This window comes from Methylobacterium indicum (assembly GCF_001043895.1).
Classification (GTDB): Bacteria; Pseudomonadota; Alphaproteobacteria; order Rhizobiales; family Beijerinckiaceae; genus Methylobacterium; species Methylobacterium indicum.
Genome location: NZ_JTHF01000107.1, coordinates 1 through 56,405, shown reverse-complemented (window position 1 = coordinate 56,405; position 56,405 = coordinate 1). Strand labels below are relative to the sequence as shown.

At 68.4% G+C, this 56,405-nt stretch carries 49 protein-coding genes and 4 pseudogenes (1 of these 53 running past the window's edge); 17 read left to right on the top strand and 36 right to left on the bottom strand.

The genetic code is table 11. The features are described 5' to 3' along the window. The 3 genes in view from QR78_RS12995 to QR78_RS12985 are tightly spaced (each overlapping or abutting the next) and all read right to left on the bottom strand, a layout consistent with a single transcriptional unit that may run on beyond the window. Nucleotides 1-83 carry the beginning of a hypothetical protein gene (locus QR78_RS12995; protein ID WP_048427946.1) on the bottom strand. 451 nt of this gene lie to the left of the window's left edge, so 83 of the gene's 534 nt are visible here — the first part of the coding sequence; the start codon lies at nucleotides 81-83; the stop codon falls past the left edge of the window. Next, entirely contained in the window at nucleotides 80-853 is a 774-nt protein-coding gene (locus QR78_RS12990; protein ID WP_048427945.1) for a molybdopterin-dependent oxidoreductase, read from the bottom strand. Before QR78_RS12990 ends, QR78_RS12995 begins: the two co-directional genes overlap by 4 nt. Further along, the gene (locus tag QR78_RS12985; protein WP_048427958.1) at nucleotides 850-1,509 is read right to left on the bottom strand and encodes a cytochrome b/b6 domain-containing protein; all 660 of its coding nucleotides are present in this window, start codon (nucleotides 1,507-1,509) and stop codon (nucleotides 850-852) included. The genes QR78_RS12990 and QR78_RS12985 overlap by 4 nt, the downstream gene beginning before the upstream one ends. Before the next feature lie 171 nt (nucleotides 1,510-1,680). On the opposite strand from QR78_RS12985, the gene QR78_RS12980 reads away from it, so the two are divergent. Next, nucleotides 1,681-2,655, top strand: a complete 975-nt coding sequence (locus QR78_RS12980) for an AraC family transcriptional regulator (protein WP_048427944.1) — start codon at nucleotides 1,681-1,683, stop codon at nucleotides 2,653-2,655. Nucleotides 2,656-2,970: 315 nt separating this feature from the next. Here the strand turns inward: QR78_RS12980 and QR78_RS12975 are convergent. Further along, nucleotides 2,971-3,743, bottom strand: a pseudogene (locus tag QR78_RS12975) (SDR family NAD(P)-dependent oxidoreductase). A 61-nt stretch (nucleotides 3,744-3,804) separates the two neighbouring features. Further along, complete coding sequence (locus tag QR78_RS12970; RefSeq protein WP_048427943.1) at nucleotides 3,805-4,494, bottom strand: SDR family NAD(P)-dependent oxidoreductase; 690 nt, start codon at nucleotides 4,492-4,494, stop codon at nucleotides 3,805-3,807. 118 nt (nucleotides 4,495-4,612) lie between these two features. Between QR78_RS12970 and QR78_RS12965 the strand changes: the two genes are divergently transcribed. Next, nucleotides 4,613-5,545 (top strand): LysR family transcriptional regulator, encoded by a 933-nt coding sequence (locus QR78_RS12965; protein WP_048427942.1) that lies wholly within the window; start codon nucleotides 4,613-4,615, stop codon nucleotides 5,543-5,545. Between the two features lie 98 nt (nucleotides 5,546-5,643). Here the strand turns inward: QR78_RS12965 and QR78_RS12960 are convergent, their stop codons facing one another. The 3 genes from QR78_RS12960 to QR78_RS12950 all read right to left on the bottom strand — a co-directional run bounded on the left by QR78_RS12960 (nucleotide 5,644) and on the right by QR78_RS12950 (nucleotide 7,824). Continuing rightward, nucleotides 5,644-6,360 carry an SDR family oxidoreductase gene (locus QR78_RS12960; RefSeq protein WP_048427941.1) on the bottom strand — a complete coding sequence of 239 codons (717 nt, stop codon included), beginning with the start codon at nucleotides 6,358-6,360 and terminating at the stop codon, nucleotides 5,644-5,646. 58 nt (nucleotides 6,361-6,418) lie between these two features. Next, the gene (locus QR78_RS12955) at nucleotides 6,419-7,093 is read right to left on the bottom strand and encodes a peroxiredoxin-like family protein (protein WP_048427940.1); all 675 of its coding nucleotides are present in this window, start codon (nucleotides 7,091-7,093) and stop codon (nucleotides 6,419-6,421) included. Between the two features lie 95 nt (nucleotides 7,094-7,188). Then, nucleotides 7,189-7,824: a glutathione S-transferase family protein gene (locus QR78_RS12950; protein ID WP_048427939.1), complete on the bottom strand. Its 636-nt coding sequence runs from the start codon at nucleotides 7,822-7,824 to the stop codon at nucleotides 7,189-7,191. Nucleotides 7,825-7,980: 156 nt separating this feature from the next. Here QR78_RS12950 and QR78_RS12945 point away from each other — a divergent pair, with 156 nt between their 5' ends. The 4 genes and pseudogenes from QR78_RS12945 to QR78_RS12930 all read left to right on the top strand — a co-directional run bounded on the left by QR78_RS12945 (nucleotide 7,981) and on the right by QR78_RS12930 (nucleotide 11,735). Continuing rightward, entirely contained in the window at nucleotides 7,981-8,883 is a 903-nt protein-coding gene (locus tag QR78_RS12945; RefSeq protein WP_048427938.1) for a LysR family transcriptional regulator, read from the top strand. Nucleotides 8,884-8,983: 100 nt separating this feature from the next. Continuing rightward, nucleotides 8,984-9,754, top strand: coding sequence for an enoyl-CoA hydratase/isomerase family protein (locus QR78_RS12940; RefSeq protein ID WP_048427937.1), 771 nt, complete (start codon nucleotides 8,984-8,986; stop codon nucleotides 9,752-9,754). Nucleotides 9,755-10,019: 265 nt separating this feature from the next. Continuing rightward, nucleotides 10,020-10,568, top strand: a pseudogene (locus tag QR78_RS12935) (alpha/beta hydrolase); the annotation flags it as partial. A 219-nt stretch (nucleotides 10,569-10,787) separates the two neighbouring features. After that, a complete protein-coding gene (locus QR78_RS12930) occupies nucleotides 10,788-11,735 on the top strand; it encodes an alpha/beta fold hydrolase (RefSeq protein ID WP_048427936.1) in 948 nt (315 codons plus the stop codon). Nucleotides 11,736-12,525: 790 nt separating this feature from the next. On the opposite strand, the gene QR78_RS12925 is transcribed toward QR78_RS12930, so the two are convergent. From QR78_RS12925 to QR78_RS12865, 13 genes are all read right to left on the bottom strand, one after another. Further along, a complete protein-coding gene (locus QR78_RS12925) occupies nucleotides 12,526-13,527 on the bottom strand; it encodes an asparaginase (RefSeq protein ID WP_048427935.1) in 1,002 nt (333 codons plus the stop codon). Nucleotide 13,528: 1 nt separating this feature from the next. Continuing rightward, nucleotides 13,529-14,443 carry a polysaccharide deacetylase family protein gene (locus tag QR78_RS12920; protein ID WP_048427934.1) on the bottom strand — a complete coding sequence of 305 codons (915 nt, stop codon included), beginning with the start codon at nucleotides 14,441-14,443 and terminating at the stop codon, nucleotides 13,529-13,531. A gap of 148 nt (nucleotides 14,444-14,591) precedes the next feature. After that, a complete protein-coding gene (locus QR78_RS12915) occupies nucleotides 14,592-15,584 on the bottom strand; it encodes an amidohydrolase family protein (RefSeq protein ID WP_048427933.1) in 993 nt (330 codons plus the stop codon). Nucleotides 15,585-15,601: 17 nt separating this feature from the next. Further along, a complete protein-coding gene (locus QR78_RS12910; RefSeq protein ID WP_048427932.1) occupies nucleotides 15,602-17,104 on the bottom strand; it encodes an aldehyde dehydrogenase in 1,503 nt (500 codons plus the stop codon). Nucleotides 17,105-17,142: 38 nt separating this feature from the next. Continuing rightward, nucleotides 17,143-17,847: an ABC transporter ATP-binding protein gene (locus QR78_RS12905; protein WP_048427931.1), complete on the bottom strand. Its 705-nt coding sequence runs from the start codon at nucleotides 17,845-17,847 to the stop codon at nucleotides 17,143-17,145. Further along, nucleotides 17,840-18,598 carry an ABC transporter ATP-binding protein gene (locus tag QR78_RS12900; RefSeq protein WP_048427930.1) on the bottom strand — a complete coding sequence of 253 codons (759 nt, stop codon included), beginning with the start codon at nucleotides 18,596-18,598 and terminating at the stop codon, nucleotides 17,840-17,842. The genes QR78_RS12905 and QR78_RS12900 overlap by 8 nt, the downstream gene beginning before the upstream one ends. Nucleotides 18,599-18,601: 3 nt before the next feature. Then, entirely contained in the window at nucleotides 18,602-19,852 is a 1,251-nt protein-coding gene (locus QR78_RS12895) for an ABC transporter substrate-binding protein (protein ID WP_048427929.1), read from the bottom strand. A 34-nt stretch (nucleotides 19,853-19,886) separates the two neighbouring features. Further along, nucleotides 19,887-20,855 (bottom strand): branched-chain amino acid ABC transporter permease, encoded by a 969-nt coding sequence (locus tag QR78_RS12890; RefSeq protein ID WP_048427928.1) that lies wholly within the window; start codon nucleotides 20,853-20,855, stop codon nucleotides 19,887-19,889. Continuing rightward, nucleotides 20,855-21,712, bottom strand: a complete 858-nt coding sequence (locus tag QR78_RS12885; protein WP_048427927.1) for a branched-chain amino acid ABC transporter permease — start codon at nucleotides 21,710-21,712, stop codon at nucleotides 20,855-20,857. The genes QR78_RS12890 and QR78_RS12885 overlap by 1 nt, the downstream gene beginning before the upstream one ends. Before the next feature lie 44 nt (nucleotides 21,713-21,756). Further along, nucleotides 21,757-22,644: a polysaccharide deacetylase family protein gene (locus QR78_RS12880; RefSeq protein ID WP_048427926.1), complete on the bottom strand. Its 888-nt coding sequence runs from the start codon at nucleotides 22,642-22,644 to the stop codon at nucleotides 21,757-21,759. Between the two features lies 1 nt (nucleotide 22,645). Then, nucleotides 22,646-23,362, bottom strand: coding sequence for a fumarylacetoacetate hydrolase family protein (locus tag QR78_RS12875; RefSeq protein WP_048427925.1), 717 nt, complete (start codon nucleotides 23,360-23,362; stop codon nucleotides 22,646-22,648). Further along, nucleotides 23,359-24,012, bottom strand: coding sequence for a cysteine hydrolase family protein (locus QR78_RS12870; RefSeq protein WP_048427924.1), 654 nt, complete (start codon nucleotides 24,010-24,012; stop codon nucleotides 23,359-23,361). Before QR78_RS12870 ends, QR78_RS12875 begins: the two co-directional genes overlap by 4 nt. Before the next feature lie 114 nt (nucleotides 24,013-24,126). Next, entirely contained in the window at nucleotides 24,127-25,365 is a 1,239-nt protein-coding gene (locus tag QR78_RS12865; protein WP_053220904.1) for an alpha/beta hydrolase family protein, read from the bottom strand. A gap of 379 nt (nucleotides 25,366-25,744) precedes the next feature. Between QR78_RS12865 and QR78_RS33615 the strand changes: the two genes are divergently transcribed. Then, nucleotides 25,745-26,425, top strand: coding sequence for a GntR family transcriptional regulator (locus QR78_RS33615; RefSeq protein ID WP_053220903.1), 681 nt, complete (start codon nucleotides 25,745-25,747; stop codon nucleotides 26,423-26,425). Between the two features lie 673 nt (nucleotides 26,426-27,098). On the opposite strand, the gene QR78_RS12855 is transcribed toward QR78_RS33615, so the two are convergent. Beyond that, complete coding sequence (locus QR78_RS12855; protein WP_048427923.1) at nucleotides 27,099-27,923, bottom strand: helix-turn-helix domain-containing protein; 825 nt, start codon at nucleotides 27,921-27,923, stop codon at nucleotides 27,099-27,101. A gap of 227 nt (nucleotides 27,924-28,150) precedes the next feature. Between QR78_RS12855 and QR78_RS12850 the strand changes: the two genes are divergently transcribed. Then, nucleotides 28,151-28,975 (top strand): sterol desaturase family protein, encoded by an 825-nt coding sequence (locus tag QR78_RS12850; protein WP_048427922.1) that lies wholly within the window; start codon nucleotides 28,151-28,153, stop codon nucleotides 28,973-28,975. A 20-nt stretch (nucleotides 28,976-28,995) separates the two neighbouring features. On the opposite strand, the gene QR78_RS12845 is transcribed toward QR78_RS12850, so the two are convergent. Further along, nucleotides 28,996-30,711 (bottom strand): GMC family oxidoreductase, encoded by a 1,716-nt coding sequence (locus tag QR78_RS12845; RefSeq protein WP_048427955.1) that lies wholly within the window; start codon nucleotides 30,709-30,711, stop codon nucleotides 28,996-28,998. 5 nt (nucleotides 30,712-30,716) lie between these two features. Further along, a complete protein-coding gene (locus tag QR78_RS12840; protein ID WP_048427921.1) occupies nucleotides 30,717-32,105 on the bottom strand; it encodes a UbiD family decarboxylase in 1,389 nt (462 codons plus the stop codon). 148 nt (nucleotides 32,106-32,253) lie between these two features. Between QR78_RS12840 and QR78_RS12835 the strand changes: the two genes are divergently transcribed. The 3 genes from QR78_RS12835 to QR78_RS12825 all read left to right on the top strand — a co-directional run bounded on the left by QR78_RS12835 (nucleotide 32,254) and on the right by QR78_RS12825 (nucleotide 35,397). Beyond that, nucleotides 32,254-33,237 (top strand): LysR family transcriptional regulator, encoded by a 984-nt coding sequence (locus QR78_RS12835; protein WP_244276326.1) that lies wholly within the window; start codon nucleotides 32,254-32,256, stop codon nucleotides 33,235-33,237. Nucleotides 33,238-33,370: 133 nt separating this feature from the next. After that, nucleotides 33,371-34,828, top strand: a complete 1,458-nt coding sequence (locus tag QR78_RS12830; protein WP_048427919.1) for an aldehyde dehydrogenase family protein — start codon at nucleotides 33,371-33,373, stop codon at nucleotides 34,826-34,828. Further along, on the top strand, nucleotides 34,825-35,397 hold the full coding sequence (locus QR78_RS12825; RefSeq protein WP_048427918.1) for a UbiX family flavin prenyltransferase: 573 nt from the start codon (nucleotides 34,825-34,827) through the stop codon (nucleotides 35,395-35,397). The genes QR78_RS12830 and QR78_RS12825 overlap by 4 nt, the downstream gene beginning before the upstream one ends. A gap of 2 nt (nucleotides 35,398-35,399) precedes the next feature. Here QR78_RS12825 and QR78_RS12820 read toward each other — a convergent pair whose 3' ends face one another. From QR78_RS12820 to QR78_RS36035, 10 genes and pseudogenes are all read right to left on the bottom strand, one after another. Further along, on the bottom strand, nucleotides 35,400-35,882 hold the full coding sequence (locus tag QR78_RS12820; protein WP_048427917.1) for a TIGR02444 family protein: 483 nt from the start codon (nucleotides 35,880-35,882) through the stop codon (nucleotides 35,400-35,402). 94 nt (nucleotides 35,883-35,976) lie between these two features. After that, nucleotides 35,977-37,323 (bottom strand): MFS transporter, encoded by a 1,347-nt coding sequence (locus QR78_RS12815; protein ID WP_048427916.1) that lies wholly within the window; start codon nucleotides 37,321-37,323, stop codon nucleotides 35,977-35,979. Between the two features lie 152 nt (nucleotides 37,324-37,475). Beyond that, on the bottom strand, nucleotides 37,476-38,267 hold the full coding sequence (locus QR78_RS12810) for an enoyl-CoA hydratase/isomerase family protein (protein WP_048427915.1): 792 nt from the start codon (nucleotides 38,265-38,267) through the stop codon (nucleotides 37,476-37,478). Nucleotides 38,268-38,323: 56 nt separating this feature from the next. After that, complete coding sequence (locus QR78_RS12805; protein WP_048427914.1) at nucleotides 38,324-39,874, bottom strand: AMP-binding protein; 1,551 nt, start codon at nucleotides 39,872-39,874, stop codon at nucleotides 38,324-38,326. Beyond that, nucleotides 39,867-40,391, bottom strand: coding sequence for a (2Fe-2S)-binding protein (locus tag QR78_RS12800; protein ID WP_048427913.1), 525 nt, complete (start codon nucleotides 40,389-40,391; stop codon nucleotides 39,867-39,869). Before QR78_RS12800 ends, QR78_RS12805 begins: the two co-directional genes overlap by 8 nt. Then, a complete protein-coding gene (locus QR78_RS12795) occupies nucleotides 40,379-41,218 on the bottom strand; it encodes an FAD binding domain-containing protein (protein ID WP_048427912.1) in 840 nt (279 codons plus the stop codon). Before QR78_RS12795 ends, QR78_RS12800 begins: the two co-directional genes overlap by 13 nt. Then, the gene (locus QR78_RS12790) at nucleotides 41,215-44,172 is read right to left on the bottom strand and encodes a xanthine dehydrogenase family protein molybdopterin-binding subunit (protein ID WP_048427911.1); all 2,958 of its coding nucleotides are present in this window, start codon (nucleotides 44,170-44,172) and stop codon (nucleotides 41,215-41,217) included. The genes QR78_RS12795 and QR78_RS12790 overlap by 4 nt, the downstream gene beginning before the upstream one ends. Before the next feature lie 269 nt (nucleotides 44,173-44,441). Beyond that, nucleotides 44,442-45,299, bottom strand: a complete 858-nt coding sequence (locus QR78_RS12785; RefSeq protein WP_048427910.1) for an AraC family transcriptional regulator — start codon at nucleotides 45,297-45,299, stop codon at nucleotides 44,442-44,444. A 60-nt stretch (nucleotides 45,300-45,359) separates the two neighbouring features. Beyond that, entirely contained in the window at nucleotides 45,360-45,914 is a 555-nt protein-coding gene (locus QR78_RS36040) for an SLC5/6 family protein (RefSeq protein ID WP_244276327.1), read from the bottom strand. A 283-nt stretch (nucleotides 45,915-46,197) separates the two neighbouring features. Continuing rightward, nucleotides 46,198-46,614 (bottom strand): annotated as a pseudogene (locus tag QR78_RS36035) (sodium:solute symporter family transporter); the annotation flags it as partial. Between the two features lie 1,545 nt (nucleotides 46,615-48,159). Here QR78_RS36035 and QR78_RS12775 point away from each other — a divergent pair. Continuing rightward, nucleotides 48,160-49,827, top strand: coding sequence for a methyl-accepting chemotaxis protein (locus QR78_RS12775; RefSeq protein ID WP_048427909.1), 1,668 nt, complete (start codon nucleotides 48,160-48,162; stop codon nucleotides 49,825-49,827). Nucleotides 49,828-50,141: 314 nt separating this feature from the next. On the opposite strand, the gene QR78_RS12770 is transcribed toward QR78_RS12775, so the two are convergent. Continuing rightward, a complete protein-coding gene (locus tag QR78_RS12770) occupies nucleotides 50,142-51,251 on the bottom strand; it encodes an FAD-dependent monooxygenase (RefSeq protein ID WP_158004039.1) in 1,110 nt (369 codons plus the stop codon). Nucleotides 51,252-51,300: 49 nt separating this feature from the next. Here QR78_RS12770 and QR78_RS12765 point away from each other — a divergent pair, with 49 nt between their 5' ends. Together QR78_RS12765 and QR78_RS12760 are read left to right on the top strand one after the other, a co-directional pair. Then, complete coding sequence (locus QR78_RS12765; RefSeq protein WP_342027894.1) at nucleotides 51,301-52,005, top strand: TetR/AcrR family transcriptional regulator; 705 nt, start codon at nucleotides 51,301-51,303, stop codon at nucleotides 52,003-52,005. Nucleotides 52,006-52,346: 341 nt separating this feature from the next. Next, nucleotides 52,347-52,976 carry a tyrosine-type recombinase/integrase gene (locus tag QR78_RS12760; RefSeq protein ID WP_048427906.1) on the top strand — a complete coding sequence of 210 codons (630 nt, stop codon included), beginning with the start codon at nucleotides 52,347-52,349 and terminating at the stop codon, nucleotides 52,974-52,976. 582 nt (nucleotides 52,977-53,558) lie between these two features. Here QR78_RS12760 and QR78_RS12755 read toward each other — a convergent pair. Next, entirely contained in the window at nucleotides 53,559-54,464 is a 906-nt protein-coding gene (locus QR78_RS12755) for a LysR family transcriptional regulator (RefSeq protein ID WP_048427905.1), read from the bottom strand. Between the two features lie 122 nt (nucleotides 54,465-54,586). Here QR78_RS12755 and pxpA point away from each other — a divergent pair, with 122 nt between their 5' ends. From pxpA to QR78_RS12740, 3 genes and pseudogenes are all read left to right on the top strand, one after another. Beyond that, the gene (gene pxpA, locus QR78_RS12750; RefSeq protein ID WP_048427904.1) at nucleotides 54,587-55,321 is read left to right on the top strand and encodes a 5-oxoprolinase subunit PxpA; all 735 of its coding nucleotides are present in this window, start codon (nucleotides 54,587-54,589) and stop codon (nucleotides 55,319-55,321) included. Nucleotides 55,322-55,356: 35 nt separating this feature from the next. Beyond that, nucleotides 55,357-55,599, top strand: coding sequence for an acetyl-CoA carboxylase (locus QR78_RS12745; protein ID WP_048427903.1), 243 nt, complete (start codon nucleotides 55,357-55,359; stop codon nucleotides 55,597-55,599). A 5-nt stretch (nucleotides 55,600-55,604) separates the two neighbouring features. Then, nucleotides 55,605-56,390: pseudogene (locus QR78_RS12740) on the top strand (ATP-binding protein); the annotation flags it as partial. Between the last annotated feature and the right edge of the window lie 15 nt (nucleotides 56,391-56,405).

Sequence of the window (56,405 nt, the reverse complement as noted above, 5' to 3'; positions counted from 1 at the left end):
TGCGCCTGCGCGGCGACGGAGAGCGCCAAGACCAGGCAGACGGCGAGGCAGGCGGCGAGGCCGCTCGCAGGACGGGCGCTCATAGCCCGGAAAACCAGTTGAAGCCCCGGCTCTCCCAGTACCCGCCCGGATAGCTATTGGTGACCTCAATGGCGGTGATCCATTTGGGGTTCTTGAAGCCGAGCTTGACCGCCGTGCGCAGCCGCAAGGGGTAGCCGTAGGGGTCCGGCAAGCTCTCACTGGCGTACTTGGTGGCGAGCAGCGTCTGGGGGTGCAGCGCGCTCGCCATGTCGATGCTGCTCGGGTAGTCGTCCGCCGTCTTAAAGGCGACGTACCTGGCGGTGAGGTCGGCCCCGACCCGTTCGAGGAACGTGCGCAGCGGCACGCCCGACCACTGGCCGATATAGTCCCAGCCCTCCACGCAGACGTGGCGGATGATGATCTCGCGCTCGGGCAGCTCCGCGATCTGGCCTCGCGTCCAGGGCCGCTTGTCGGTGATCAAGCCGGCGAGTTCGAGCCGCCACGCGTCGCCGTCGACCGGTTTCACCTCCTCGACGTCGTAGTAGGCGTTGAAGCGCGGCGGCTTGAGCACCATCGACGCCGGGTATTCGGGCGCGAGCTTGTTCGGATCGAACAGCGCGGCCTGGACGCCGTCGTTAAGGTCGGAGACGGCGCGCAGGGCCCGGCCGACCGCGCCCGAATCGCTCACGTCGCAGCCGGTCAGCATCGTGAGCGCGCCGAGCGACAGGCCGCCGCGCAGGAAGCCTCGGCGCTCGATCCGCCGCAGGAGCGGGCGATGGTCGTCGAGGATGCCGGGATCCGGCACCGTGAGGGGGCGGAAAGGGGATCTCATCGGGCGGACTCCGTCGCCGCGGCGGAAGGCGTCGGCCGGAGCACGGGGCCGCCAGTCAGCATCGCCCGCAGCGTCCGCGGCACCAGCAGGGCGAGCGCGACGTGGACGAGGAGGAAGCCCACGAGGACGCCCATGCCGACGAAGTGGACGAGGCGCGCGCCCTGGAACCCGCCGAGCAGCGTGACGAGGCCGGAGAGCTGCACCGGCTTCCAGATCGCCAAGCCGCTGACGACTTGAGCGATGCCGGCGAGGATCGCCACGATGTAGAGGATCTTCTGGACGGCGTTGTAGGTCGTCAGGTCCTCGTGGGCGAGCTTGAGCTTGAGCGTGTCGCGCAGGGTCTGGACGACGTCGCGGAGGCGGATCGGCAGGAGGCGCTCGTGCAGGCGCCCGGTCGCGATCCCGTAGGCCAGGTAGGCGGCGCCGTTGGCGATCAGCAGCCACATCGCGGCGAAGTGCCAGAGCAGGCTCTCGGCCGCCCAGGAGCCGATCCGGAGCGTCCTGGGAAAGTAGATCCCGTGGATGATGACGGAGTCGTTGTAGATGCCCCAGCCGGAGCCGATCAGCACGACCATCGCCAGTGCGTTGGTCCAGTGCATGAGGCGCACCGGCCAGGGATGCAGCCGGCGCCCGGCGCTGTCAGGATTCGGTCTCATGATGCGAAGCATTTCCTCAAGTCATCGTATGGAAGCGCGAAGATACATCGATGTTTATGTCATGAAAATCACGGATAGTTTTGCATTTATTATACGGAAATACCTTGATCGACGTCACATAGATCGCTATGGATCGCAAATGCGTTGCGACGAGCGATCCATGGAGGCCGCATGACTTGCACCGTCCTCGCCAGCCTGCTGCCCACCTTGTCCGTGCAGGTCCACGCCTTTGCGTTCTGCGAGATCCAGACCGGCTGGCGGCTGGCGAAGAGCGCCCTGACCGACGCGCTCCTCGTCCACTACGTCCTGGCGGGCTCCGGCTCGATCGTGGTCGCGGATCAGCCGCCGCTGCTCTTTGGCCCAAACAGCATGATCATCCTGCCCCGCGACGTCGATTACTCGATCGGGTCCATGGACGCGGCCAGCACTGTGACGAGCGGGGAGGTGCGGCGGCTCCTTCCCAACGGCCTCGTCGCGTACACGGCGGGAAATGGGAGCCGGGACATCCTCCTGGCCTGCGGGTCGATCTCGGCGAGCTATGCGGGCTCGCTCGGCCTGTTCGACCGCCTGCATGGTCCGCTGGCGGAGGATCTGTCGGCCGACGCCCGGCTGCGCCACGCCTTCGCGTTCATGATCGAGGAGCTGGTCCGGCCCGGCCTCGGCACGCAGGAAGTGACGAGCGCGCTGATGAAGCAGTGCCTGGCGATCCTGCTCCGCGTCCACCTGGAGAAGGGGACCCGGTCGCCGATCTTCGAGGCCCTGCGCGATCCCCGGCTGGTGCCCGCCATCGCGGCGATCCTCGACGCGCCCGGCGCGCCACACACCGTCGACAGCCTCGCCGCGCGCTGCGGACTGAGCCGGACCGGCTTCGCCGAGCGCTTCTCCGCGACCTTCGACGAGGGGCCGATCGAGTTCCTGCAACGGGCGCGCCTGCAACTGGCCGCCAAGCTGCTGACGACGTCGCCGATGCCGGTGAAGGTCATCGCCGAGAGCGTCGGCTACGCCAGCCGCAGCTACTTTTCGCACGCCTTCAAGGCGGCCTATGGCTGCGATCCGAGCACGTACCGCAACCGCGCCGACCCCCTTGCAGAGCCCCTGGCGGATACCGGAACCGGCGACGCCGGGCGGGCTGCCGGCGAGGAGTGAGGGCGCGGGCGGCCGCACCGGCGGCGGACCTGGTCTGAGCATCGAAAGCATCGCTGTCGTCATCCCACGTCACTGTCGCCAAACAGCCGGGTCCGCGAAAGACGCCCGGCGTGCGCTATCGTTCAAATCTGGTGCGGCGAAGGGGAGGAGGTGCGCCAGGGACGCCGACCGGACTATACGCGAGCATATCCGACGCATGACTCGCCCGTCGTTGGAAGAAGTCGCGTTGCGGGACAACGCGAATGCCTGCTCGGCCGAGATGTGTCCTTTGAGGTCCCGTTCGATCGGTTGCGTCGGTCGATCCGAGCCCGATCGTCATCGCGGTAAGGGGACGCCCGTCAGCCGCGCGCAGGCATCCAGAAGCGCGTCCTGGCACGCCTCGTCCCGCGTGAGCGGGTCCGGCTCGCGCATCGCCCGGTGGTAGAAGTAGTGTCCCGTCGAGTGGGCGAGGGGCTCGTCGCTCACGGCCGGCCAAGCCTGGGTAGTGTGAGCCTGGGCCAGGTCGTCCGGTGCGCCCGGACCGCCCATCCGCGTCGGGACCCATCCCGGCTCGAGCGCGTTCGCCCGCACGTCCGGCCACCGGCGCGCAACCCCGAAGGCGAGCGCCACGTCGAGGAACTTGCTCTCGGCGTAGGCCTGCGACCCGTTCCAGCGCCGCCGCTCCCATTGAAGGTTGTCCATGTCCGGCCCCCCCCGGGATGCATGCCGGAGCTCAGGTAGACCCGCCGGTCGGGGCGCTCGATCAGGGCAGTCAGGAGGTAGGGGGTGAGCACGTTGATCGCGAAGAGGTGGGACAGCCCGTCCGCGGTCGGGATCCGGCGGGGCTCGCGGTAGCCGATCCCGACATTGTGGATGACGGCGTCGAAGCGACCGGTCGCGTTCGCCTGCGCGGCGACCGCCCGCATCGCGGCGATCGTCACGACGTCGCCGATCAGGATGCCGGCCGCCTCCGGCAGCGCTCGGCAAGCCGCCTCGTCGCGCGCGTCGCTGCGGGCATGCAGCACGACCCCGTGCCCTTCGCGGGCGAGGTGCTGCCCGGCCATGAGGCCGAGCCCGTCCGCGGACCCGGTGATGAGGATGCGTGCCATGATGGTCCTCCGGTCAGAGCATCGGCGGCCGTGCCGCCAGGGTCGCGTCGGCGGCACCCGGTCACCAGGGAAGCGGCGCGCCGAACCGGTCGACGTAGCGCAGGCCCGCACGGCCCCGGTTCGCCTCGATCATGTCGACGACGCGCGGGATGCTCTCCTCGATCGAGAGCAGCGCGTCGCTGCCGCCCATCTCGGTCCGCACCCAGCCCGGGGCGACCAGCAGCACCGCGTGCCCGTCATCGGCGTGCTTGGCCGCGTAGCCCTTCATCAGCATGTTGAGCGCGGCCTTGCTGGAGGAATAGAGCTGCCACCCGCCCGTGGCGTTCGCGATGCTGCCGAGTTCCGAGGTCATGATCGCGATGGTGCCCCCGGCCGGCACCAGGTCGCGCAACAGTTCGGCCGCGCGCACGGGCGAGAACGCGTTGGTCAGCATCATGTCGAGGAAGTCCGCCTCGCTCGCGCTGGCCGGGCTCGCCTCGATGGCCCGCGCGATGCCGGCGTTGACGAACAGGACGTCGACGCGCCGTCCGTCGAGCCGCCGGCGGAGTGCCTGGATGGTGGCGGCCTGGTTGATGTCGACGCTCTCGACCTCGAGGCTGCCGGGAAAGCGGGCTGTCAGCGCGTCGAGGCCTGCGGAGTGACCGCGCGCCGTGGCGATCACGCGCGAGCCGCGCCCGAGCCATTCCTCCGCGAGCGCGAGCCCGAGGCCGCGCGAGGCACCGACGACGAGTGCCGTTGCGTGCTGTGTCATGCGAAGCTCCTACGAATCTGCTGCCGATTCCATGGCGCACCAACTCTTCCGAGATGAGCGCCGATCTGTCAGAACAATCCGGACCTGAAGTCATGGAACGATCCGGAGTCATGGCCCGATGCCCTACGATGGCCGGCTGCTGGCCGGCGTGACGGTGCTCATGGCGGTGGTCGAGGCCGGGACCATGACCCGGGCCGCCGAGGCGCTCGGGCTGACCCAGTCGGGCGTGGGGCGCGCCATCCAGCGGCTGGAGGCGCGCCTCGGCGTACGCCTTCTCGATCGCACCACCCGGACCCTGCGGCTCACCGACGAGGGGCGGCTTTTCTGGGAGCGGGTCGGGCCGCTCCTCGACGGCATCGAGGCGGCGGCGCTCGACGCGGCGGGCAGTGCCCGGACGGTGCGCGGGCGCCTGAGAGTCAACGTCGATCCCTTCTTCTCGCGACTGGTCCTGTCGCGCGAGCTGGCGCGCTTCCTCGAGGCCCACCGCGAGTTGCGGCTCGAACTCATCATGCGCGACCAGATCGGCGACCTCGTCGCCGACGGCTTCGACATGGCGTTGCGCTTCGGCGAGCCGCCGGTCGTGGGGTTTTCCGCCCGCAAGCTCCTGGGGACCCGGATCCTGACGGTCGCCTCGCCCGCCTACCTCGCGGCGCACGGCCGCCCGGCGCATCCGCGCGACCTCCTCGATCACGCCTGCATCGACTACCAGGACCCGCTCACCGGACGCCCGTTCGCATGGGAGTTCCGCCGCGGCGACGAGGTGCTGCCGGTGCGCCAGCCGGCGCGGCTGATGGTGTCGGACGTCGAGACGATGATCGGTGCCTGTTGCGAAGGGGCCGGCATCGCCCAGGTCATGCAGCTCGGCACCCGGCACATCCTCGGCCAGGGCCGGCTCGTCGAGATCTTCCCGGACTGGCCGGGCGAGACCTTTCCCCTCTACGCGATCTACCCGTCGCGGCACCACCGGGCCGCCAAGGTCCGGGTGTTCACGGAATGGTGCCTGACGCTGCTCGGCGGGGAGACCGAGCTCGATGCGGACGCGACGCGCTGACGGATGTCTAGGCAGAGTTGCACGGGGCAACTCTGCCTAGATTCTTGTTTTCGCATCATTTTCGTTGCCGAACCGGTGACCACTTCGGCGAATGATGCTTAGAACGCCGCCTTGCCGATCGAGGCGCCGCCATCGACGTGGAGCGTCTGGCCGGTCATGAACGCCGCCCCGTCCGACATCAGGAAGGCGATGGCCGCGGCGATCTCGTCGGGCCGGCCGAACCGCCCCATCGGCACGCCGGCGAGGTAGCGCCGCTCGCCTTCGCTGCCCGGCGGGTTGTTGGCGCGAAACAGCTCCGTCTCGGTCGGACCCGGCGCCACCGCGTTGACGGTGATCCCGGTCGCGGCGAGTTCGAGCGCCCAGGAGCGGGTGAAGCTGACGAGCGCCGCTTTCGCGGCCGCATAAGCCGTGCGCTCGACGCTGCCGAGGATCGTGAGGCTCGCGATGTTGACGATCCGGCCAAAGCCGCGCTGCCGCATCCCCGGCAGGGCCGCCTGCACCGCCTGGAGCGCGGGGTGGAGGTTGACGCGCAGCACCTCGTCGAGCGCCGAGAGTTCGACCGCTCCGAGCCGCTGCGGCCGCACGAGGCCGACATTGTTGACCACGCCGTCGAAGGCATGGCGCTGGGACAGGTCGGCGAGGATCGCCGCGGTCGCGGCGTCGTCGGCGAGGTCGGCCGCCACCAGCGTGCCGGGAAAGCCCTCGGCGCTGTGGCGCGCGAGGCCGACGACGTGATGGCCGTCGCCCGCGAGACGGTGCGCGAGGGCGAGCCCGATGCCCTTGCTGGCACCGGTGACGAGGAAGGTCCGGGACATCTCAGGTTTCCTTCTTGTGGGAGCGCCCGGCCGCCCCTTGCGGCCCGGGCGCGAGGGGTCAGGCGGAAACGGCGAGGGCCCTGCGGAGCACCGGCAGCATGTCCTCGGGCTCGGGCCGGCGGGTGTAGTCCGGGTTCACCTCGGCGTAGAGGATCGTCCCGTCCTGCCCGATCACGAAGCGTCCAGGCATCGGCAGGCTCCAGCTTTCGTCGCCGTTGAACGCCGGCAGGTCGTTCTTTAGGCTCTTGTAGAGCTCGACCAGGTAACTGGGCAGCGCGAAGCGCAGGCCGAAGGCGGCGGCCACCGCATTGTGCGGGTCCGACAGGATCGGAAAGGCGAGCGCGTTCTGGCGGACCGATTTTCGGCTGTTGGCCGCGCTCTGCGGCGAGATCGCCACGAGGCGCGCCCCGAGCCTCCGGAACTCCGGCAGGGCCTCCTGGAGCGCCTGGAGCTCCATGTTGCAGTAGGGGCACCACACCCCTCGGTAGAAGCTGACCACCAGCGGCCCGCGGGCCAGCAGGTCGGCGGAGGCGACGGGCCGCCCGTCGGGATCGTCGAGGGTGAAGGCCGGTGCCCGGTCGCCGGCCTTCAGGGCGCGGGCAGCCACTCCCGAAGCGATCAGCTCGGCAGTGGCCCTTCGCATCGTCTCGATCACGGAGGGCGGGACGTTGTAGGGCGGCTTGCCGGCCTGGAAATCGGCCTTGAAGGCATCGAGCTTGGCTTGGAGAGTCATGGATCGGCTCCTGGACGAAGGGTTGGGGGCACCAGCCATCCGCGTCGGGCTCAGGGCAGCTGCGGAGAGGCCTGCGGAGAGAGGACGGATCCCGGTCAGGCCTGCGGGACGAGGGCGTTCACCCGCTCGACCGCGCGCTGCACGGCGGGACGCGCCGACACGGCCTCGTACCAGCGGGCGACGTAGGGCATGTCGTCGAGGCCGACGCCCGCGAAGTCGCGCCGCCACAGCCAGCCGAAATGCGCAATGTCGGCCACCGTGAACGCGTCGCCGGCGACGAAGCAGCGCTCGGCCAGCACGCCGTCGAGCACGGCCAGCGTCCGTCTCGCCTCGGCCGAGAAGCGCGCGATGGCGAGGGGCTGCGGCTCGGAAGCCTGGCGCTGGAAGAAGCCGGCCTGGCCGAAGGCCGGTCCGAGCCCGGAGGCGTGGAAGAACAGCTGCTCGAACACCCGCGCCCGGCCCTCGCCAGCGGCCGGAAGCAGCTGGCCGCTCGTCTCGGCGAGGTAGACCAGGATCGCGGCGGATTCGGTCAGGACCAACCGGCCTCCGGCCGCAGCGGGATCGACCAGGACCGGCACCTTCGCGTTGGCGTTCAACGCGATGAAGTCCGGCGCCTTCTGCTCGCCGCGGCGCACGTTCACGCCGTGCAGGTGGTAGGGGAGACCGAGTTCCTCCAGCGCGATCGGCACCTTGATGCTGTTGGGCGTGGCGAAGGCGTAGACCTCGAACATGGCAACCGGGCTCCGGACGGGCCACCGCGGCTCTCGCGGTGGGAACGGTCACCGTGATGCTCCTCGGGCGATGGACGGGGCAGCCGGCCGGAGGCGATAACGCTCATTCCCAGGAGGAATGACCTCCCGGGAGCAACGATTGACGGGGGAAGCGACTTGGACCGCTACCAGGCGATGGCGACCTTCGTGCGGGTGGTCGAGGCCGGCTCGTTCTCAGGGGCCGCGCGGCTCCTCAACGTCGGCCAGCCCGCCGTCTCGAAGACGATCGCGCAGCTGGAGAACCGGCTTCAGGTCAGCCTGCTCCTCCGCTCGACCCACGGCCTGAGCCCGACGGAAGCTGGCCTGCGCTTCTACGAGCGGGCGCGGGCGGCCATCACTGAGGCCGACGAGGCTGAACTCGCCGCCCGCGGCGCGGGAGCCGGGCTCGCGGGCCGTCTGCGGGTGTCCGCGGCGACTACCTTCGCTCGGCTCCACGTGGTCCCGATGCTGCCGCGCTTCCTCGACCAGCATCCCGACCTCGACATCGAGGTGATCCTCGACGACCGGGTGATCGACCTCGTGAGCGAGGGGGTCGACCTGTCCCTGCGCATGGGGGCACTGCCGGATTCCGCTGCCGTGGCGCGCCGGCTCGCGACCGGCGCGCGCTCGGTGCTCGCCACCCCCGGCTACCTTGCCCGGGCGGGCGAGCCGCACGCGCCCGCGGATCTCGCCGAGCACGAGGCGGTGATCTACAGCCAGCAGCCCGAGATCTGGGCCTTCACCCGGGAGGGCACCGAGATCTCGGTGGCGGTGCGCGGGCGCGTGCGGGTCAGCGCGGCCGAGGGCCTGCGCGCGGCGGTCCTCGCTGACATCGGCCTCACCATCGCGTCCGACTGGATGTTCGCCCCCGAGCTCGCGAGCGGCGCGGTACGGCGGCTGCTCCTGCCCTGGAGCCTGCCCGCCATCGACCTGTGGGCGGTGTTCCCCACCGGGCGCATGGCGAGCACCAAGGCCCGGCTCTTCGCCGGCTTCGTCGAGGCGGTGATGGCGGACGCGGCCGCCCATTCCGTGCCGGCATAAGCCTTATCGCTACGCGCCGTCATCCGTCTCCGGGTGTAAGCCCTTAACTCGTCCTCACGCCGACCGGACCAGGGCCGGCACGACAACGAGGACAGCCTCCATGGCCCGCTTCGACAGCTACCGCGACGCCTTCCCCAATGCCCGCCTGACCCGCAAGCCGAACGGCGTTCTGGAGGTCGTGCTGCACAGCGAGGGCGGCAAGCTCGTCTTCGACGGCCACACCCACGAGCAATTCGTCGACCTGTTCCACGCCATCGGCGAGGACCGCGACACCCGCGCGGTGATCCTGACCGGATCGGGCGACGCGTTCATGGACGCGATCAGCCCCGAGGGCTTCGACTTCTTCACGCCCCAGGGCTACGACAAGATTTTTCGCGAGGGCCGCAAGGTGCTCGGCAACATCCTCGACATCGAGGTGCCGATGATCGCCGCGCTCAACGGCCCGGTGCTGCTGCACAGCGAGTACGCGCTCCTGACCGACATCATCCTGGCGACGCCCGAGACGGTGTTCCAGGATAAGCCGCACTTCGAGTTCGGCATCGTGCCGGGCGACGGGATGCATATCCTGTGGCCGGAGGTGATCGGCTCGATCCGCGGGCGGTACTTCCTGCTGACGCGGCAGATCCTCGATGCGCGGACTGCCCAGGATTGGGGCGTCGTCAACGAGATCGTCCCGCGGGACCGGCTGCTGGCGCGGGCGCACGAGATCGCCGACGGCATCGCCGCGCTGCCGCCGCTCACCGGACGCTACACCCGGATCGCGCTGACGCAGCGCCTGCGCCGGCTCGTCGAGGAAGGCACCGGCTACGGCTTGGCGCTCGAGGGCATCAGCGCCGCCGACGTGGCGAGGCGCATGGCCGCCCAGGCCTGAGCGTCGGCCCACTCGGAACCGATGCACGGCTCACCGTGCGAGCGAGGAGAGCGCGATGAGCCGTTCTCGCGTTCGTACGGCCGCTGTCTCGTACCCTCGCGCTTTCGGACAGGTCTGTTCGAGGGTGCGACGTCGTCATGCAGATGATGTGACCGGCTGTCCGGCCGCCCGGGAAACGATCGTCCCGAGTCGAACGGCGGACCGGCTCCTACGCGTACGCGACGATGGTACCCAGGGATGCGCGAATGCGCGGCGTCGCGAAGTCGACTACGGCGCGCCCACCGGCTTCCGCGTGGCCATGGCGCACCCGGAGTGGGTGACCGCCCTCATCTCGCAGAACGGCAACGCCTACGAGGAAGGCTTGAGCGAGGGGTGGAACCCGATCCAGCGTTACTGGCGCGACCGGAGCGAGGCCAACCGGCAGGCCCTGCGCGAATTGCTGACCCCTGCCTCGATCCGCTGGCAGTACGAGCACGGCGTGCCCGACACGTCGCTGGTCTCGCCGGATGGGAGCGCCCTCGACGCCTGGTACATCCAGCGGCCGGAGGTCGACGAGATCCAGCTCGACCTGTTCGGCGACAATGCCAGCAACGTGGCGCTCTACCCCGCCTTCCAGACCTATTTCCGCACGCACCGGCCGAGGTTGCTGGCGATCTGGGGCCGGAACGACCCGTTCTTCCTGCCGGCCGGCGCGGAGGCGTTCCGGCGCGATATCCCGGATGCCTAGATCCGGTTCCTTGACACGGGGCACTTCGCCCTGGAGACCCATGCCGCTGTCATCGCGGAGGCCATCGCGGACTTCCTGCATGCCTGAAGAGGATTGTCAGGACGGCGTGGCTAGCTCCATCCTGACTTTCCGCCGGTTCGGGCAAGACAATCGTCCCCGAAAGGAAGCTTTCCGTTGAGTGCTAGGCGCGACCCGGTACCTCGCTGGGGGCTCGCAGTGAACGTGGGGCGGGGGTCTCGGCGTGCCAGCCTACGTCCCCGTCGTTCTTCACCAACCGGACCGTGAGACCCTTCAAGGAGGCGAACCATGACGACAGGGACAATCCTTGCAGCCGCCACTGCCCTGATGCTTGGTCAGAGCTCTTCTAAGCCGCTTCCCTCGATTGCGGCCACGACGACGTACCATCGCGTCGCGGTCGACGGCGTCGGCATCTTCTACCGCGAGGCCGGTCCACGGGACGCGCCCACTATCCTGCTACTGCACGGCTACCCGTCGTCGTCGCGGCAATGGGACTCGCTGCTGCCACTGCTCGCTGACCGCTACCACCTGATCGCCCCCGACTACCCGGGATTCGGTCAGAGCGACGCACCATCGCCCGCGCAATACGCCTACACGTTCGACAACTTGGCGGCGACGATGGCGGAATTGGTCGCTCACCTCGGTCTCGAACGATACACGCTCTTCATGCAGGATTATGGGGGTCCGGTCGGCTTCCGCATGGCGATGGCCCGCCCCGAGCGGGTGAGCGCGCTGATCATCCAGAATGCCAACGCCTACACGGAGGGCCTCGGTGCCAAGTGGCGGGGCATCGCCCGGTACTGGGCCGATCCCACGTCCCATCCCGAGCAGGTCGACGCCTTTACCTCGCTCGAGGGTGCCAAGCAGCGCCACCTCGGGACGAGCCCCAATCCCGAGCGCTACAACCCGGACTTATGGAGGGACGAGCACGCCATCCTGGGTCGCCCGGGCGAGCGGGAGATCCAGGCGGCACTCCTCTACGACTATCGCACGAACGTCGCATCCTATCCGGCCTGGCAAGCCTGGATGCGCAAGCATCTGCGGCCGGCCCTCATCCTCTGGGGGCGCTACGACCCCTCCTTCATCGTGCCAGGAGCAGAGGCCTATCTGCGTGATATGCCGAACGCGGAACTTCATCTCCTTGATGCCGGGCACTTCGCATTGGACGAGGCTACGGACGATGTCGCGCGACTGACTCGGGACTTCCTCGGCCGTATCACTGCCGCGGTACCGTGATCGGCCGACTGCCACCCGACTTTAAGCCCAGTAAGGATTCAATCGGGACAACGGCGACGCTGTCCTCAGCATTCAATTTCGAAAATGTGCGCCGACGATTGCAATGTCCGCTCACAAGTGGCAAGCAGCTCAAGTACTGCTGTACGCTGGAAGTCCGCTTATGGCGCGATGCGGACACTCGCTACCAAGGTGCAGGGGTTGTTGCCGCGAGCAAGACGAGCAACGAGATCACGAGGTCGCGTCTCACGCGCCGGAGGTTCCGTATGAAGGTGCTCCAGCCGCCTAGCTCGTTCGTCATACGAAATCCAACTGATTGCTTCGCAATGCGAATTCCGGCCCCGCTCAAGCGCCGTGCGGGCTTGTGACACCAAATCCGGAAGCGATCTTCCGGGTTTGGTATCATACGGTTGTCGGTCGCTCGCTTCGCGATACCCGATACGGTTTCACTCAAACGACGCGCGTGCTCGTGGTGCAATCGTCGAAAGTGATGCCATTTCCGGACGATTCCTTGCGGAAACGGTATCACAAGCCCGCTTGGCGCCTCAGCGAGGCCTCTTTCCGCATCGCGAAGCAATCGCTTGGAAAGCGTACGATCGTCCCGGGACCGTATCGCATCACCGAGCACTTCGGACGATCCGCGCACTTCGCGTGTATCGATTTCGCCGGCGCCAGGTCCAACAATCGGGCTGCTTCATCCGTACGGATCAGTGAATGAGTTCATCAACCTCGGCCCCATGGGAGCGCCGCAGCGTTTTCAAGACTGCGATCGCCCGGATGCTTCGATCGCTGGTCACGCGGGCGGGCCGACGGCGCGGAGGCGGAATTCGCGCTCGATCGCCTCGCGGTTCTCTTCGGTGCGCAGCAGGAGCATCAGCAGCAGGCGCGCCTTGAGCGCCGAGAGCGTGCCGGCCGACAGCGCGCCCCGCGTGAGGACGTCGATCTCGGAGCCGGGAAAGCCGTAGGTGCGGGCGAAGACCGGCCCGGTCTCGACCCGGGAGGCGAGCACGATGGGCATCGCCTCGACGAGGTCGGAGACGACTGGTGCGAAGGCGGCCGGCAGGTGACCAACACCCATGCCGGCGACGACGGCCCCGGAGAAGCCGAGGCCGGGGAGGGCGGCGAGCAGGCGTCCGTCGTCGTCGAGGCCCGCCGTCACCAGCGCCACGGCCCGTCCCGGCCCGGACGGGAGGCCGGCGAGCGCAGGCAGGCGCGGCGTGCGGGCGTGGAAGCACGCCTCGCCCTCGATCACCAGCCCAATTGGCCCGCCAAGGGGCGAGCGGAAGGCGGAGGGCAGGGCGGTATGCGCTTTCTGGACGAGGCGGGCGGCGTGGATCTCGTCGTTGAGGACGACGAGGACGCCCCGCCGGCGCGCCGCCGTGCTCGCCGCCACGGTCGTGGCCGCCAGGAGGTTGGCCGGTCCGTCGGCGCCCGCGGCCTGCGGGCCGCGCATGGCGCCGGTGACGACCACCGGCTCGTCGCCGCCGATCAGGGCGTCGAGGACGAAGGCCGTCTCCTCGATCGTGTCGGTACCCTGGATGACGACGGCGCCGTCGACGTCCCCGGCGAGCCGCTCGCGCAGCAGCGCCGCGACGGCGACGAGGTCGTCGAGGACGAGGGAGGGGCCCGGCTTGCGCAGCGGAGACAGCGCCTCGATCGCCGCGACGGCCTCGATCCCGGGCACGGCGGCGACGAGGTCGGCCGCGCTCAGGGTCGGCACGATGCCGCCGCTCTCCGACCGCGTCATGGTGATCGTGCCGCCGAGCGACACGAGCAGGACCTTCGGCAGGGCCATGTCAGGGCTCCGTCGCGGGCGGGCGGCTGGGCGCGGTCTGCCCGCGGTACCAGTCGAGGATCTCCGCACCGGTCCAGGTCACTACGCCCTCGTGGCCGAGGATGTAGTCGTAGAGCTGTTCGAGAAACTTGATCCGGTGCGGCACGCCGGTCAGGTAGGGGTGGATCGAGATCGCCATCACCCGGGGGGCCGTCGCGCCTTCGAGGTAGAGGCGGTCGAACTGGTCGCGGCCGCGGCGCAGGATCTCGTCGGAGGGCTGCTGCTGCACCGCCGAGATGACGACGTCGTTGATCTCGACCGTATAGGGCACCGAAACGATCGCGCCGGCGCGGGTGCGCAGAGGCACCGGCTGGTCGTCGAGCACCCAGTCGGCGACGTACTCGATGCCGGCCTCGGCGAGCAGGTCGAGGGTCTCGTCGGTCTCGGTCAGGCCCGGACTCTCCCAGCCCCGCGGCGCCCGGCCCGTGAGCGCCCGGATCGCCTCGATCGTGTCGCGGATCGCAGCTTTCTGGTCATCGACCTTGTGCATCGGGCGCTGCACGAAGCCGTGGCCCATGAAGTCCCAACCGGCGTCGCGCGCCGCCTCGCAGGCCTCGCGGTAGATCGTGCAGGCGGTGCCGTTTACCGCGAAGCTGGCCTTCAGGCCGCGGGACGACAGGGTCTCGAGGAAGCGCCAAAACCCGACCCGCATCCCGTATTCGTGCCAGGCCCAGTTCGGCACGTCGGGTAGGAGCGGCTGGCCCATCGGCGGCGGCAGCACCGCGCGCGGCATCGCGCCGGTCGGCATCCAGTTCTCGACGTTGACGATGGTCCAGACAGCGATTCGTGCGCCCCCCGGCAGCGCCAGGGGCGGGCGCCGGTGGATCGGTACGTAGTCGAGGCGGCGGCGGATGCCGGCGCCGATCGCGTCGCTCATGTCGTATCCTTCCGCTTCTAAGCATCATTCGCCGAAGTGGTCCCCGGTTCGGCGACGAAAATGATGCAAAAATAAGAAACTAAGCAGAGTTGCGCCATGCAACTCTGCTTAGTCGTCCGGAAAAGGAGCGCCTGACGGCCCGCCCGCCTCAGCAGCTTTCGCACAGGAGCGTCAGGGCGGTGCGGCAGCACAGGCAGTCGCGCTCCTCCGGCGTGATCCCCGGTACGGCCTCGATCGTGCCGGCGGGATCGGTATCCGCCATGTCGAAGGGCGCATCGGTGCCGATGCAGACGTGGTCGGCCCCGACGAGGTCGATGAGGTAGCGCAGGGCTTGCGGGTCGAAGACCAGGCTGTCGAAGTAGACCTGCCGCAGAAGATCCTTCGGCGAGGAGCCGGAGCGGGCGCGGGTCTCGCTTCGAACCTTGTGGCCGTGAACAAGGCGGCCGATCTGGTAGGGCGTGAAGCCGCCGCCATGGGCGAGAACGAGCTTCAGCTCGGGCAAGTCGTCGAGGGCGCCGGAGAACATCAGGTTCGCCAGCATCACGGTGGTGTCGAGCGGGTTCCCGATCAGGTTCGTGAGATAGTAATCCTGGAGTCCCGCCTTGGCGCCGACATAGTAGGGATGAGCGAAGACGAAGGCCTTGAGCTCGGCGGCCCGGCGCAGGAGCGGGCGGAAGCGCTCCTCCGCCAGCTGAGCGCCCTCGATCGAGGTGCCGATCTCGACCGCCTTGAACCCGTGGTCCCGGACCACGCGCTCGAGTTCGGCCACCGCCGCGTCGGGGTGCTGCATCGGCACGCTCGCCATGCCGCGCAGGCGGTCGGGGCTCTCCGACACCATCTCGGCGATGCCGTCGTTGACGAGGCCGGCCACCTGCAAGGCGAGGTCGGCATCGGCCCAGTAGTAGAACATCGGCGGTGCCGGCGAGATCACCGAGACGTCGATGCCCTTGCGGTCCATCGATTCGAGCTTGGCGTCCGTGCGATGGAACTCGGGGAAGAGGGGATAGACGTAGCCCTGGTCGTGCACGACCTTGCGGGCGTCGCCCGCTCCCTCGACACGGGCGCGGAACCGCTGCGGGTCGGCGGCGATCGCCGCGACGATGCGGGGCGGGATGACGTGGCTGTGGATGTCGATCTTCATCGGACGCTCTTCCCGGCTCAACTGTAGCGCTTATCGCGCCCGTCCTCGGCGTACCAGTCAAAGGGTTCGTCCGAGAGGTTGACGATGATGTTCTGGATTTGCGTGTACTCCTCGTAGGCGATGAGGCCGTTCTCGCGCCCGAGACCGCTCATCTTGAATCCGCCCCAGGGCGAGGACGGGTCGATGCGGTGGTGGTCGTTGATCCAGGTGATGCCGCTCTGGAGCCGGTGCGCGACCCGGTGGGCGCGGGCGAGGTCGTGGGTCCAGATCGATGTGGCGAGGCCGAACTCGGTGCCGTTGGCGAGCGCCACCGCTTCCTCCTCGGTGTCGAAGGGGATGACGCAGACCACCGGCCCGAAGATCTCCTCCTGGGCGATCCGCATCCCGTTGGTGACGTTCGTGAACACCGTGGGCTCGTGGTAGTACCCGGCCTCGAACGCCGCGCCTTCCGGCCGACGGCCGCCGGCGGCGAGGGTCGCGCCTTCCTCGATCCCGATCCTGACGTAGCGCTCGACGAGGGCCCGCTGCTTGTCGGAGACGAGCGGCCCCATCTGTGTCGCGGGGTCCTGCGGATCGCCGATGCGGATCGCGCGGGTGCGTGCGACGAGGGCGTCGACGACGGCGTCGTGCACCGAGCGGTGGACGAGGAGGCGCGCGCCCTGCACGCAGGTCTGGCCGGTGGCGATGAACGAGGCGAACAGGGTCGCGGCGACGCAGCGGTCGAGTGTCACGTCGGGGAACACGATCACCGAGGCCTTACCGCCGAGCTCGGCGGCGACGCGGGTGAGGTTGCGCCCGGCGATGCCCGCCACCGCCTTGCCGGTCTCGGTGCCGCCGGTCAGGTCGATCTTGGCGATGCGCGGGCTCGAGGCGAGCGCGAGGCCGGCGGTGGCGCCGTAGCCCGGCACCACGTTGTAGACGCCGTCCGGCACGCCGGCCTGCTTGAGGATCTCGCCCAGCAGGAGCGGCGTCACCGGGGCGAGCTCGCTCGGCTTGACCACCATGGCGTTGCCCGCCGCCATCGCGGGGGCGACCTTCTTGGTCAGGATCAGCAGCGGGTGGTTCCAGGGCGTGACGTGGCCGACCACGCCGAGGGGCACGCGGCGGGTGTAGTTTAGGAAGCTGCCGCCGAAGGGCGGCACCGTGTCCTCGTGGGTGCGCGCCACGGCGCCGAAGTAGCGGAACCACTCCGGCAGGCGGGCGAGCTGCGCCGCCATCTCGCGCCGCGGCCGGCCGATCTGGTCGACCTCGATCCGCACGAGCTCCGGCAGCCGCTCGGCGAGGAGGTGGGCGGCCCGGTGCATGATGTCGCCGCGCTCGGCACCGGTCAGGCCGCCCCAGCGCGGGGCGGCGCGCTCCGCGGCGTCGAGGGCGGTCTCGATGTCGGACGCGTCGCCCTCGGCGACCTCGGCGCAGATCGTGCGGTCCTTTGGGTTCTCGACCGCGATGGTGCGGCCGGTCGAGGCGGGCTGGTAGCGCCCGTCGATGTAGAGGCCGAGCGGGCCTGCGGCTGTCGTCATCGATCCGTGTCCTGGATACGTCGGTTCCTCGGCGCGCGTCAGTGGACGCCGAGGTAGCGGGTCAGCCGGTCGGGATCGGCGGCGACCGCGGCAGCGTCCGCCTCAAACACGACGCGGCCGGTCTCGAGCACGTAGACGCGGTCGGCGACCGCGAGGGCGGAGTAGAGGTTCTGCTCGACGAGCAGGATGCCGAGCCCCTCCGCCTTGAGCCCGGCGATGACGCCCTCGAGATGCTGCACCATCACGGGGGCGAGGCCCTCAGAGGGCTCATCCATCAGGATCAGTTCTGGATCGAGCATCAGGGCGCGGCCCACCGCCAGCATGCCGCGCTCGCCACCCGAGAGTTGGTTGCCGCGGTTGTTGCGCCGCTCGGCTAGGCGCGGGAACAGCGAAAAGACGCGTTCGACCGTCCAGCTCGCAGCATTGCGCGCAGGCTTCAGCATCGTCAGGTGCTCGGTCACGGTGAGCGAGGGGAAGAGCCGGCGCCCCTGCGGCACGAGGGCGATCTTTCGCTCAGCGACCTCGTGCGCCCTGAGCCCGGTGATCGCCTCACCCTTCCAGGCGACGCTGCCGCCGCGTACCTGTGGCGTGGACAGGCCCATCACCGAGCGGATCAGGCTCGTCTTGCCCATGCCGTTGCGGCCGAGTAGCGCCACGACCTCGCGCGGGCGGACATCGAGCGAGGCCCCGTGCAGCACGTGGGCGTCGCCGTAGAAGCTGTGCAGATCGCGGATCTCAAGCATGGGGGCGCGCCCGTCCGAGGTAGACGTCCTGCACGTCGCGGTTCTGGCGGATCTCGCCTGGCGCGCCCTCGGCGAGGAAGCGACCGTTGCTGAGGCAGGTGACCCAGTCGACCAGCGACAGGACGAGGTCCATGTCGTGCTCGATCAGCACGATGGTGATGGTGGCGGGCAGCGAGCGGATCACGTCGGCGACGATGACCCGCTCAGCGGGGGAGAGCCCGGCCGCCGGCTCGTCGAGGAGCAGGAGGCGGGGGGCGGTGGCGAGCGCCATCGCCATCTCGAGCTGGCGCTGCTCGCCGTAGGAGAGCTCGCGCACCAGCGCCCGGGACCGCCCGGAAAGGCGGGTGAGGCCGAGCGCCCGCTCGGCCGCGGCGTGTTCCTCGTCGGACAGGACGGCCGAGCCGAAGAACGAGAACTTGCGGCCCGAGAGCCCGCGCAGCGCGATCTCCATGTTCTGGTGCACGGTGAGCGTCGGGAACAGGTTGGTGATCTGGAAGGTCCGCCCGATGCCGAAGGCCGCGCGCCGGTGCGGGGCGGCCCGCGTGACGTCGCGGCCCTCGACCGTGACCCTGCCCGAGGTCGCCCGCACGACCCCCGTGATGGCGTTGAATAGGGTCGTCTTGCCGGCGCCGTTGGGGCCGATGATGGCGCGCCGCTCGCCCGGCCGGACGGCGAGCGAGACGCCGTCGACCGCCTTGAGCCCGCCGAAGCGGACGCCGACGCCGTCGAGCCGGAGGAGGTGCTCCGTCACGCGTCAGGCCTTCTTGATGCCCTGGAAGTCGCGCGAGTACGGCGGCTGCTTCATGAAGGTCTCCGGGTCGTAGTGCCAGAACTGCGACACCTGCGGGTAGGTGGCGATCGGAACGTTCCAGTACTTGCCGTCCTTGTTCTTGACGACCTTGCGGATGAACACGTCGTAGACAGGATTGCCGTAGGCGTCGAAGTGGACCGGCTTGCCGAGCGGGCTGTCCGGTAGGTCGGTCTTGAGCACGGTGTCGAGGAACAGGGGTCGGTCTTCGACCTTGCCGCCGATCGCCTCGATCGCCTTGGCGACCCACATCGCGCCGACATAGTGCGAGAAGGCGTAGAGCGATGGGATCTTGCCGAACTTGCCCGAATACGTCTTGACGAAGGCCTGTGTGGCCGGGAGGTCGGCGCCCTCGGCGAAGTGGGCCGCCGTGATCACGCCCTCGCATTCCGGGCCCATGGTGCGGATCACCGACTGGTCGGTAGCGTTCTGGGCGCCGAGCAGCGGCAGCTGCTCCTTGAGGCCGAAGCTCGCGTATTGCTGCAGCAGCCGGGTCGAATCGGCGCCGGTCTCCATCGCGAAGACCACGTCGGCACCGAGGCTGCCGACCTGGCCGAGATAGGGGCTGAAATCGGAGGTGTTAAGCGGGTGCCAGAACTGGCCCACGACCTTGCCGCCGCCCTCGGTGAAGGTCTGGGCGAAGCCCCCGCACTGCTCGTGGCCGAAGGCGTAGTCCTGGGCAATCATCGCGACCTTGCGGTAGCCCTGCTTGAGGGCCCAGTCGGCGAGCGGGCGCGAGAACTGGCTTGCGCTGTAGCCGCCGGCCCGGATGACGTTCCTGATCCGCGCCCGCTGGGTGAGGTCGTCGGCGGCGATGACCGGGATGAAGTACGGCGTGCCGTTGGTCTTGACGTAGTTCGCCACTGCGAGCCCGGTATTGGCCAGCAGGTTGCCGAACAGCATGTCGACCTTCGACTGCTCGACGAGGCGGCGCGCCTTCTGCAGGGCGGTGTCGGGGTTGGAGGCATCGTCCTCGACGATCAGCTCGACCTTGCTGCCGCCGACCTGCCGGCCGCGCTCGTCCCAGAACAGGCTGAACCCGTCGACGATCTCGCGCCCGCCGGCGGCCACCACGCCGGTGAGCGGCGCGAGCAGGCCGATGCGGATCGGTGCGCCCTGCGCCCGCACCAGCCCGGGCATCGGGAACGTGCCGGCCGCCGTCAGCGCCGTCGCCTTGAGGAAGCTTCTGCGGTCCATAGTCGTCTGGTCCTTGTATTCCCGGGCGAAACGGTCAGCGGCGCCGGGCCAGCGCCAGGCGGGCGCGCCCGACGATGCCCTCGGGGGCGAAGATCATGATGAGGATGAAGGCGAGGCCGAGCACGGTCGGCCAGCGCGCGGTGAACAGGCTGACGACGTTCTCGAGTAGGATGATGCAGGCCGCGCCCACGAAGGCGCCGAGCAGCGTCCCGATCCCGCCGGTGATCGCCATCAGGAGCCCGGCGACCGACTGCGACAGCTGCACGGTCGAGGGGCTGACGAAGTCGTTGAACACCGCGTAGAGCGCACCCGCGACTCCCGCGAAGGCGCCCGAGATCGTGAAGGCGAGGAAGAGGTGGAGCGGCACGTTGTAGCCGAGGGCGCGCATCCGGCTCTCGCTGTCGCGGATCCCGCGCAGGGTCATCCCGAACGGCGAGTGCACGAAGCGCCAGATCGCGAAGGTGACCGGCGCCACCACCGCCAGCACCGCGTAGTAGAACGAGACGTGGTCGGCGAGGAAGGCCGGGCGCCCGGCCCCGCGCAGGCCGTTCTCGCCGCCGGTGACGCTCGTCCAGCGCAGGCAGACGCCCCAGACGATCATGCCGAGCGCCAGCGTCAGCAGCAGGAAGTAGACCCCCGAGGTCCGGATCGCCAGGAGGGCGAACAAAGCCGCGAGCGCGGTCGCCGCCAGGATGCCGAGGAGCGCCCCGGCCCAGAGCGAGCCGCCGAGCGTCGTCGTCCAGTAGATCACCACGTAGGTCGAGGCGCCGAAGATCGCGCCATGGCAGAGCGGCGTGCGGCCGGCAAAACCCGCCAGCACGTCGATCGACATCGCCAGCACGGAGAAGATCAGGATCTGCGCGGCGATCGAGACCTGGTAGCCGGGCAGCACCAGCGGCAGCCCGACGAGGGCGACCGCGAGCGCGGCGAGCCAGCCGAGCGTCCGGCCGCGGGGCAGGTTGCGCTCGAGCGGTGGCAGGGTGGAGGCGAGGGGAGCGGTCATCAGGCGGTCCTGCCGAAGAGGCCGAGGGGCCGGAAGGCGAGGATCAGGGCCATCGGCCCGAAGATCACGAAGTAGGCGAGCTCGGGAAACAGCACCTGGCCGATCGCGTTGAGCAGCCCGACGAGGAGCGCCCCGACGCCGGCGCCGACGAGGCTGCCGCGCCCGCCGATGATGACGACGGCGAGCGAGAAGACGAGGATCTCCGCGTCGGCCCCGGGATAGAGCGTCAGGAACGCCCCGCCGACCGCGCCGCCGAGCCCGGCGAGCGCCGCGCCGAGAGCGAAGGTGCCGAGGAAGACCCGACGGATGTTGATGCCCATCGCCTCGACGATCTCCGGGTCGTCGACGCCGGCGCGGATCAGCGCGCCGAGGCGGGTGCGGTTGATCAGGAGCCACAGCGCCGCGAAGACGACGATCCCGAGACCCAGCACGAACAGCCGGAACTTCGGGTAGAACAGCGGGCCGATCCGCGCCGCGCCGCGCAAGGCGTCCGGCACCGGCATGGTGTAGGTGTCACCGCCCCAGATCACGAGGCCGAGGTCGTTGAGCACGAAGGCGATGCCGAGGGTGAGGAGCACCTGGCGCAGCTCGACCCCGCGCACGAAGCGCAGGAGCCCCTGGTCGAGGGCGACGCCGAGGAGTGCCACGCAGGCCATCGCGGCGAGCGTGCCGAGCACGAACGAGCCGGTCGCCTGCGCGGCCGAGTACCCGACGAGGCCGCCGAACAGGTAGAGCGCGCCGTGGGCCAGGTTCACGATGCGTAGGAGGCCGAAGATCAGCGTGAAGCCCGAGGCGACGATGAAGAGCAGCGCCGCGAAGGTCAGGCCGTTGAGGATCTGAAACAGGTTGATGCCCATCAGGGAAGCGTCCTTGGCCGATCGCAGCGCGCCGCCACAGCGCGTCAGCTCTTCGCCAGCGCGTTGGGGCGCTCGCCGCGGTACCAGTCGAGGATCCGCTCGCCGGTCCAGAACACGACGTCGTCGTGCTGCCTGATGTGCTCGACCGCCTTGGCGAAGTACTTCAGCCGGTGCGGCGCCCCCATGATGTAGGGATGGACGACGAGCGCCATCACCCGCGCCGATCCCTGTGCATCGGCGTAGAGCTGGTCGAACTGGTCGATGGCGCGGTCGGCGTACTCGCTCGCCTTGTGATGCTGGATCAGCATCATGGCGACGTCGTTGCATTCCTGGGTGTAGGGGATGTTGACGATCGGCGTCGTGCGGGTGCGCAGCACCACCGGCTCGTCGTCGAGCACCCAGTCGCAGACGTAGTCAAAGCCCTGCTCGGCGAGGAGGTCCGGGGTCTCCCAGGTTTCGGTCAGCCCGGGCCCGAGCCAACCGCGGGGGTCGCGGCCGGTATAGGCGCGGATCGCCTCCCTGGTCTTCGCGATGTCCTCGCGCTCGTCGGGGACCTTCTGCATGTTCTTCTGGCCGTAGCCGTGGCCGATGAACTCCCAGCCCCGCTCCTTCGCCGCCCGGGCGATCGGCTCGTAGCTCGCGATCGCCTTGCCGTTGATGGCGAGCGCCGCCGGGACGGCGTGGCGGTCGAAGACCTCCAGCATGCGCCAGAACCCGACCCGGTTGCCGTATTCGTGCCAGGCCCAGTTCGGGATGTCGGGCATCGGCGCGCCGCCGGCCGGCGGGGTCAGCACCGTGCGGGGCATCGTCTCCTTCGGGTCCCACTCCTCGACGTTGACGATGATCCACACCGCCATCCGGGCGCCGCCCGGCAGGCGCAGCGGCGGGCGCTCGGAGATCGCAGAGTACGAGATGCGCTCGGTCGGCAGCATGTCAGGCCTTTCCCGTTCCGGTCTCTCTGGGTCCGATGGACAGGTCGAGCGTGCCCACGCCCTCGATCCGCGCCGCGATCGTCTCGCCCGGACGGACCGGGCCGACGCCGGCCGGCGTGCCGGTCATGATCAGGTCCCCCGGCTTGAGCTCGTAGGAGGCCGAGAGGTTCGCGACGATCTCCGGCACGTTCCAGATCATCTGCGCGAGGTCGCCGCGCTGGCGCTCGGCCCCGTCGACGGACAGGGTGATCGCGCCGCGGACGGGATGGCCGATCTCGGCGGCGCGGTGGAGCGCGCCGCATGGGGCGGAGGCGTCGAAGGCCTTGCCGCGCTCCCAGGGCAGCATCAGCGCGCGCATCTCGCGCTGCCGATCGCGGCGCGTGAGATCGATGCCGACGGCGTAGCCGTAGACATGGTCGAGCGCCCGATCGCGGGCGATGGCGCGCCCGCCCGCGCCGATCGCGACGACGAACTCGACCTCGAACTGGAAGTCCTGCGTGTCGGGCGGATAGGGAATCGTCGCCCCGTCCGCCACGACCGCGTCGCCCGGCTTCTGGAAGAAGAACGGCGGGTCGCGCTCGTCGCCCTCCTTCATCTCGCGGATGTGCTCGACGTAGTTGCGGCCGACGCAGTAGATGCGGCGCACCGGGAAGCGCTCGTCCGTGCCGGCGATCGCGAGCGTCGCCGGCGCGACGACGGGGAGGGGCGCGGCACTCACGCGGCGTCGGCCCGGGCGGGGCAGAGGGCGGGAAGCGCCATCACCGCGTCGGTGTCGAGGACGAAGCCGAAGGCGGTCCTGATGCAGAGCAGGCCGGCCTCGTGCAGGGCGGGACCGTCCATCGTCTCGACGCAGTCCTCGACCACGATCACCGCATAGTCGCGCACGTTCGCCGCCGTCGTCGTCGCGAGAACGCAGGAATTGGTGTTCACCCCGGTGATCAGGAGCGTGTTGATCCCGTGCGCCCTCAGGGTGAAGTCGAGGTCGGTGCCGAGGAAGCAGTCGTAGCGCTTCTTGGTATCGACGACGAGATCGCGCGCCGGATCGTAGAGCTCGGGCATCACGGTGACGCCCGGCATGCCCTTGAGGTTGTGGCGCAGCACGTTCTTGCGCGTCGCCTTCGGATCCTCCGCCCGGGTGCGCCAGAACGGGTTCGAGGCGATCTCCGGCACGTTGCGGTACTGGGTAAGGAGATGCACGACGGGGATGCCGGCGGCGCGCGCCCAGTCGAACAGCCGCTTGTTGGCGGCGATGACTTGCCGCGCCACCTCGGGCGAGGTCGGCATGGTCGCGACGCCCATGTCGAGGTGGCCGCGATGGAGATCGATCGCCACGATGGCGGTCTTCGGGATGTCGACGCCGAGGTTCATGAGCCTCAATCCTAAGCAGATTTCGCCGAAGTGGTGACCGGTTCGGCGCCAAAAATCTGCGACAAAAACGAGAACCTAAGCGGACGAAGCGTTGGCTTGACAACGCAAGTCTGCTTAGACGAGGGGATTCCAGCCGGTGAGCAGGAGTGCGCGCTGGTCGATGCCGAAGCGGTCGGCGAGCCAGTCGGCGATGAGTTCCTGGCCGATCGTCGGGTTGTCGTGCTGGCAATGCTCGGCGCCGGTCTCCTCCGGCGCGACGATCCGCAGGGTCACGTCGACGCCGCGCGCCTTGGCGTAGTCATGCGCCCGGCCGGCCTGCGAGACGGTCAGGACGTCGTGCCCACCATGCACGATTAGGAACGGGCAGCGCATGTGATCGAGGTGGCCTTCGAGGGTGAAGGCCTTCATGATCCCGTGCGCCTCGGCCATCGAAGCTGCGCCCATCACCCACTTGATGTGCATGGCGAGCCCGAAATCCTCGCCCTTCTGCCCCCACATCTCGTGCACGTCGTAGATCGCGCCGTGCGAGATCGCGGCGGCGAGGCGGTGCTCGTGGCAGCCGGCGCGGGCGGCGTAGTAGCCGCCCATCGACGAGCCGCAGACCGCGATGCGGGCCGGATCGACGTCATCGCGGGAGGTCAGCCAGTCGATGCAGGCGCCGATCGGCACCTCGGTGTCGGGACGCGCCGTGAGGCCGTAGCGCCGCAGGGTGCCGCCCTGGCCGGGCCCGTCGATCATCAGCACCGAGATGCCGCGCTGCAGGCAGCCATGGGCCTGCATGAACCACATCTCGTCCTTGATCGAGTCGAGACCGCCCATGCAGATCAGGACCGGCAGCCGGTCGCCCGGGAACGGCGCGCGCGCGAAGTAGGCGCAGATCGGCTTGCCCGGTTCGTAGGGGATCTCGACGACCTCGCCCGGCGGGTTCAGGCCGGCGAGGAAGCGGTGGCTGGCTGCCTCCATCTTCTCGAAGGTGGGGAGCCGGCGGGGATCGTCGGGATCAAGGAAGAACTCCGCCTGCCGGTAATAGTCCGCGGCGCGCAGGAAGCAGTTCATCGCGGTGCGGACGTGGCCGGCCCCGTCCGCGGCCAGCCCGCGGCGCCAGTTGCGGTCGGCAACCGCCGACCACTCGGCGTGCCAGCTCTCGAGGTCGCCCGGCACGATGCGCGCCGCGACCTGGAAACACTCGCTGACCGCGCCGCCGCCCTCCTGCGTCTCGCCGAGGCCGCGGCGGAACTGGTAGGCGAACCACGGGTGCTCCGGCCAGTGGTGCCAGCCATAGGGCTCGTAGTGGGGCGACGTATCGGCGGTGATCCGTTCGATCGTGTCGTCCGCCTGCTGGAGCGCCGTCATGAACCCTCCGTGCACTCTGTGCGGTGCATGCCCGGCATGATGAACGCTGCTGACGCGATCCGTCAAACAAAAATGTATACATTTTTGCCCGAGATTTGGGCGCCGGACTGACCAATCGCCGGGCAGCGCCGGCTGCCCGGGCCTTTGCCGCACCGTCGCGGGAGTGCCCGGCGCGGCTCCAGCGGCGGCCTTGCCTCTCCCAGGGTTAGTTTCTTCGGCGCGGTATTGACTGGACAGTTCCAAGCCGCGATGGCGGGGAGTGGCCACCATGGCGCGCCCATGCGGCTTAGTATACATTTCAGGGTGGATCCCGCACGTGTCCCCGATGTTCTCATCCCCTCCGCGCCCGCCTGCCAGCCCCCCGACCCGGTCCGAATCCGTGATCGAGACGTTGCGCAGCGCCATCCTCGGCGGCGAGTTCGCGCCCGGGGAGCGGCTGCACGAGGTCAAGCTGACGGCGAGGCTCGGCGTATCGCGCACGCCGGTGCGCAGCGCTCTGCAGAAGCTCGCCTCGGAGGGACTGCTCGACTACGCGCCGAACCGCGGCTACGCGATGCGCGACTTTCCCGTCGACGAGATTATCAGCGCCTACGAGGTCCGCGCCGTCCTCGAAGGCCTTGCCGCGCGGCTCGCGACCGAGCGGGGCCTTACCGCGGTGCACCGGGCACTTCTGGAGCGCGCACTCGCCGACGGCGATCAATTACTTGCCGGGGGCGCGCTCTCGCCGGTCGACCGCGGCGTCTACCGCGACGTCAATTCGACCATCCACGAGACGATCCACGCCGCCGCCGGCTCGCGGATGCTGGCCGACATGGTGCGGCTGTGCCAGCACGTCCCGGTCTCCTCGCCGCGCAACGTCGTCGCCTTCGAGGTGCGCGACGTGCGCCGGCGCCACGACGACCACCACCGCATCGTCGAAGCGATCCTCAGCCGGGAATCTTGGCGCGCCGAGATGCTGATGCGCGACCACGTCGCGAGCGTGAAAACCTCGCTCATTCGCTCCCTCACCGGATCGAGCACGGCCGAAGCCGCTCCCGTCGACGGCCGGGCGTCTGTTTGATCGGCTCGGTCGCGCTGTTGGCGGACGGTCCCCGCCTGCCGCCAGGGTATGGAGACAGGTGGTTCCTCGCCGGATTCTCCGGTCGTAAGACGTCCCGGCTCGTGCCATTCAACGCTCGTACTGGAGCGAATCAGCGCCTGTCGATGCATAGCCTTTGCATGGATGTAATATTGCGATAGAAAATTTAGTAGAAATTCAATGCCGCTTGAATATCACCACTTCTCGTGCTGCCTCTCGCGGTGCAGGCAGTCAAGCTGCGGCGTTTCGCGGTCGACGGTGGTCGCCGGAGAGCTTCCAAGCGCCCTGAGGCTAACTCCTGACCCGAAGCGGCCCTTCATGATGCGTATAAGAAACGCCCGGTTGCAAGCAGCTTCCGGACATTTGGGTTCGAAAATGTCGCAAAGGCATATAGCACATGGCCCGGTGAGATATGCGACTTATATTATAGGTATTGATATCAAATTTTCAGCGAAGCGATACACACTTCAGAGGCCGTTGACAGCTTTAGGAATCGTGAATTTCCACCACATGTAGTATAGACACCCCTTTATCCTGATGTCTACGATGAATAATGAGCGCTGATCGCCCCCTTCACGACCCTTTATCGAGCGGCCGCCCCCCAGCTCCCGATCAGATTATTCGCTACTCAATCGCGATTCTAACTCAATATCACTTACGGAAGCTCAGCGACGACACGCCTAAACTGACTGGGTATTGTACCGGTATGTTGCTGAAAGAAGCGGGTAAAGTTGGCTGGTGCGCTGAAGCCTAGGTCGTCAGAGACCACGGCAAGGGTCGTGGCGGGGTCTAGGATAGCCGCGACAGCAGCTTCGACGCGCACGGCGTTGGCGTAGACGGCCGGGCTCAGCCCCGTGCAGCGGCGGAAAAGCGTGTTGAAGTGCGGCCGCGATAGACCGGCCGACCTCGCAACGGTGTCGAGATCGCGGGGTACGGCACCCGATTCCCCCATAAGTTGAAGGGCCCGCCGGATGCGGTGATCGGTCAACAGTGCCACACGCGGGGGCTGCCGGTCTCCATAGCGATGCGCCAGGGCGATGATCAGGGCACGGATCCGGTCTTCGAGCGTTGCTGCGTCAGTATCGTGGCAACCTATGCGCCGTACAAGGTCCTCGCGCGCTCTCCACAGGGTGCCGTCGAGTGGCACGCAGGACCCTTCGAAGAAGCGGCCGGCGCCGCAGGGCCGGAACGCGCGATCAATCCCAGCGAGCCAAGCGGGCTCGATGTAAAGGGCGAGGAAGGCCGTCCGCTGCAGCCCACCCCGGTGCAGGTAGCGGTGCGGCTCCCAACTGTTGATCAAGATCGCGGTGTCGTCGCGCACGGGCAGCGCCCGGCCCGCGACGATAAAATCCTGGTCGGGGCCGCTCGCCTTCAGGATCACGTGGCAATGATGGTGCGCGTGATCAACGAGGGAGGTGTCCATGTCGAGGAGCGCCACCCGGCCGAACGCGCCGCGCAGGATTCCGAGAGCCTGGGTCACGATCCGCGATCACCTTCCCTGCCGGCCCGGGCCGGCATCACCATAGTTCCGATTGGGGAGATTAACCCATGCGCACGCCTACAACTCTGGTTGGGCGCGCGAAAAACATCCGGATTGATAAGTCAGCCTCCGGGGTGATCAGGGTTCTGCGCGCGAGCTGCGCCACACTCCACGTCTCGCAAGCAGGTTCCCCGTCCGAGAGGGAAAGCGAGACGAGGAGGAAGCCAATGACACCCGTCTTCCAAAGCCCGGAGCGCGACCGGCGCGAGCAGGAGCGCCAGAGCACTTTTCGCGAACGCTTCGTGGCCGAAACCCCGCCCTGGTACCACGGCGCGATCCATCTCGGCTTCACGCTGCTGATCACCGGCGGTACGGTCCTGTACTGTTGGAACCGAATCGAGGTCTCCTCGGCATGGGAGTGGCTGCTGGTCGTGCCGATCGTGCTTCTCGGCAATTGGTGCGAGTGGGCCGCGCACCGCTACGTGCTGCACCGCCCGGTGCCCGGGCTCACAATGATCTATAAGCGCCACTGCACAGTGCACCATCAGTTCTTCACGCACCATGACCTTGGCTACAGTGGCCACAAGGAATGGCGGGCTCTGCTGTTTCCGCCCTTCGCCCCGATCGGCTTCGTGCTCGCCGCCCTGCCGCCGGCGCTTCTGGCCGGCTGGCTGATCTCGTCGAATGCCGGGTACATCGTCGTGCTCACGATGGCCGCCTACTACCTGCTCTACGAGGGCCTGCACACGCTCTCACACCTCGATGACACGCGGCATCCTTACCTGCGGCACATCCCCCTGGTGAACACCGTGCGGCGAATGCACTACATTCATCACGTGCTCGGGTTCATGCAGACCCGCAACTTCAACCTCACATTCCCGATCTGCGACGCACTGTTCGGCACCAGCGACCTCGACCGATCCCTCGTCGGGACGCTGTTCAACGGCGCATCGCACGACCACATGCGGGCCGACATCCGGTCAGCGGATCCGGATCTGTCGGCGACAAGCATCGAGGAGGCCGAGCGGCGTACGCGGGCTCGCCTCGCCTGACGCCCCGGGTGCCGGCGGCCTCAGGCCCCGGCTCCCAGCTGCGCGACGAGGTGATCGGCGATCTTCTCGCCGATCATGATGGTCGGCACGTTGGTATTGGCACTCGGCAAGCTCGGCATTACCGAGGCGTCCGCGACGGAGAGCCCTTCGACGCCGATCACCCGCCCGGTCGGATCGACCACTGCACCCCTGTCGGTGGAATCGCCCATGCGGCAGGTGCCGCTCGCATGCCACACGCCGAAGACCGTCTCGCGCACGAAGTCCCGCAGGGCTGCGTCGTCGGCAGCGATCCGGCCGAGATCGACCCCGCCGGACACGGCGCGTAGCATCAGCCGGCGCAAGGGGGCAGGACCGTCGAGGAGCCGGGCCAGCAGGGCAGTGACGCGCCGGTTGCGAGGCGTAACCCGGCTGAGCCGCTTGATCGCAGGCGTGAAGCTCGCCGGGAAGATCGCCGCGGGATCCGGGTTGAGCTGCGGCGAGACCACGAGCGCAACGAGGTCGCGCAGGCCCGTCGCCAGCCGTTCGAGATCGCGCGGGTCCGACAGGAGGCCGAGGTCGACGTCCGGACGGCCCGCCGGATCGGCCGGGTCGAGGCGCAGCCGCCCGATCGAGTGCGGCTGGTTCACCCATAGGAAATAGAGGGCGAGGCTCGCCCCGAGCGCGTGCCAGCCGCCGCGGGCGGAGGCGGTGAGGTACATGTCGGAGGGTGTACCGCCCGGCAGGCCGGAGGAGGAGCGCAGGGCGACGAAGCTCGCCCGTCTGTAGCTCAGCGGCAGGCGAAGCCGACGGGGCAGGTACTGCGCGATGGTCAGGGCTGGGTGGTCGCGCAGGTTCTCGCCGACCCCGGGCCGGTCCGCGAGGACGGTCACGCCGCAGGTACGCAGGTGTTCTGCGGGTCCGATCCCGGCCCGCAGGAGCAGGACCGGCGATTGCAACGCGCCTGCGCAGACCACCACCTCCCGCGCCGCCACGCGCTGCTCGCGTCCGTCCGCTTGGCGCAGCTGCGCGCCGACGGCGCGCCGTCCGTCGAACACCAGGTCGGTGACCTGCGTGTGCGCGGCGATGACGAGGTTCCCGCGCGCCCGCGTGGGCGCGTCGAGATAGGCCGCGGCAGAGGAAACCCTGGCGTCATCCCGGTTGGAGAAGGCCGGCGGGAAGATCCCGTCCTCGAATTCGCCGTTCTGATCGAGGCGCCGCGGCAGGCCGGTCGCGTCGAGAGCCGTCGCAACCGCGTGTGCAAACGGCGGCCAGGCCGGTTCGAGGATGCGTCGGATCGGCAAGGGGCCGTCGCGCCCGTGCAGCGGGCCGTCGCAGTCGAGGTCGGTCTCGAGCTTGCGGAAGTAGGGCAGGACGTCGTCCCAGCCCCAGCCCCTCGCCCCGGCCGCCGCCCAGGCGTCGTAGTCGCGCGGGAGACCGCGGTTGGCCGCCTGCACGTTGATGCTCGACGAGCCGCCCATCACGCGGCCCTGCTCGTAGGCCCGGCGCCGGATCCGCCCATCGGCCCCGCGGGTGACGGCCGCGTCGAGGCCGGGCCAGATGTAGGTGTCGCCGAAGAACAGCGGCATCGGGTAGCTGTCGAGGATCTCGGCCGGCACCTGTCCTGGGGGCGTGTCGCAGCCGGCCTCGACGAGAAGCACCCGCCGGTTCGGATCGGCCGAGAGACGTTTGGCGAGGACGCAGCCGGCCGAGCCGCCGCCGACAACGAGCACATCGACCTCATGGGGCAGTTCGCTCATGCGCATCAGCCCCCGAGTACCGCGCGCCAGTCCGCATCCGGCACGACCACGGCCGCGAGGTCGATCTCGGCCTGGCCTGGCACGCAGATGCGGGTGAACTTCATCGGCGGCGCGTCCAGCGGTGCCGTGGCGTCGAGGCCCATCTTGGCGCCCACGCCCTCGCGCGCGGATGGGTCGAGCTTCGAGCCCTGCGAATGCGCGACCACCACGAGGTCGCGGTCGGCCTGGAAGCGGGTAGCGACCGCCCACTCGACCTCCTTCGGATCGTGGATGTCCACGTCCATATCGACGACGACCGCGTGCTTGATGTCGTAATGGGCCGCGAAGGCGCCAAGCAGGACGTTCTTGGCCTCGCCCTCCTGCGTCTTGCGCAGTTTCACGTAGAGATGGTAGCGGCCAACCCCGCCGAGGGAGAGATGGACGTCCTCGACCCCTGGGAAACTACGCTTGAGGGTTGCCAGGATCGTGGCTTCGCGGGGGATTGCCCCAAGCAGCAGGTGCTCGAGTCCGCCTCCGACGATCATGTGGAAGAGCGGACGCTCGCGGTGGGTAACGGCGTCGACCTGCATGACGTGGCGCTCGGCCCGCTCGCCGTAATATTGCGGGAACTCGCCGAACGGCCCCTCCGGCTCGCGCAGCTCCGGCAGGATTCTCCCCTCGATCACGATCTCGGCTTCTGCCGGCACGCGCACGTCGTTCGTGAGGCACTTCACCACGTCGAGGGGAACGCCCGTGAGCGCACCGGCGATCTCGAGTTCGTCCTGGCCGAGCGGCACGATCGCCTGGGAGGCGAGCAGGCAGGCGGGATCGACGCCCACGACGAGCGCGACCTCCAGGCCGCGGCCGGCGGCTTCGGCGCGGCGGTAGAAATGATCGGTGTGGCGCGGCAGCACGAGAACGCCGATGCGGTCGGGCCCGTTGATCTGGCAGCGCAGGATGGCGACGTTCTGCGCGCCGGTCTCGGGATCGCGCGAGATCATCAGCCCCGCCGAGATGTAGGGACCTCCATCGTGCTCGTTGAGCGTCGGCACGGGCAACAGCCGCAGGAGATCGATGTCGGTGCGGTGGACGATGCTCTGGGCGGGCCCGGTCTCACGCTCGCGCCAGGGCAGCGGCGCCGCACAGGCCTGCTGGACATGCGCGACGAGGCGGTCCTCCGTCGTCCCGAGCGCTTCGGCCATCCAGGCCCGGCTGGAGACGAGGCCCGAGACGATGGTGCCGTCCTGACCGTCGGGGCGGGGAAACAGAGTGGCGCTGCGCCCGTCAAGCCGGTTCGCCACCGCCGCGGCCTCGTAGCGAAGCCCGATGCCCGGCCGTGTCACGCTGAGGCGCCCGCTCTGCCCGAGGCGAGCGAGCCAGTGGCGCAGGGATCGGGTTGGGGCCGGCACGCTCATGTTGTCCTCCCGGTCGCGGCCCGCGCGGGGCGCCGTCGTCCCGTCTCGTTAGGCTGCTGCGGCGACGGACTGAAATAAGGATTGCTGATGGGGCCGATCAGGCGGTCTGAATTGCCGTGGCAGCAGGCTTATGCTCCTGTGATACGGCGTGTTTTCGACGGCCGACCGCCGTACTGGAGCACCGCCGGAAGCCAGGATTCCGCACGTGGATTTGCGCCAGATCTCCTACTTCGTCGCTCTGTTCGAGGAAGGCAGCGTGACGCGCGCGGCGCAGCGGATGAACGTGGTGCAGCCAGCACTCAGCATGCAGATCGCCAAGCTCGAGCGCGAACTGGATCAGCGGCTCTTCGAGCGGCAACCTAAGGCAATGGTGCCGACCGCCGCAGGCCGGCTGCTGCACCGGCTCGTGCAGCCGATCCTACGCGACGTTGCCGAGGCCCGGGCCACGATGGCGCAGCTCTCCCAGAGCGTGTCGGGGCGGGTGACCGCAGGCATCCTGTCGTCGCTCTCGATGAGCGTGGTGCCGAGCGTGCTGGCGCGCTTCGCCGCCACCTACCCGCAGGTGGAACTGTCTCTGGCGGACGGCTATTCCTCGACCTTCATCGACGGCGTTGGCGACGGCAGCCTCGACCTGGCGGTAATCAACAAGCCCAACCGCCGCCTCGGCCTGATGATGGAGCCACTTCTCGATGAAGAGATGGTGGTGGTGGGCGGGAGCGCGACGCCGCTGCCGATCCCCATGCCGGTGCGCACGCGCGATCTCGTCGGACTCGACCTCGTCCTGCCCTCGGCCCGCCACGGTCTACGCCTGGAACTCGACCGGCGGGTCGGCGCGGAGGACATCACCTTGAGCCCCCAGATCGAACTCGACCTGCCCTCCGCGATCGCGGATTTCGTCGCGCGCTCGAACCGCTTCACGGTCCTTCCCAGCATCGCGGTGAGCCGGCAGCTCGTTGAGGGCTCGCTCAAGGCCTACCGCATCGTGGCGCCGCGGATCACCCGCCAGCTCGTCATCATCCATCACCCAAAATACCCGCTCACCCCCGCGGCGATGCGCTTCGTCGAGATCCTTGGCGAGGAGCTGTCGGCAGCAGCGGCCGCGCTCCAGGCCCATATCGTCACGGGTCCCTGACCGGCGAACCGACGTCCCGCTGATCGCCCGCATCATCCATCCTTATTCGACAGGAAAACACCCTCAACCCTACCATTCCGCTCCAACCCGGTGCCCAGGCCCGGGACGCACATCAGAGAGCGGGGAAGCAGGCATGGACGCGGTGGCACGCCACTGGATCGACGGGGAGGCCTACGGCCGGCCGGAGGCGGACAGCCTCGATCCGGCGAGCGGCGAGCGGGTCGGCTACCTCGCGCAGGGTGGCGCCCGGGAGGCTGAGGCAGCCGTCGCCGCCGCGCGACGGGCCTTCGACCGGGGCATCTGGGCGTCGTCGCCTCGGTTGCGGCAAACGGTGCTGCTGCACTGGGCGGCCGCGCTCGAAACCGGCAAGGAGCCCCTCGCCGAACTCCTGACCCGCGACAACGGCAAGCCGCTCGCGCAGGCGCGCGGGGAACTCGCGGGCGCGATTTCCGAGATTCTCTACTACGCGGGCCTCGCCCGCCACATACCGGGCCACGTGCTGGAACCCGAGCCCGGCGTGCTCTCGACCATGCAGCGCGAGCCGGCCGGCGTCGCCGGAATCATCGTGCCGTGGAACGCGCCCGCGGTGCTGCTCGTCCGCTCGCTCGCTCCGGCGCTGGCCGCGGGCTGCACCACCGTCGTCAAGCCCGCCGCGCAGACGGCAGTGTTCAACGCGGCCCTGATGGCGCCGCTCTTTACCGCCCCCGGGCTGCCGCCGGGCGTCGTCAACGTTGTGGTCGAGACCGGGCACGCAGGTGCCCAGCACCTGTCGGTGTCGCACGACGTCGACGTCCTGAGCTTCACCGGTTCGACGGCGACCGGCAAGGCGATCATGCGGGCCGCCGCCGACAGCATGAAGAAGCTCTCGCTGGAACTCGGGGGAAAATCCGCCTGCCTCGTTTTTCCCGACGCGGAGATCGGCGACGTCGCGCGCAAGCTTGCCGCCGCCGCGACGGTCATCTCGGGCCAGCAATGTACCGCTGCGCGGCGCGTCCTCGTCCACCGTGCGGGGCTGCCCGCGATGCGCGACGCTCTGACCGCTGCCCTGGCCGACCTGCGGGTCGGACCGGGCCTCGAGGCTGGCACGCAGATGGGCCCGCTGATCGACCGGGCGAGCCGCGACGCGGTCGCGGCCCGGATGGAGGCAGCCTGCGCAGCGGCCGACTGGGTGCTGCTGCGGGCCACGATTCCCGACGGGGCGCGGGCGCGCGGCGCCTTCCTCACGCCGGCCCTCGTCGCGCACGACGATCCGCATGCGGACTTCGTGCAGGAGGAGATCTTCGGGCCCTTTGTAGTGCTCGAAGCCTTCGACACCGAGGCCGAGGCGGTGGCGCGGGCGAACGATACCGTGTTCGGTCTCTCCGCCAGCGTCTGGACCCGCGACGGGGCGCGGGCGCTGCGGGTGGCCCGGGCGCTGCGCAACGGCACGGTCTGGATCAACGACCACAACAAGCTGTTCGCCGAAGCCGAAACCGGCGGTTACCGGCAGAGCGGCCTGGGGCGCCTGCACGGCTACGACGCAGTCCATGACTTCACGGAACTGAAGCATATCTATCAGGCGCCGGGCCTCGTCGAGGGTACAGTGCCGTGACGAACCTGCCCCTGGTGGTCGGCATCTCGGGGGCCTCGGGCGTGATCTATGGGACCCGCCTGCTGGAGATCCTGCGCGACCTCGACATTCCGGCACATCTCGTGATGTCGCGCTCGGCCGAGGTGACGCTCGCCCACGAGACCGACCTCAAGGTCTCAGAGGTGCGCGCACTGGCCGCCCGGACGTACGCGCAGGCCGATATTGGCGCGGCGATCTCCTCCGGTTCCTTCCGCACCCGCGGCATGGTCGTGGCGCCATGCTCGATGCGCAGTATGGCTGAGATCGCCACCGGCGTGACCTCTGGCCTGCTGACCCGGGCCGCGGACGTGGTGCTGAAGGAGCGGCGCCGTCTCGTCCTCATGGTGCGAGAGACCCCCCTGCATACTGGCCACCTGCGCACCATGACGGCCCTGTCGGAGATGGGGGCGATCATCGCGCCTCCGGTCCCTGCCTTCTACGCGCGGCCCGAGAGCCTCGCCGAGATGATCGACCACACGCTCGGCCGGGTACTCGACCTCTTCGAGATCGAATCCGGGCGGGTCCGGCGCTGGCGCGACGCCAGTTCTTGAGGTCATGCTTCTGCCAAAGCCCGGAGCAGCGCCTCGCGGGGGACTGGCGGCAGCGGCCGGCCGAGATGAACGGCGTAGAGGTCGAGGTATCGGTTTGCCGCTGCGAGGGGCTCGGGAGCGGACGGCTCCGGAGCGGGCGCGCCCACCGCGAGTATTACCAGGGCGAGGCGCTCCGCCTCGATTTCCGAGGCCTTGATCCTGTCCCGTAGCGACTCTGTCGCGAGGCCGGGCAGGAGGGGCGCCTTCATGGCCCTGCGCACGGCTCTGAGCGGTGCGACCACGGCTGCGCGCCACGGCGCGACGGCGGCGTCGGCCGACCGGACCGCTTCTGCATTGAGAGGCCGGCCAGTCTCCGCGCACCAGATCAGGTAGAGCACGAGTGTCACGTCCGCCGCCGCTTCGTCCTGGAGGGCGAGGCAGGCCGGCGCGGCCCCCGGACGGCCATAGAGAGCAAGGGCAAAGGCCCAGAGCGCGTGGGCGTCCATCGCACATACCTTCGGGAACGGGAGTGACCGGCCAGGTATGCCCTGGCCGGTCCCGGAATCAGCGGCAGGTACAAGTCTGCAGAGAAGGGAGCGCTCAGATGCGCTCGAGGTTGCCCCGCGTCTCCTCCGTCATGAAGGCGCCAACGAGGTAGACGGCGGTGACGGCGGTCGTGAAGATCGCGAGCATCATCGGGATCTGGCCGGGACCGTCGACCGCCAGCGACACCAGCGTCGGCAGCATGCCGCCCAGCGCGAAACCGACGTTCCAGGTCAGGCCGGTGCCGGTGGCGCGCAAAGCGGTCGGGAACTTCTCGTTGAGAAAGATCAGCAGCGGGCCGTAGCTCGCGTTGGCGATGAGGGACAGGAGCATGACGTAGACTGTGAGGAGCGCAGTGTCGGTGGTCTGGGCCATGGCGAGGAAGAGCGCCGGGAAGGCCACCAGTCGCACTGCGCCCATGAGCAGGAAGCTCGATCGGCGTCCGATGCGCTGGCTCAGTTCGCCGAGCGCGCAGGCGCCGAATGCGGCGGCGACGTTGGCGGCGATGAGCATCATCGACGCGGTCGCATTCGGAACGCCATTCACGAGCTTGAGGTAGGTCGGCAGGTAGCCGGAGGTGAGATAGTAGGCTGCGCCACCGCCGAACGAGATCAGGGTCGAGACCAGGAAGGCCCTGATGTACTCGGCCGAGAACAGGGCACGCACCGGCGAGGCGACCACGGGTGCCCCGGCGCGACGCGCCGACTTCTCCGCCTGGAGCTGTCGGAAGATCGGCGATTCCTCAAGGTTGCGGAACAGGACCAGGCCGACGGCCGAGGTCAGGAGCCCCGAGAAGAACATCGCCCGCCAGCCCCAGGAGGCGAAGGCCTCGCCGGGTGCCAGCAGGGAGATCACGTAGAAGACCAGCGAGGCCAGTAACCCGCCGATCGCCGCGCCGCCGCCGCCGACTGCGCCCGACATCAGGCCGCGCCACCGCTCGGGGACGGATTCGGTGCCGATCGTGTGCGAGGCCGCGACCACGCCGCCGACGAAGATGCCTTGGATCAGGCGGAATGCGAGGAAGATCGCCGTAGCGGCCCAGCCGATCTGGCCGACCGTGGGCAGGAGCCCGAAGGCCGCGGTCGAGACGCCGACCCCGACCACGGCGATCATCAGCGCGCGCCGCCGGCCGAGGCGATCGGCGTAGGACCCGAACAGGGCCGAGCCGAGGGGACGGATCAGCAGCGTGACGGCGAAGGATGCGTAGGCGCCCGCAAGCGACAGCATCGGCTTGTCGGCGGGGAAGAACAGCGTCCCGATGACGGGAGCAACGTAGAGCAGGATGAAAAGGTCGAACAGGTCGAGGCCCCATCCGAACAGCGAGGCCATGGCGGCGGTGGCGGTCTGGCGGGTCGTCGGCTTGGGCAAGGCCTCGGACACGGGAATCGTGGTGGCGGCGGACATCGGGTTTCCTCCTTTGGGCACGCGGCATCGTTGGCCCGGCCGGTGCGGCCGGGCCTTCCGATGGTCATGAGGGTCGATTTCGGGGCCGCCCGGCCGGCTCTTGGCGCTGGTTTTTGGCGCTGGTTCTTGGCGCCGGCTCGGGCGGGGCAGCGCTACGAGCCGCGGAAGCTCGGCTTGCGCTTGGCGTGGAAGGCCTCGACGCCCTCGCGGAAGTCGTCGGACTGGCGCAGGCGGCTGTAGCAGTGGCCCTCGAGTTCGATGGCGATCGAGAGGGTCGAGTCCTCGGTGTCGTTGAGGAGCTTCTTGGCCGTGCGCTGGGCGATGGGCGAGAAGCCGCGCAGCTCCTCCACCAGCGCGTCGACGGCGGCTTCGAGTTCGCCGTCCGGCACGCACTCGGTGGCGATCCCCCATTCCAGCGCCTGCCGGCCGGGAATGCGCTTCGAGCGCATCACGATATCCTTGGTGCGGGTGATGCCGACGATCTTCTGCAGGCGGGCTGAGCCCCCGGAGCCTGGGATCTGGCCGAGCTTCTGCTCGGGCAACGCGTACCGGCAGGTCTCCGAGACGATGCGGAAGTCGCAGGCGAGCGAGATCTCGAAGCCAACGCCGAACGTATAGCCGCGGTTGGCCGCGATCACGGGCTTGGCACAGCGGGCCGGCGCCGCCATGTTCCAGGCGAGCTTGGAGACATGCTCGGGCGAGGCGTCGAGGAAGCCCTTGATGTAGCCGCCGGAGGAGAAGTGTTCGCCCTCGGCGCGCAGCACGATCACGCGGACGCGGTCATCTTCGTCGAGGGCCTCGAACACCTTCCGGATCTGGTCACGTTGGGGCATCTCGATCACGTTCATGGGCGGGCGGGCCAGGATGACGTCGGCGCGCTCGCGGGCGGGGTCGATTTCGACGCGGAAGCCGTCGAGGTTGGAAAGCCGGGGGTCGCTGGTCATAGGGTCACTCTCTCGTTGACCTTGGAGACAAGGCCTTTGGGGGGGAGGGAATTGCCTCAGGCGGCGGCGGAGGGGTCGCTCGCCGCCTCTGCCTCGTACGCGCCCGCGACGAGCTGGCGGCGCAGGAGCTTGCCGACCGGGGATTTCGGGATCGCGGCGACGAACACGTAGGCGCGTGGGAGCTTGTGGCTCGGCAGCCCGGCCGCGCGGCAATGCGCGTCGAGAGCGGCTTCGTCGACGGACGCACGGCGCTTGACGAAGGCGGTGACCACCTTCCCCCAGCGCTCGTCGGGCAGGCCGACCACGGCGATCTCCGAGACGGCCGGGTGCAGCGACAGGCAGCTCTCGATCTCGACCGGAGAGACGTTCTCCCCGCCCGTGATGATCATGTCGTCGACCCGGCCGGTCACGAACACGTCGCCATCGCCGTCCATGAAGCCGGTGTCGCCCGTGAAGTACCAGCCGTCGCGGAACGCCTTCGCGTCGGCCTCCGGGCGGCGCCAGTAGCCCTCGAAGGCCTCGTCGCCGCGCGCGATCACGGCGATCTCGCCCTCCTCGCCTGGGGCGGCGGCCGCGTGCGGATCGGTGGCCGCGAGCGGGACGATCCGCACCAGGGTGTTGAGGCCGGCCCGCCCCGCCGAGCCGGGCTTCACCGCGGCGTCCTGGTTGATCGTGAAGGTGTAGACCTCCGACGAGCCGTAATGGTTGACGAAGAGATCCGGCCGGAACGCCTCGGTCAGCCGGCCGAGGAGGCCGTCCGTCATCGGCGCGCCCGCGAAGCCGAGCTTGCGCACCGACGACGTGTCGGTCGCGGCGAAGTCCGGATGGTGGACGAGGTCGTGGTAGAGCGTCGGCACGAGGTAGAGGTTCGTCACCCGCTCGGCCGCGATCAGACGCAGCGCGCCCGCCACGTCGAAGCGCGGCAGGCACACGAAGGTGCCACCGATGAGCGACATGGCGAGCAGCGAGCGCACCCCCATCGTGTGGTAGAGCGGCATGACGCCGAGGGTCCGCTCGCCGCGGCCATAGAGGTTTTGGGCCACGTGGGCGAGGGCGGCGGCGCGCTCCGTGCGGTGGCGGCGCGGCACGCCCTTGGGTTTCGCCGTGGTGCCCGACGTGTAGAGCATCAGCGAGACCGCCTCGGCATCGGCCCGTGGCGCGACCGGCTCGGCCGGCACGGCGGCGAGGTCGGCAAAGCGCGTCTCGCTGGGCTCGGGCTCCACACCGACGACGATGCGCGGGCAGAGGCGGGCGGCGGCACTCGCCCGCACGCTCGCGGCCGAGACGCCCTCGTAGGCGACCGCCTTCGCCTCCGCGTTCTCGACCACGAAGTCGATCTCGTCGGGATTCGCCCGCCAGTTGACCGGCGTGAGCACAAGGCCGGCGAACTGGCAGGCCCAGTGGAGCGTCGCCGCTTCCAGGCGGTTCTGCAGCACCGTGACGAGGTGGTCGCCGGGCTTAAGGCCGAGCGCGTCGAGGCCCGCGACCACGGAGGAGATCAGCCCATACCACTCCGCGTAGGTGAGGCGGATCTCCCCGTCGACGATGGCGATGCCCCGCGGGTCGCGGGACACGCTCGCCAGGAAGCTAGTGCCAAGGTCAAGCATCGGATGGGGTCTCCTCGGTCGGTTCGCCGCGCAGCAGGGCGGCGGCCTCGACGGCGGCCGCGATGATCGGGGCGTAGCCGGTGCAGCGGCAGAGATGCCCGCCGATCACCTCGGTGAGCTCTCCCTGCGTCGCGTGCGGGCGGTGCCGCAGGTAGGCGTCGAGCGACATCAGGATGCCGGCGGTGCAGAAGCCGCATTGCAGGGCGTGGTGGCGCCGGAAGGCCGCCTGGAGCACGCCGAGCCGGCCGGGTTCCGGCGCCAGCCCTTCGACGGTGCGCACGTCGCTGCCCTCCACGGCGACGGCGAGCGTCAGGCAGGCGCGGGCGGGCAACCCGTCGATGGTGATCGTGCAGGCGCCGCAGACACCGTGCTCGCAGCCGACATGGGTGCCGGTCATTCCGAGGCCGTGGCGGAGCGCGTCGGTGAGCAGCGTCCGCGGTTCGACCTCGACCCGGGCGGGGGCGCCGTTCAGCGTGAAGGCGACCTCGTGGCGTCGCGTCGCGTCTAGCCGTGGCATCGGCGGGCCTCCTCTGCGGCCTGTTCGAGGACCTGGCGGCCGAGGCGGCGCACGAGGTTGCGGCGGTAGCGGGCAGTGGCGTGGACGTCGTCCCCTGCGCCGAGGTCCCAGGCGAGGGCGTTGAGGGCGTCGTCGAGGGCGGCGCCGTCTAGGAGCGGCCAGTCGCGGGCGGTCGGCCGGTCGGCGACGCCGCCCACCGCGAGGCGCATCCGCTGCCCGTCGACCACGGCCGCGCAGGCCACGATAGCGAAATCGCCGTGGCGCCGGGCCATCTCCGCGAAGGCGTAGCCGGAGCCCGGCCTGCGCACCGGCAGGGCGATCGCCTCGACGAGCTCGTCGTCGGCCCGGTCGGTCACCATCATCCCGACGAAGAAGTCGTCGGCACGCACCCGCCGCGCCCGCTTGGCGGAGCGCAGATGCACCTCGCCCTCGAGGGCGACGAGGCAGAGCGGGATCTCGGCGCTGGGGTCGGCATGGGCGACGGAGCCGCACAGGGTGCCCCGGGCCCGGGTCTGGACGTGGCCGACGAAGGGGAGGGCTGCGGCCAGGAGCGGCACCTCGTCAGCGAGGCCCGGCCGGTCGAGCAGGAGCGTCTGCCGCACGCCCGCCGGGATGACGAGGGCGCCGTTCTCGCGGCGGGGCGACCGCAGCGTCTCGATCCGCATGAGGTCGACGATCAGCGCGGGCTTCGTTAGTCGCATGTTCAGCATCGGCACGAGCGACTGGCCGCCCGCGACGATGCGGGCCTCGTCGCGATGGCGGGTCAGCGCCTCCAGAACCTCGTCGAGGCTCGCGGCGCGCAGGTAGTCGAAGCGGGCGGGCTTCATGCGGAGACCCCCAGGCGCGCGAGGAGCCGGCGCAGCAGGCCGGGCCGGGACTCGCCGCCGGCACGGCGCGCGAGGGCGGAGAAGAAGCCGCCGATGATCACCCGGGCCGCCCCGTCGAGGAGACGGCCACCCACCGCCGCGACCTTGCCGCCGACGGAGGCCTCATAGGCGTAGCCGATGCGCGTCCCGCCCCGGGCGTCCGGCGCCAGGGTGATCCGCCCGCTGCCGCCGCCGTTGCCGAGCGCCCCCGTCACGGTGCCTGACAACGTCGCGGCCCGGGGCGGATCGAGATCCGAGAGCGTGATGTCGGCCTTGTAGCGGCCCTTCACGGGGCCGACGCCGAGGGTCACGTCGGCTCGGAAATGCGTCTCCGACAGCTTGCGCACGCCATGCGCGCCCGGGATCACCGAGGTCAGCACGGCGGGGTCGAGCAGCATCGCCCAGACCGCCTCCGGGGCCGCCGCCACCCGGGCTTCACCCTCGCCGCGCATGGTCCGGTCGCCCGGGCGGGCCTGCGCCTGCACGGTGCGGCCCTGCGGGGGAGCCGGCTCGTCGCTGCGCTCGCTGAGCGCGGCGAGCTTGGCGGGCGTCAGCGGCAGGTCGATGGCGTCGATCCCGAGCGCGTCCGCCACCGCATTGGCGAGGCAGACCGGCGTCGACATGCAGTTGCCCTCGCCCACGCCCTTCGCTCCGAGGGGTGTGAAAGGAGAGGGACTCTCGAGATGCAGGACGACGAGGTCGGGGATCTCGGTTGCGGTCGGCAAGAGGTAATCGGCGAAGGTGCCTGACAGGAAGGCGCCGTCCTCGCCGTAGGCGAGCTCCTCGTACACGGCGGCGCCGAGCGCCTGGGCGAAGCCGCCGCGCACCTGGCCCTCGACCATGCCGGGGTGGAGGATCCGGCCGCAATCGTGCATCGAGACGTAGCGGTCGATGACGAGCTTGCCCGTCGCCCGATCCACCTCCACGCCGCAGAAATCGAAGATGAAGCCGTGACACAGCGAGGAGTTGACGGCATCGCCCTCGTCGGGTGCTGCCAGCTCCGGAGGCGTCCAGAACGCCGTCTCGCGGATGACGGAGCCGACCTCGTCGGGCACGAGGCCCGGCGACCAGTGGCTCGTCGCGGCGACGCGCGCGAAGGGCAGCGCGGCGTCCGGGTTCGTCCGCGACGCTACGCGGCCGCCCGCGAAGACGAGGTCGTCGGCCCGCACGTTGAGCTGGGCCGCCGCCACCTGGGCGAGCCGGTCGCGCAGGCGCGTGGCGGCCTGGTAGGCCACCCCGGCGACCGCGGCGGCGAAGCGGCTCGAATAATTGCCCGAGGCGATCGACCACGCGTCCTTGGCGGTGTCGAGATCCGTGGTCACCCGGACCTGATCGAGCGGGATGCCGAAGACGTCGGCCACGACCTGGGCGAGAACGGTGCGATGGCCCTGGCCCTGCGGCACCGAGGCGACCTGCACGGTCACCGAGCCGACCGGATCGAGAGTGACGGTGGCAGTGGCCTGCGCGCCGTTCTTCGGGCCGGCCTTGGCGCGCTCGGCGGCCGTCAGCACCGTGGTGATGTAGCCCATGTTCGAGACGCTGGGCTCGACCGCGGCCGTGAAGCCGATGCCGTAGAGCCGGCCCTCCGCCCGCGCCGCCTCGCGACGGCGGCGTAGAGCGTCGAGACCGCCATCGCGAACGGCCTCGTCGAGGGCGCGCTGGTAGTCGCCCGAGTCGTACAGTGCCCCGGTCGCGGTGCGGTACGGGAAGGCGTCCGCCGGGATCAGGTTCCGGCGGATCACGTCGAGCGGGTCGAGCCCGAGCGTCGCGGCGATGCGCTGCACGAGGCGCTCGAGAGGGTAGTAGACCTGCGGGCCGCCGAAGCCGCGCACGAGGCCGGTCGGCGTCTTGTTGGTGACCACCACCCGGTTGCGGATGCGCACGTGCCGGATCGCGTAGGCGCCGGTCATGTTGCCGTGCATCCGGTACAGGGTCGCCGGCTCCGGTGCGCGCAGGGTGGCGCCGCAATCCTCGACCTGGTCCCAGTCGAGGGCAGCGATGCGGCCCTCGCCGTCGAAGGCAGCCGTCAGGGTGGTGACGCGGTTCGTCGCCGAGACCGAGGCGGCGAGGTGCTCCATCCGGTCCTCGATCCACTTGACCGGGCGCCCGACCTTGCGGGCGGCGGCGCAGATCAGGACCGCGTAGGGGGCGACGCCCTGCTTCACGCCGAAGCTGCCGCCGGAATCCGGCGGCGTGCGCAGCCGCAGGCGGTTGCCCGGCACCTTGAGGGCGCGGGCCACCACGGCATGGATGCTGAAGGGGCCCTGGAAGTTCGCGAGGAGATCGTAGGAATCGTCGCTCGGGTCGTACTCGGCGACGACCCCGTAGGTCTCCATCGGCGAACCGGTGTTCCGGGGATAGCGGACCGTCACCGAGAGGGTGTGGCGGGCCTGCGCGAAGGCGGCGTCCGGGTCGCCGTACCGGAAGGCGCGGTCGCTGACGAGGTTCTGCCCGACGCCCTCGTGCAGGACGGGCGCGTCCTCGGCCAGCGCTGCCAGCGGATCGACCATCGCCGGGCGGGCGCGGTACTCGACCTCGATCAGGTCGCAGCCGTCCTCGGCGACGTAACGATCCTGCGCCACGACCACGGCGACCGGCTCGCCGACGTAGCGCACCCGGTCGACAGCGATCGCCCGTGCGTCCACGGCGGCGCGGAGCGCCGGGACGAGGGGACCGGCGACGTCGGCGAGATCGTGTCCGGTGAGCACCGCGACCACGCCCGGGAGCGCGCGGGCCGCGTCGGCGTCGAGGCCGAGGATGTCGGCGTGCGCGTGAGGGGAGCGCAGGATCGCCGCGTGCAGCGTACCGGGCTTGTGCCCGAGATCGTCGATGTAGCGTCCGCGTCCGGACAGCAGAGCGGCGTCCTCGACGCGCTCGACCGACTGCCCGACGAAACGGCTGTGCTCGATGCCCAATGCTCGCTTCCTCGTTCGAGGCTCTAGGGAGGCCTCGTGAGTGCAAACTGCATCGACCCCGCCGCGGGACGTGAGACGCCCCCGTCTCACAACTTACCGAAACGTCTCAAAATCCGCGGACCGGCATCGTGACGTCCGGGCGGGCTTGCTGGTGCAGGGGTGCGACCCTTGCTTCTCCGGCGCACGGGACAGGCGAGCGTCGCACCCCGTCCGGCAATGGGCGGCGGTCGTGCAGGCAGGGAGCAGCGCGTGAGTTGCGGCGGGTGGGATCAGGCCGCGAAGCCGGCCGAGCGGCGGACGATGCCGCGGAAGACGCTCGGGGGCACGCTGACGTGGTCGCGGAAGAAGCGCGAGAAATGCGCGGGTGCCGCGAAGCCGAGCTTCGTGCCGAGATCCGAAAGGCTCTCGTCGCCCGCGACGATCGCCTCGACGGCGCGCTCGATCCGGATCGAGTTGAGGAAGACGTGCGGCGAGGCGCCGGTCGTCTGCTCGAACAGGCGGTAGAAATGGGCGCGCGACAGGCCGGCTTCGCGGGCCAGGGCTTCGGCGCTGAGGCCGAGCCCGTCCTCGCCGCGCATCCGGGCCATGGCCCGCTGCACACGCCAGTCTCCCCGCGGGCGCCGCCCTGCTTCGCGCAGGGAGGTTCCGATCTCGCGCCACTTCGTGAACCGCTCGATCAGGGCGATCATCAGTCCCGGCAGCAGCTCGCCCCGGATGCGCGGTGAACCGGGGGTGTAGACCATCTCGGCGGCGAGATCCCGCACGAGACCGCGGATCACCGCGGTGATCAGCCCGGCGGGCTCGTCGAAGAAGCCCGGTGCGGCGCTCGCCGACCAATTGTGCCGGAAGGCGCCGAGCCATGCCGGCTCGATGTACAGCGCGAGGATCATCGACGGCTCGCGGCGCGGATCGTGGACGTAGGCGTGGGTCTCCCACGCGTTGACGAGGACCGCCTGGCTGTCGGTCAGGTTGACCACCCGGTCGCCGACCAGGAACTGCGTGTCGTCACCCTCGACCTTCAGCAGCACGTGGCAGTGCGGATGGGCGTGGCGAACCAACCCGCGATCCATGTCGAGCAGGGCAACGCGGCCGAAATCTCCGTACGTGATTTCGAGAGCATCAGACATGAGAACAGCCTAGCACCCGGTGCCGAACGCAGCCAGCCGTCGCCATGCCCAGCCTCGCTGCTACTTCTGTCGCAGGGATACCGGAACAGAGGCCGGGATGTCCGCGCCTGACCGCTTCAGCAGGTGATCCGTCCCCATCACGACCAGTGGGATGACCAGAGCCACGTAGGCATTGTCGATCCCGAATGGGTCGCCCGCCAGGAACCAGCCGATCGTCAGCACGAGGGACGCGACGATGCTGACGAATGCGGCCCGCGGCCGCGTCACGTGTGGCGCGTAGAAGGCGAACAGGACCAGGACCGCGAGAGTGGTGCGCAGGGACTTGGCGAGGAAGGTAACCTTCAGGATATCCGGCGCGTAGATCGCGAGCGGAATCGGCAGCAGCCCCACCGCGATCGTCGCCGCACGCACGAAGGCGAGCGAGCCGCGTCCTTCCACATCGCCGCGAAGGGGTATGTAGAAATCCTTGTAGAGGAGCGTCGCCGCACCGATGCTGAGCGCCGAGATCGTGCCGAACAGCGAACCGGCGAGGCCCGCGACCACGACCGCGGCAAGGACGTCGTCCATCCGGGCGATCAGCGCCGGCAGCACCCCGATCGGCGGCACGTTCGGCATCAAGGCGCCCGCGCACACGCCGACGAGGGCGGCCAGCAGGCCGAACGGAATCGAGAAGGATTGCGCACCAGAAGCTCGCGGCCTGGGCGGTGCGACCGTCCTCCACGGTGTTGATCGCCTGGATCACGTATTGTGTCGAGAAGACCGCGCCGATCCCGGCCACGAGCCAAGCCAGGATCTGGGACCAGCCGACGGTGTCGACGGCAAACATCCGGGCCGGAACCTGTGCCTGCAGGGACCCGAGGCCGCCGATTTGCGAGACGGCGAAGGCCGCTGCGACCAGGATGCCGACGTACTTGACGACGGCGTGCAGCACATTGGTGGTGATCACGGAGCGCATGCCGCCGATGCCGACGTAGAGCGTCGCCACCGCGCCGGTGATGACGATCGCCGTGGTGCGGTCCATCCCGAGCAGCCCCGCCAGGATGGAGCCGCCGCCCGCGTAGGTCGAGATCGCCACGATCTGCAGGGCGAAGATCATGATGACCGAGGTGGCGAGCTTGGTCGGGCGTCCATAGGCGCGGGCCAGCGCGCCCGAGATGGTGTTCTCGCCGAGCGTCTTGAAGCGACGGGCCAGGAAGAAGGCGTACAGCATGAAGCCGATGCCGAGGGCCACGATGTTCCAGGCCGCCGAGAGGCCGACCTTCACGGCGGTCTGCGTCGTGCCGACGCTCGCCGCCGTACCGATGAACTCGGACATGAGCAGGAAGCCGATCAGGACTGCCGGGTAACGCGCTCCTCCCGACGTGAAGCTGCCGGCGCTCCTGGCGTGACGGCGCGCGACGACGCTGATCAACCCCATCGCTGCCAAGTAGGCCAACGTGAGCGACAGCACGACCCAGTTCGGCTGCATGATGCCGCTGTCCGTCAGACGTCAGCGAATGTGCACAGGTCGCGGTGATTGGGCATGATTCCTCCGGTTGTTCTTTCGGGCGACCGCGCGTGATGGCGTTCTTGTATGCGCCCAGTCGGAAGGATCGTGCGTGCAGAGCGGTTGTTCATCAAATAGAGAAAAATGATATAGGTGATCATCAGTCATGATGGCTCCGTCCTCCCAGACATGACCAGTCAGTGGCCGACGATACGTGGCGGGGCGCGGAACCGTTGCTGATCCTAAGACGATCGAAGTGGATAGGGATGCTGTCGCAGCGCCTGCGTGATTGGGAACATGTCAAGCATGTGCCGCCGGGCCGGCTGCAGGGGGCGAGCCGGGATCGGTGGAAGCGGGCGCCGCTGCCCTGGCGTAGATCGACTGCAACGACCCCGATGTCCCAGCAAGCCGGCAGCCGCCGCGCAAGCGACTGCGCAGCCCATGGAAACGCCGCCTCCACATGCGGATCGGGCAGTCTTGACAACGGGATAGAGCGCGTCGCCGTACCCGGCCTTGGTCGCACGTACCTTCGAGCGCCAGTGCGCTCGCTTTCGCTATGCCAATGTGAGGCCCCGATCCTTCCGCTGCGATTCCTGCCAAGCACAATTCTGCAGCATTATAATCTAATCCTTGGCCATGAAGGCCGCTAAAATCGTTAGCTTAGTGGTCGCCGCCAAGAATGCGCCGCTATTTTATATTTGTCGACGACGAGCTATCGCGACCAACTGTTGATGGGGTTTTTCGATAATGGAACTCGCCGGCCTGCGAGAGGTCCGCTATCAGGTGACGAGCTGCCACTTCAGCTGAAGTGATTGAAGGTCGGAAATTGGCGCACAGCGGAACAAACGGCGGGCGAAGTCCTGACCCCGCGCGGATCATCCATCCGCCGCCACGGAAGGACCGCATGGGGTCGAAAGCTGCCCAAAACGACGCTCGGAATCCGCTAGGGTATGCCCATATGGACGGCCGGAATAACGAACGGACCTCGGAGTGCCCCGCCTACGGTCCGCCCGGGGTGGTGAGTGGACCTTGAAATTTCGTCCGCAAGCCGATGTTCCATCCGCGACTCAACACGAGGTGCGCGAAAGCTTCTCCAATCCCTTCTATGCTACTTTAAGCGAATAAATTCTCGCCTCATTGCTGCCATTGCATAGCAAATATTGTGCATAGAGGGCGACATAGATAAAGCAATATCCATTATGGCCTAACACCGTTATTTTCTGAGTTGTTTCACGATCACAAATATATCAACATCATATACATACAAATTTAACTATTACGCCCGAACTTCAGTTAATACCAACGAAATCTACAATTTTAAATTGTATGATTGTAGATTTTAATCATCCCTGTAGAAATAAAAGTTGGACCATTATGACAATTAAGCTGCGACTTGTCGCACTGCTGACCGGCCTGGGCCTACTACTCCTGGCGACAGCCACATTGGGCAACTTGGCGCTCCATTGGAGCCACCAGAGCCTCAAAACAGTCATTGAAGACCGCGTTGTTTGCCTCCGGCAGTTCAGCATCATCCGAGATGCCTACGACGACATGATCGATGTCTCGCGTATGTTGCGCGGCAGGCAGATAGGACCAGACAAAGCCAAGGATAGGATCGAGAGTGATCTTTCCAACCTGCAGACACAATGGTCGGCATACCTAGCGACCTATCTGACCCCGGAGGAGAAAAGCCTCGCCGATGATCTGCAGGGAAGGATCAATCGGAACGGAGCCATCATGTCCGAAATCCTCAAGCGCCTCGCAGCCGGAGGTACGCCGGAATTCGAGACGACGCATGCCGACCTGCTGAAGGGCACGCAGGCCACCAACGCAACCCTCGGCAAGCTGACCGCACTGCAGGTCCGTGAGGCGGAGGTGGAATATCAACGCTCCCAGGCCATCGCAGGCCAGTCGCGCGTGGGGCTGGTGGCCGCACTCGTTCTTGCCATGCTCAGCATTGCCTACGGCGTCTATGTGATCATCCGGCAGATCACTCACCCACTCGGCGGTCTCGTAACGGTGCTCCAGCGCATGGCCCGCGGCGAGATCGACGCGGAGATCAAGGAAGCCGCTCGCGGCGACGAGATTGGCGCGGTCGGTAAGGCGGTCGAGGGCATCAAGGCTATGGTCGCCCGCAAGGCCGCCGAGGAGGCCGAAATCAAGCGCCGGGCCGATGAGGCCGCGTCCTCCGCGCGCAAGCGCACGATGATCGAACTAGCTGATGGCTTCGAGCGCGCAGTCGGCAACATCGTCGGAATGGTGTCGTCGTCGGCTACTGAGCTCCAGGTTACCGCCCAGCAGATGACCGCCATCGCTACCGAGACGGCGTCGCAGTCCACCACTGTGGCCGCAGCCGCCGAAGAGGCCGCCGCGAACGTCAACACCGTCGCTGCCGCTACCGAGGAGTTGAGTTCCTCGGTGCAGGAGATCGCCCGGCAGGTCTCCGGCTCGGCCCGGCTTGCCCAGTCGGCGGTTAGCGAGGCTGATCAGACCACGCATCTGGTCCAGGCGCTGCAGGCTACCTCTACACGGATCGGTGACATGGTCGGTCTAATCTCCACCATCGCCGGGCAGACCAACCTCCTGGCGCTCAACGCCACCATCGAGGCTGCCCGCGCTGGAGCGGCAGGGCGCGGCTTTGCGGTGGTGGCGAGCGAGGTCAAGGCACTAGCCGGGCAGACTGCCCGGGCGACCGAGGAGATCGGCCGCCAGATCGGTGAGGTGCAGGGCGTCACCGCCCAGGCCGTGACGGCAATCGGCGGCATCACCGGGCGGATTAGCGAGATCGACAGCGTGGCGACCTCGCTGGCCGCAGCGGTCGAGCAGCAGGGCGCGGCGACGCAGGAGATCGTGCGCAACGTCGCTCAGGCCTCGGCCGGCACCAGCGAGGTGACTGGCAACATCGCTGGCGTGGCGCAGGCCTCGGAAGAGACGGGAGCGGCGGCGACACAGGTCCTATCGGCCGCCTCCGAGCTATCGCGCCAGTCTGAGCAGCTTGGCGCGGAGGTCGCTCGCTTCCTCGCCACAGTTAGGGCCGCTTGATCTCAATGCGACAACTCTGGCGATCGTGCCATAGATCGCCGGCCTTTCAGAAATCCGCTCCTGCCTAAACTCGAACCAGGAGCGGAAGCCTGACCGACGACATCAACTTGGCCTGGCTCACTGACGACCAGGGGGCCTTGGTCTGGTCGCTCCGTCTGAACGATGAGAACACGGCTCTGAGCCCCTAAAGGCACGGCCACCTGCGTCTGCAACGGGTGGAAAGCGGGCACTTAATCTTCGCGATGAAGCAGACGTTCCGCCTCCGACCCAACCCAGCTACTCGTGCCGCCGTCGAATCTTATTCAAAATGGCTGTTAAACGCCGATATCTCCGAAGGCCAGCTTACGATCTCGCTCCGCCATTTCGGCCTCGTCGCCGGGAAACAGCATCTGTACGCTATCTATAGCAGCCCGTTCTTGTACCTGTTCGACGAACGGCCGTAGTCCTTCCTCATAAGCGCGAAATGCGGCGGCATAGTTGTCTGGATGCCGCGCCAGGGCGTCGGCCAACCTTCCCGCGCCGATGATGGCCATCGAGCCACCGAGGCCAGCGAAAGGGGACACGCAATAACCGGCGTCGCCGACGAGAGTGATGCGCCCTTGCGACCAAGTCGGCATCCTAATCTGGCTGATACGATCAAAATAGAAATTATTGTCGTCGCCTATATGAGCAAGCATGTCCGGCACTTTCCATTCCAGACCGGAAAAATGCTCCTCGATCAGGCGACGTTGCTGATCCTTGTTCCGGTGATCGTATTCGATCTCGCCAGCCGTGCGGAACCCGAAGCCGATATCCGTGCGATCGTCATAGCCGTTCAGCATCGCCATCCGTCCAGGAACGGCAAAAACCTCCGAGCTATTCGGCGGAAGCAGTCCGGTATCTGGCACGACTTTGAGGTAGAAATATCCGCCCATGAAATGGGTGAACTGCTCGCCGTCGCCGAACACTAGCCTGCGCGTGTTGGAGCGGTTTCCATCGCAGCCAAATATCAGTGCGAATTCGTGCCGACTGCCGTCGCTGAACGTCGCCGACACCCCTTCAGGACGCTCCTCAATCGCCACGATCGAGCAATTGAACAGCAGTTCCACATCTCCCCCGATTGCGCCAGACAGAACCTCCAACAGGTCGTCGCGGTGGATCTCGTATCGCGGTCCCGCCTCGTCGTCGGGGTGGTGGGCCATTTCGCCCAGCGTTGTGTTTTTCGCATCCTTGAATGCGAAGCGCCGAGGGGGAAGCGTTCTCTCCCGAACGGCCTCCATCAAATCCATGCTCGTGAGAATGGCGATTGTCTCGCCCTGGATATCTACGGGCGTCCCGCCACGCCGGAGACTAGGTGCGACCTCAACCACTGTGACGCGATATCCGAGTCGGTTCAGCCAGAATGCCGTCGCCAAGCCAGCGAAACTCGCACCGCTGACGAGCACGGACCGAGGCTCGGCGAGGGGCGCACCTGACATAGGAGTTGACGTGGGCATGCCACCACCTCAAAGTAATCTCGATATGAAATTATACCGAGTATATATTGATATGCAGGAACACGCAAGCCCCAAGCTGGACAGGCGCACACGGAAGCGGCTAGCGACGCGCCAAGCCATCTCCGATTCGGCCACGCGCCTGTTCATGGAGCACGGCTTTGATCAGGTGACGATTGACGAGATTGCGGAGGCAGCGGATGTCGGCCGTATGACCGTGTTCAATCATTTTCCCCGCAAGGAGGACATGTTCTTCGACCGCGAGGACGAAGTGCGCGAGATGGTGTTCGCGGCCATCCAGGGGCGGGAAGAGGAAATGAGCCCGGTCACGGCACTGCGATTGCTCGCTCATCGCTGTATCGAGGACCGGAACCCGCTCCTACCGCTTTTCGGTGCGCCCCTGAGGTTCGTGGCGACGGCGCTGGCCAGCGAGGCGCTGAAGGCGCGCGCGCGCCAGATGTGCAGCGAGTTCACGCGCGTTCTGGCAGCGATGCTGGCAGAGTCGATCGATCGACCAGCGGACGATACCGACGCGCATTTGCTAGCGGGCTTGCTCGTAGCTACGTGGAGCGTGGCATTTTTCGAAGGGTATAACGTGGCTGACAGAAACGGTGATGCCGAGGCCGCCGGTCAAATATTTCTTCGTCTTATCGATCGAGGTTTCCAAGCCGCTGCTGCTGCGGTATCAGGAACGCCCTATGTCTAGGCGGGTCCACGGTGTGGATGAGGGTATGTGAAGATGAATTTATGATGGCGGTTATGGCGAGATTTTGTTTGTGATTTCGCGCGATTAACTCAGATGCGTCCACTACTATGCATACGCTATCCAGAAGTAGATAGGCAGAAAGCCACCTGATCCGGTCGTAGATGATCGTTAGGTAGGCGGCCAGAAAGCAGACTTTCCGAGGGTCAGCAAAGGGTCGGGAGCAGCAGTCCAGGCCCGCCGGCGCCGATGTCGGCTTGTGCCACAGAGAGCCGTCATTCGACATTGGACTCACTGGCAGCATCGGGTCCCTCATGGCGGGCTCCTTAACACAGGAGCCTGTCATGCCTGAGGTCGTTACCGTCTCCACCAAACCACGTGTTCCTTGGAACCGCGGCCGTATCGTCGGCCCTAAACCGCCGCTGAAGCCGAAGCACATCTGGGCCCTGCGCACGCGCCTTCAGCTCGCTAATTGCACGCGAGATCTTGCCCTGTTCAACCTTGCCGTCGATAGCAAGCTGCGCGGGTGTGATCTCGTCGGCCTGCGTGTTAGTGACATCTATCTGGGCGACGCCGTGCGTCTTCGAGCGACGGTCTGCCAGCGCAAGACCGGCAGGCCGGTTCCGTTCGAGATCACCGAACCGACGCGCGAAGCTCTCACGGCTTGGTTGACTGCGCGCAGGTTGAAAGCCTCCGACTGGCTGTTTCCAAGCCGGAGTCGTCCCGGAGAGCATCTCACGACTCGGCATTATAGTCGGCTGGTAGACCGGTGGGTTGCCCTGATCGGCCTGGACCCTTCGGCGTTCGGCACGCACAGCCTACGCCGCACGAAGGTCGCGCTGGTATACAAGCGTACCGGCAATATCCGAGCCTGCCAACTGTTGCTCGGCCACACGAAGCTGGAGAGCACGGTTCGCTACCTCGGCATTGAGGTTGACGACGCGCTGATCCTCTCGGAGCAGACCGAAATCTGAACAGGGCGCCGCGGTCTAAACGGCTGCGGCGTACCAGCAGGATGGTTGCCCCTAAGGGGGCCGAATGACCCAAAGCGGCCCCTCGTAGGACTTCTCTGGAGTGTCCAGTTCCACCGGGCTTCCGGACGTTCGAGTTTCTGACACGCTGACCCCGCCATTGGCGGCCGCGCTGTGCTCGCGCTTGGAGTGCATCGGCCAGCGTCGACCGGCATCGCGGGGCAAACGGCCACCGGCTGGACCTGCCGGGGTGTTTACTCCCCCCGTATGACGCGTACTCAACGGGACGGCCCAGCGTCACATTCCGGACCGGTCTTGGCGCCGGCCCACTCTCTGGATGACGTGCAAGGTGCGATGCGTTTTGACCGACGGTGGGTGCATGATCGGGGGTGCGTGCCGCGCTCGTGCACGCGACGTCGGTGATGTCCTGCGGGACATGGCCAAGGAGGATGCCCTGCGGGACATGGCCGAGGAGTTTGCCCCGGAGACCGGTCTCCTCCGCACGGACGCCGGGAACGTCGGTCTATCCGGGTCGCAGTCGAAGTGACGGTCGCCTGGACGGCGAAGCCCAAACAAGAAGAGGCTTCAGCCCTGGCCTGCACAGGCGAGGTTGACGAACTCGCGGAAGGTCCTGGCGGCAGGGGTGAGCGCCGTATCGGCCCGCCAGGCGAGGCCGACATCCATCGTCGGGATCTCGTCCTCAATCTGGCGCCGCTCCAGGCGCTGGCCCTCCAGCGACCAGGGCCGATAGACGAGGTCAGAGAGGATGGTGACCCCCATGCCCGCCGCCACCATGCTGCGCACGGACTCGACGGAGGAGGTCTTGAAGATCACCTCGGGGCGGAAGGGGGTCAGGGCCCAGTAACGCCCGGCGGTATGGCCGGCCTCATCGACGGTGAGCATGATGTATGGGTGCCGGGCGACGTCGCTCAGGCCCACCCGGCCCTGGCGCAGGAGCGGGTGCTCGGCGGGCAGCCACAGCCGGCGCCGCGAGCGGATCAGGGTCTCGGCGGCGAGCGCGTCGCGCGCCTGGAGGTTCGAGACCAGCATGACGGCGATGTCGAGGGCGCCGTCGAGCAGCGCCTGCTCGATCACGTCCCGCGGCGCCTCGAACAGGTTCAGCGTCACGCCCGGAAAGCTCGAGGCGAAGCGGGCGTGGTGGTGCGGCAGGAAGTAGCCGGCCACCGTGTAGGTCACCCCGACCCGGACCGTGCCGGTGACGGCGGCGCCCGCCGCCCTCGGCTCGCGTACCGCCTCGGCCACCGCCGCCATGATGTTGCGGCCGTGCAGCAGGAATCGGTTGCCCTCCCGCGTCAGCGCGACGCCGGCCGCGTGGCGCTCGAACAGGCGCACGCCAAGCACGGCTTCGAGCTGCTGTACCGCCGCCGTCACGGCGGATTGCGACACGTTGAGCTCCACGGCCGCCTGCGAGATGCGGCCGGATTCCGCCGCCGCGATGAAGTAGCGGATCTGCTTGAGCGAGATCGACATGCCCGGCCTCCGACACGGGGAGGGGTATCGGATTTTTCGAAAGCCGGCACGCAGATTTCCGATTTTACAATGGTGCGAACGCTTGCAACTCTCCGGTCCGCGGTCCAGCCGGAGGCAACCCGATGGTCTCGATCAACTGCGACATGGGCGAGGGCTTCGGCATCTGGCGCCTCGGCGATGATGCCGCCCTGATGCCCCACATCCACATCGCCAACGTCGCCTGCGGCTTCCACGGCTCCGACTTCAACCACATGCGGGCGACGGTGCGGCTGGCGCGTGCCCACGGCGTCGCGGTCGGCGCGCACCCGTCCCTGCCCGACCTCCAGGGCTTCGGCCGGCGCGAGATGAAGATCGGCCGCGAGGAACTGACGAACTGCCTGATCTATCAGATCGGGGCGCTCAAGGGCTTTCTCGACGCGGAGGGGATGGCCCTCAACCACATCAAGCCGCACGGCTCGCTCTACGGCATGGCGGCGCGCCAGCCTGACATCGCCGAAGCGATCTGCGACGCCGCCGACATCTTCCGGGTGCCGATCCTCGGCATGCGCGGCACGCTGCACGAGAGCGTCTATCCGGCCCGCGGCCACACCATGGTGGCGGAGTTCTACGCCGATCTCGACTACGCCGACGACGGCAGCCTGATCATCACCCGCGAGCACCCGCCGGTCGAGGCCGAGGCCGGCACCGCCCGAGTCTTGCGGGCGCTGCGCGAGGGGGTGGTGGCGACGGTCGGCGGGCGGGACGTCCCGGTCGGCCGCGAGAGCATCTGCATCCATTCCGACACGCCGGGGGCTGCCGACCTCGCCCGCACCCTGCGCCAGGCCCTCCGCCGGGAGGGGCTGGAGCACGCGGCCTGAGCCATCATCGACACGAGAGGATCCCAAGGACGACCATGGCGCTCAAGACCATCCAGGCCCCGATTCCTGGCACGTTCTACCGTGCGGCCAACCCGGGCGATCCGCCCTTCAAGGCCGAGAACGACGCGGTCGCCGTCGGCGACACGGTCGGGCTGATCGAGGTGATGAAGACCTTCACGCCGGTGATCGCCGAGGAGGCCGGCACCCTGAAGGCCTTCCACGTCGAGAACGAGGATGCCGTCATGGCCGGCCAGCCGCTCTACGACCTCGAGGCCTGAGCGCCATGGCGATCCGCCGGATCCTCGTCGCCAACCGGGGCGAGATCGCCCTGCGCATCGTCCGCGCCGCCCGCGAGCTCGGCATCGCCACCGTCCAGGCTGTGAGCGCCGCCGACCGGGAGATGCTCCCGGCCCGCCTCGCCGACGCGGTCGCGGAGATCGGCCCGGCCCATGCCGGCAAGTCCTACCTCAACAAGGAGGCGGTCCTGCGCGCCGCGCTCGAGAGCGGCTGCGACGCGGTCCATCCGGGCTACGGCTTCCTGTCGGAGAACGCGGACTTCGCCCAGATGGTCGAGGAGGCGGGCCTCGTCTTCATCGGCCCCGCGCCGGAGACGATCCGGCAGATGGGCGACAAGGCAACCGCCCGAACGATCGCCGCGCGGGCGGGCGTGCCGACCGTGCCGGGCAGCGAGGGCCGGGTCGAGGGGCTGGACCAGGCCCGGGCCGCCGCCGCCGCGATCGGCTTTCCCGTCATGATCAAGGCGGCGGCCGGGGGCGGCGGGCGCGGCATCCGGGTGGCGCAGGACCCGGACGAGCTCGCGACCCTGATCCCGCAGGCGACCGCCGAGGCCAAGGCCGCCTTCGGCGACGGCGGCCTCTATCTCGAGCGCTTCGTCGGCCGGGCCCGCCACGTCGAGGTGCAGGTGCTCGGCGACGGGCGCGAGGCTATCCACCTCCATGAGCGCGAATGCTCGCTCCAGCGCCGGCGCCAGAAGGTGTGGGAGGAGGCGCCCGCCGCCTGCCTGCCGGACGACGCGCGCGACGCGCTCTGCACCTCGGCGGTGCAGCTAGTGCACTGACTCATT

Coding starts and splice junctions, on each gene's coding strand:
- QR78_RS12990 (WP_048427945.1), bottom strand. CDS start 853: ATGAGATCCCCTTTCCGCCCCCTCACGGTGCCGGATCCCGGCATCCTC.
- QR78_RS12985 (WP_048427958.1), bottom strand. CDS start 1,509: ATGAGACCGAATCCTGACAGCGCCGGGCGCCGGCTGCATCCCTGGCCG.
- QR78_RS12980 (WP_048427944.1), top strand. CDS start 1,681: ATGACTTGCACCGTCCTCGCCAGCCTGCTGCCCACCTTGTCCGTGCAG.
- QR78_RS12970 (WP_048427943.1), bottom strand. CDS start 4,494: ATGACACAGCACGCAACGGCACTCGTCGTCGGTGCCTCGCGCGGCCTC.
- QR78_RS12965 (WP_048427942.1), top strand. CDS start 4,613: ATGCCCTACGATGGCCGGCTGCTGGCCGGCGTGACGGTGCTCATGGCG.
- QR78_RS12960 (WP_048427941.1), bottom strand. CDS start 6,360: ATGTCCCGGACCTTCCTCGTCACCGGTGCCAGCAAGGGCATCGGGCTC.
- QR78_RS12955 (WP_048427940.1), bottom strand. CDS start 7,093: ATGACTCTCCAAGCCAAGCTCGATGCCTTCAAGGCCGATTTCCAGGCC.
- QR78_RS12950 (WP_048427939.1), bottom strand. CDS start 7,824: ATGTTCGAGGTCTACGCCTTCGCCACGCCCAACAGCATCAAGGTGCCG.
- QR78_RS12940 (WP_048427937.1), top strand. CDS start 8,984: ATGGCCCGCTTCGACAGCTACCGCGACGCCTTCCCCAATGCCCGCCTG.
- QR78_RS12930 (WP_048427936.1), top strand. CDS start 10,788: ATGACGACAGGGACAATCCTTGCAGCCGCCACTGCCCTGATGCTTGGT.
- QR78_RS12925 (WP_048427935.1), bottom strand. CDS start 13,527: ATGGCCCTGCCGAAGGTCCTGCTCGTGTCGCTCGGCGGCACGATCACC.
- QR78_RS12920 (WP_048427934.1), bottom strand. CDS start 14,443: ATGAGCGACGCGATCGGCGCCGGCATCCGCCGCCGCCTCGACTACGTA.
- QR78_RS12915 (WP_048427933.1), bottom strand. CDS start 15,584: ATGAAGATCGACATCCACAGCCACGTCATCCCGCCCCGCATCGTCGCG.
- QR78_RS12910 (WP_048427932.1), bottom strand. CDS start 17,104: ATGACGACAGCCGCAGGCCCGCTCGGCCTCTACATCGACGGGCGCTAC.
- QR78_RS12905 (WP_048427931.1), bottom strand. CDS start 17,847: ATGCTTGAGATCCGCGATCTGCACAGCTTCTACGGCGACGCCCACGTG.
- QR78_RS12895 (WP_048427929.1), bottom strand. CDS start 19,852: ATGGACCGCAGAAGCTTCCTCAAGGCGACGGCGCTGACGGCGGCCGGC.
- QR78_RS12890 (WP_048427928.1), bottom strand. CDS start 20,855: ATGACCGCTCCCCTCGCCTCCACCCTGCCACCGCTCGAGCGCAACCTG.
- QR78_RS12885 (WP_048427927.1), bottom strand. CDS start 21,712: ATGGGCATCAACCTGTTTCAGATCCTCAACGGCCTGACCTTCGCGGCG.
- QR78_RS12880 (WP_048427926.1), bottom strand. CDS start 22,644: ATGCTGCCGACCGAGCGCATCTCGTACTCTGCGATCTCCGAGCGCCCG.
- QR78_RS12870 (WP_048427924.1), bottom strand. CDS start 24,012: ATGAACCTCGGCGTCGACATCCCGAAGACCGCCATCGTGGCGATCGAT.
- QR78_RS12865 (WP_053220904.1), bottom strand. CDS start 25,365: ATGACGGCGCTCCAGCAGGCGGACGACACGATCGAACGGATCACCGCC.
- QR78_RS12850 (WP_048427922.1), top strand. CDS start 28,151: ATGACACCCGTCTTCCAAAGCCCGGAGCGCGACCGGCGCGAGCAGGAG.
- QR78_RS12845 (WP_048427955.1), bottom strand. CDS start 30,711: ATGAGCGAACTGCCCCATGAGGTCGATGTGCTCGTTGTCGGCGGCGGC.
- QR78_RS12840 (WP_048427921.1), bottom strand. CDS start 32,105: ATGAGCGTGCCGGCCCCAACCCGATCCCTGCGCCACTGGCTCGCTCGC.
- QR78_RS12830 (WP_048427919.1), top strand. CDS start 33,371: ATGGACGCGGTGGCACGCCACTGGATCGACGGGGAGGCCTACGGCCGG.
- QR78_RS12820 (WP_048427917.1), bottom strand. CDS start 35,882: ATGGACGCCCACGCGCTCTGGGCCTTTGCCCTTGCTCTCTATGGCCGT.
- QR78_RS12815 (WP_048427916.1), bottom strand. CDS start 37,323: ATGTCCGCCGCCACCACGATTCCCGTGTCCGAGGCCTTGCCCAAGCCG.
- QR78_RS12810 (WP_048427915.1), bottom strand. CDS start 38,267: ATGACCAGCGACCCCCGGCTTTCCAACCTCGACGGCTTCCGCGTCGAA.
- QR78_RS12805 (WP_048427914.1), bottom strand. CDS start 39,874: ATGCTTGACCTTGGCACTAGCTTCCTGGCGAGCGTGTCCCGCGACCCG.
- QR78_RS12800 (WP_048427913.1), bottom strand. CDS start 40,391: ATGCCACGGCTAGACGCGACGCGACGCCACGAGGTCGCCTTCACGCTG.
- QR78_RS12795 (WP_048427912.1), bottom strand. CDS start 41,218: ATGAAGCCCGCCCGCTTCGACTACCTGCGCGCCGCGAGCCTCGACGAG.
- QR78_RS12785 (WP_048427910.1), bottom strand. CDS start 45,299: ATGTCTGATGCTCTCGAAATCACGTACGGAGATTTCGGCCGCGTTGCC.
- QR78_RS36040 (WP_244276327.1), bottom strand. CDS start 45,914: ATGCCGAACGTGCCGCCGATCGGGGTGCTGCCGGCGCTGATCGCCCGG.
- QR78_RS12775 (WP_048427909.1), top strand. CDS start 48,160: ATGACAATTAAGCTGCGACTTGTCGCACTGCTGACCGGCCTGGGCCTA.
- QR78_RS12765 (WP_342027894.1), top strand. CDS start 51,301: ATGCCACCACCTCAAAGTAATCTCGATATGAAATTATACCGAGTATAT.
- QR78_RS12760 (WP_048427906.1), top strand. CDS start 52,347: ATGCCTGAGGTCGTTACCGTCTCCACCAAACCACGTGTTCCTTGGAAC.
- QR78_RS12755 (WP_048427905.1), bottom strand. CDS start 54,464: ATGTCGATCTCGCTCAAGCAGATCCGCTACTTCATCGCGGCGGCGGAA.
- pxpA (WP_048427904.1), top strand. CDS start 54,587: ATGGTCTCGATCAACTGCGACATGGGCGAGGGCTTCGGCATCTGGCGC.
- QR78_RS12745 (WP_048427903.1), top strand. CDS start 55,357: ATGGCGCTCAAGACCATCCAGGCCCCGATTCCTGGCACGTTCTACCGT.